The organism is Pseudoclavibacter sp. Z016 (assembly GCF_002931215.1).
GTDB lineage: Bacteria > Actinomycetota > Actinomycetes > Actinomycetales > Microbacteriaceae > Pseudoclavibacter.
On record NZ_PSTU01000012.1, the window covers coordinates 1 to 54,391 of the forward strand.

Genomic DNA, 54,391 nt, shown 5'->3' on the forward strand with positions numbered 1-54,391 from the left:
GGTTCGAAGAGGCGACCCGATCGGTCGCCATGCCCGTCCTCTTTCTGTCGCTCGTCACGGCGGCGCGTGCCTGGTCCCCCCCCCGCTCCTGCCCCCCCCCCCGCTTCCCCCCCCCCCCCCCCAGAACGAAGGAGGAAGCAACAGCTTCGAAAACGAACTCCACCGACGCCACATCACCCAGAAGAACGGGCACCCCCACCCGCAAACCCAAGGCAAAGTCGAACGCTTCCAACAGACCCTCAAGAAATGGCTCCGTGCACAGCCCGAACAGCCCACCACGCTCGCCGAGCTCCAGCACCTCATCGACCGGTTCCGGAACGACTACAGCGCGAACAGGCCACACCGAACCCTCCCACACCGAGCCACCCCAGCCGCTCGCTAAACGACGGGCATCAAGCCCGGCCCGAGCCGCACAAAGAAGTGCACCACCCACGACCGAGTCCGCACCGACCGCGTTGACGCCTCCGGCGTCGTCACCCTCCGCGTCGACAGCAAACTCCGCCACATCGGCATCGGACGACCCCACGCCCGAGCCCACGTCAAACTCCTCATCCAGGACCTCGACATGACCGTCATCAACTTCACCACCGGGGAAGTCCTCCGCGAGCTCACCATCGATCTCAGCAAGGACTACCAACCCACCGGCAACTCCAAAGGACCCACCCGAAAACGAAATAGCCCGAACCTGCACCAGCAGGTTCGAGCTATTTCGATGTCTTGCGACATCTCACCGTCGGGCTGACAGGATTTGAACCTGCGACCCCCTGACCCCCAGTCAGGTGCGCTACCAAGCTGCGCCACAGCCCGTGGCTTTCGTTCTCCGCGAGGACAACTCGACCATCCTAGCGGAACCTGGGGCGCTCTGCGCACCACCCTGTCGAACGTGTCGCGGTCGACCGGCCCACCACATCCACTCCCCCGATTGTTCGCACAATCTCCCGCCTGGGAATAGCCTGGTACCCGCGCAGTGTTGCGAACCCAGTCCCCTATCTCAGAAGCAGAGGTCCGCAACATGCAGGTCATGCCCGAACTCACCCCCTTCCGGCGCGGAATCGCCCTCTTCGCGCTTGCGCTCGGAGGCTTCGGCATCGGTGTCACCGAGTTCGCCACGATGGGCCTCCTGCCCGACATCGCCCGTGAGCTGCTCCCCGGCTTCGAACAGAACCCGGATGCGGTGATCGCGCAGGCGGGCATCCTCATCTCCGCCTACGCCCTCGGCGTCGTCGTCGGCGCGCCCGTCTTCGCGGTGCTCGCGGCCCGCATGTCACAGACCAAGCTCGCATTCTGGCTCCTCGGCATCTTCATCGTCGCCTCCGCTGCATCCGCCCTCATGCCCGACTTCGGCACGACCGCGGTCATGCGCTTCATCGCGGCGCTCCCCCACGGCGCGTATTTCGGCGTCGCCTCGCTGCTCGCCGCCCGCATCATGGGCCCAGGCAAGCAGGGCCAGGGCGTCGCCCTCGCCCTGTCCGGCCTCACGATCGCCAACATCTTCGGCGTGCCCCTCGCGACCTGGCTCGGCCAGGCCAGCGGCTGGCGCTACGCGTACGTGCTCGTCGCCGCGATCTTCTTCGTCACGTTCCTGCTCGTGTTCTTCTTCGTGCCCCGCTACCCCGGCAACCCCGAGCGCAGCGCCATGAAGGAGCTCATCGCCTTCAAGAACCCGCGCCTCTGGATCATGGTCGCCGTCGGCGCCATCGGCTTCGGCGGCTTCTTCGCCGTCTACTCGTACATCGCCGAAGTCACGACCCGCGAGACGGGCCTCGGCCCCGGCATCGTGCCATGGGTGCTCGCGACCCTCGGCGTCGGCATGACCCTCGGCAACCTCATCGGCGGATGGGCAGCAGACCGCAACCTGACCCGCACCATGTTCGTCGGCTTCGGCTCCTTTATCGCTTCGCTCGTCTTCTACAGCCTCATCGCGTCGAACCCGGTCGGCCTGTTCGTGGCCGTGTTCTTCCTCGGCCTCACCTCGTCGTCGCTGCTCCCTGCCATCCAGTCGCGCCTCGTGCGCATCGCCGACGAAGCAGCCCTGCTCGGCGCGGCCATCAACCACGCCGCGTTCAACGTCGGCAACAGCCTCGGCGCCTGGCTCGGCGGCATGGTCATCGCTGGCGGCCTCGGCTACCTCGCACCCGGCTGGGTGGGCGTCGTCCTCGCCGTCCTCGGCATGGGCCTCACCGCACTCGGCGTCTCCGTCGAGCGCCGCGACAAGCGCCACTCCCTCGACACCACCGGCCTCCGCACGATCCCCGCAGCCGAACGCGCCGACATCGGAGCCTGACCCACCAAACGCTGCCCGGCGTTTCGCCCTCTGAGATGACCTTCAGAGGGCGAAACGCCGGGCAGCGATCGCCGAGAGCCGAGGCCGGCGGAGGCGGGCCCAGCCGGAGCCGGGCAGCGGGCAGCGATCGCCGAGAGCGCCCGCGCAGAGCGCAACCCCCAGGAGCGCCTACTGCACCGTCGACGCGAACATATTCAGGCCGAGCTTGTTCGACAAGTGCCGGGTGGCGCGGATGCCGCGCACGCTGTTGCCGGCCGCATCCAGTGGCGGGGAGAACGTCGCGAGCGAGCCCTTGCCCGGCGCGATCGTCACGATGCCGCCGGAGACGCCGCTCTTGCCCGGCATGCCCACCTCGAAGAGCCAGTCGCCGCTCGCCTCGTACATGCCGTTCGTCGCCATGACCGACAGCACGTCGCGGCTCACGGACGGATCGACGACATCCACGCCGGAGATGGGGCAGTCGCCGCCATCGGCGAGCGTCGCCCCCATCGTGGCGAGGTCCTCGGCGGTCACGAGCAGCGAGCACTGCCGCGTGTACAGCTCGGTTACCTGCGTCGGGTCGAGCGAGATGTGCCCGTAGCTCTCGAGCAGCCTCGCGATGCTGCGGTTGCGAGTGTTGGTCTTCATCTCCGACTCGTAGACGCGCTCGTCGATCTCGAGCGGGTGGCCGACGAAGTTCGACAGCCCCGCGTGGATGAAGTCCCACTTCTCATCCCACGTCTTCCCGGGCACGAGCGACGTCGTCGCGATCGCCCCCGCGTTGACAAGCGGGTTCATGGTGCGTCCGCCGTTGAGCTCGATCGCCATGACCGAGTTGAACGGCAGCCCCGTGTTGTTGACGCCGATCCGCTCGCGCACCTCCTCGTGCCCCAGCTCCTGCACGACCAGCGCGTAGACGAACGCCTTCGAGATCGACTGGATCGAGAACTTGAGCTGCGCGTCCCCGAACGAGAACCGGTGCCCGTTCGCCGAGGTGAGACTCAGCCCGAACCAGGACGAGTCGGCCTCCGCGAGCGCGGGGATGTAGTCGGCGACGGCGCCGTCCTGCACGTGGCGGTACCGCTCGTACGTCTCGGAGAGCATCTCCCGCACGTGATCGGCATCCGGCAGCCTGCCGGTCGACACCACGCGGGTGTCGGGATGCACGAGGTCCGGCTCGCTGGGGAACGCGGTCGGGTGTTCCGGCAGGAGCGTCTGTTCGGGGAGAGTCGTCACGCCCCCGAATCTAGTCCTGCACTGTGCCCGACGCGAAGAGGTTCATGCCGAGCTCGTTCGACAGGTGCCTGGCCGCCTTGATGCCGCGCACGCTGTTGCCGGCGTCGTCGAGGCGCGGCGAGTAGCTCGCGAAGCCGCCCTTGCCTGGGGCGATCGTCACGAGCCCGCCCGAGACGCCGCTCTTTGCGGGCATCCCGATCTCGTACAGCCACTCCCCGCTCGCCTCGTACAGGCCGTTCGCGGCCATCACGGCGAGCGCGTCCCTGGATGCGCCCTGCCCGATGACCTGCTCGCCCGTCTTCGGGTTCCTCCCGCCGTCGGCGAGCGTCGCCCCCATGACGGCGAGGTCCTCCGTGGTGACGAGCAGCGCGCACTGCCGCGTGTACAGCTCGGTGACCTCGTGCGGGTCGAGGGTGATGTGCCCGTAGCTCTGCAGGAGCCGCGCGATGCCCTGGTTGCGGATGTTGTTCTCGCGCTCCGACGCGAACGCGTCCTCGTCGATCTCGAGGTCGCGCCCCGCGAAGGCGGAGAGGCCGCTCAGGATGAAGTCCCACTTCTCCTCCCACGTCTCCCCCGGCGCGAGCGCCGACGTGGCCAGCGCACCCGCGTTGACGAGGGGGTTCATGGTGCGGCCGCCGTTCAGCTCGATCGCCATGACCGAGTCGAACGGCAGGCCCGTGTTGTTGACGCCCACAAGCTCGCGCGCCTTCGTGTGCCCGACCTCCTCGCGCACGAGCGCGAACACGAACGCCTTCGAGATCGACTGGATCGTGAACAGCAGCTCAGCGTCGCCGCGACTGTACGACTGCCCTTCGGTCGAGACGATGCAGATCCCGAACAGGTCCGGGTCCGCATCCGCCAGCGCCGGAATGTAGTCGGGCACCTCGCCGTCATCGACCGACGAGAACTGCTCGTACGTCTCGTCGACCGCCGTCTTCACGTCGTCGGAGTCGGGCAGCTGCCCCGTCGAGATCGCCGAGCGGCTCGAGTGCACCATCTCCGGCTCGTCGCCGAACATGTGCGTTGCGTCCACCGTGGTCTGCGTCATGTGGGCAACCCTAGCCAGCCCCGCACGACGGGCAGCTGACCGAACCGGGGCGAAGCCGGGATCGGCCCAGGCAGGTGAGAGAACCCTGGACATCCGGGTTGCCTGGTTGCGGCAACTACTTGCATAAATGAAACTAGATGCACGCATCAATCGATGGAGAGGAAGGTCGATGACCGAAGCAGAGCACCCCGAGCAGCTCCGACTGCCACAGAGCCCCAAGCGCACACTCTCGGCCTTCGATTGGGTGATGCTCCTCGGCATCCCCGTTGTCGCCTACTTCGGCGTGGCAGGTGCGGCCGTCGGCAACACCGCCGGCATCGTCCTCACCGGATTCGCCGCGCTCGCCATGGTCGCCTTCCGCGCGCTTCGCGTCGGCAGGAAGAACGAGCCGCACATCGCGCCGTGGACCCACTGGCTGTCGATCGGCGTCGCTGTCGCCTCGTTCGTCACCGCGTGGAACGCGTTCCGAGCCGCTCCCCTCGACACCGGCATCGTCTTCACGCTGCCTCTCGTCCCGGTGGCACTGTTCTTCGCCCTCGTCATCGCCGTCTTCCGGAAGCCGCGGCCGTGAGCGAGACCCCAGAGCTTCGAGCGCTGTTCTCACCGCCGCGGTTCAAGGTGCTCGGGTTCCTCGTGCAGGTCGAGGAGTCTGACTACGCCTCCATCGGGGAGTTCACCGGCCTCGGCGTTCCGGAGATCTCGAGAACCGTGAAGTTCTTGGACGAGGCAGGCCTCGTCCAGGTCAGAAAGGGCCAGAAGGGCCGCTACCCGCAGACCCTGGTGCGCGCTACGCCGAGCGGACGGGAGCGGTTCCGCGAACTCCTGGCCGACTTGCAGCGCTACGGGCTGGGTGGTTGAACCACCCAGCCCGTAGCCGACTTGCCCAAGAACGGGCGACTCGTCAGGAAGCCCCCATCAGTCGCTGAAGAGGCTGCACTGCACGGCACCGGCCGCGAGGCTCGCGGCCACACCCGCGATGCCGCCGGCAACCCCGGCGCGCACGAGCTTCGGGCCGACCTTCTCCGCGACCTCGTCCCACTTCTTGTCGCGGATGAGCTCGGCGATCTCGCCGCTGACGATGCCGGAGATCAGTCCGATAACACTGTTCTCGACCATGCAGTCCACGAACGCGTTCCCCGTGGATGCGGCGCGGGCCTGGGATGACTGCAAGGCCTGCGGTCCAGCGCCCTGCGCACGCGCCGCCTCAAGCGAGGCACCGATGTCGGCGGCTTCCTGCTCGCCGATGATCGATGCGGCCTTCTCCTGGTCGTAGGAGACGACGCCGTCGGGCCCGAGGATGAGCGCCTCTTCGAAGAGGCTCTCGAGGGTCTGCGCCAATTCGGCTTCCTGCCCCTGCGTCATCGCACCGGACGATGCCGCCGTGAACGTCGTCGTGCTCGGCGAAGCTGTTGCGGTCGTGGGAACGAAGAATGCAGCAGCGAGCGTCGCGGCCGTCGCGCTCATGACCAACCTGTTGCGGACCTTCATGATCACTCCAATTCATCTTGTGTGTCAGGCGGAGGCGAACCCCCGCTTTCTGTGTGAGATTTCCTTGGTGGAGGTCGTGGTGACCTCCGGCAACAAGTCTTCCAGGCGGCACGCGCCGTGCCCGAGCTCGGCGGACCGGTCGACGCGCTGGGCGAATCAAAACGCGCGAAGAGCCGGGAGGCAGCGCGATCCAGGCAGCTCTGCAGGGATACTGCAGCGATTCTGCGCGTGCTCGCCGCTCCTGCCCACGTGCTTGCCAGGACCCTCTCAAGTGGGGCCCGGGCGTGTCACTCAGTCGAGGCGCACCGGAGCAAGCTCCGACCACACATCCCCCGGCCCAGGGTTCCCGGCAGCGGATGCGCCCCCGAGGTGCTTCGCGACGCCCCACACGGCGTTGAGGGCCGTCGTCACCGCACCCTCGGCCCAGCCCGCCGTGAAGGAGATGTCGTCGCCCGCGAGGAAGATGCCCCGCTGGTGGTCGTCGAGCTCGTCCTGCACGAAGTGCCCGAAGAGGCGTTCCTGGTAGCGGTAGTGGCCGGGCAGGTTGTTCTTGAACGCGCCCATGTAGTTGGGGTCGGCCTCCCACGACACGGTGATCGGCTCCCCCACGATGTGCGCGCCGATGTCGAGGCCGGGGTAGATCTTGTCGAGCGAATGCAGCATGAGCCGCGTGCGCTCCGACGCGTCGAGGGCCAGCCACTTCAAGGCGTCGTCGTTCCACGTGTAGGAGAGCAGGATCACGGCGGGCTTGTCGGGGCCCTCGTCGATGAGGTACGTCGCGCGGGGCAGGCGGTCGGTGAGCGTCATGCTCATGACGGGCTTCCCCGTCGCCGGGTCCAGGTCGCGCCAGAAGGGCCGGTCGACCATCACGAACGTCTTCGACGAGAGCATGTAGTGGCTCTTCTCGATGGCCGTCCACATCTCGGGCGTGAACAGCTCCTCGTCCGTGTCGATGCGCGCCGACAGGAGCCACGACTGGCAGGTCACGATGGCGGACGCGAACTCCTGCGTGCGCCCCCACTTCTCCGTGATGCTGACGCCACCGTTCTGCCCGCGCTTGATCGCGGCGACCGCACCCCGCGGCACCCCGCCGTGCAGGCTCGCGAGGCTCGTGCCCTCAGGCCAGTGCTCCAGCTCGGCCGGCTCGTGGTGCCACAGGTCGACGGGCAGCTTCTGCGCCCCGCCAACGATGCGGCGGTGCGCGTCGTCGGCGTTCGTGAACACGACCCGCAGGATCTCGAGGATCGAGTTGCCGAAGTCGGTGTCCCAACCGCCCGTGCCGAAGCCCACCTGGCCGAACGCCTCGATGTGCTCGAAGCTGAGATCCCTGAAGGCCGCGCTCTCTGCCACGAATCCGTAAAACGAGCGGTTGTCGAACTTCTCGACCAGCTCGTTCCATGCGGCCTTCAGGGTCTCCGTATCGCGTGCGCGGATGGCGTCCTGGATGCGAACCAGGTCGGCCTCCTCCGTCAGCGCACGCTTCCACGCCTCCGCCACCTCCGTGAAGAACGGGGGCAGGTCGGCGGGAGTCTCGGCGTAGAACGACGTGCCGGCGAGCTCGATGACCGTCGACGGCGTCACCTCCGCCAGCGGGTTCGGGAACGCCTGCGTCTCCAACCCGACGAGATCGACGTAGTGGTAGAACGCGCGCCCCGACTCGGGGAAGCGCATGCCGCCCAGGTCGGCGATGACGCTCGGTGCCGCATCGAACGACCGCGTCTTGAGGCGCCCGCCGATGCTGTCCGCCTCGAAGATGACGGGCTTCAGCCCCATCTTCATCAGCTCGTACGCGGCGACGACACCCGCGAGACCGGCGCCGACGACGGCGACCTCGGTGCCGTGCATCCGCTCCGGCACCGAGCCGAGGCCGGCCGGGTGCGTGAGGAACTCGTCGTAGCTGAACGGGAAGTCCGGGTTGAGCATGGTCACCGGCTGGGAGTCCTGCGGCGTGGATGCGCCTTCCGCGCGCTGCGGGCCGCTCGGCATCGGGGTCGCGATGGTCACTTGTGCTCCTTCATGAAGACGGGGGTCGCGGCGGTCGCCGCGTTGACGTAGTCGTTCTCGCTCATGGCGCCGACGATGGAGTGCTTCCGACCGTACGCGAAGTACAGGCCGACACCCACGAGCATCCACAGGCCGAACACCATCCAGGTGGTGCCGCCGAGCGTGACCATGAGGCCGAGGCACATGACGATGCCGAGGATCGGCACGACAGGGAAGAACGGCACCTTGTAGCTGCGCGGCAGCTCGGGGCGGGCGCGGCGCAGGTAGATGACCGAGAGGTTGACGAGGGCAAACGCGAACAGCGTGCCGATGCTCGTCGCATCCGCCAGCTCGCCGAGCGGGATGAACGCGGCGACGACCGCGATGATCGACCCCACGATGACCGTGCCGGCGACCGGGGTGCCCGTCGAGGGGCGCACGCGACCGAAGACCTTCGGCACCATGCCGTCGCGCGACATGCGGAACAGGATGCGCGTCTGCCCGTAGTAGACCGTCAGCACGACGCTCGCGATCGCGATGACCGCGCCGACCGAGAACATGAGCGCGAGCAGCGGCTGGCCCGTGATGTCGGTGAGGATGCGCACGAACGCCGCCTCGCCGTCGTTGAACTCGGTCCACGGGAGCGCGCCGATGGCGGCGACCGCGACGAGGATGTAGACGACCGTGACGATGACCATCGACAGGATGATCGCGCGCGGCAGATCCTTCTGCGGGTTCTTCGCCTCGTCGCCGGCCGTGGAGGCGGCGTCGAAGCCGATGTAGGAGAAGAAGAGGCGGCTCGAGGCGGCCGCGACGCCGGCTGCGCCCATGGGGGCGAGCGGCTCGAAGTTCGCCGTCGTGAACGCCGTGAAGGCGATGAACACGAAGACGAGCAGCACGATGACCTTGATGGCGACCATGACCGTATTCACCCAGGCGCTCTCCTTCGCGCCGCGCACGAGCAGCAGCATCGCGACGATCACGAGCGCCGCGGCTGGCAGGTTGAAGAAGCCGCCGTCGAGGCCGATCGGGTTCGCGAGCGCCGGCGGGAGCGCGAGGCCGAAGACGCCGAGCGTCTCGTTGACGTACTGCCCGGCGCCGACCGCGACGGCGGCCACCGAGACGCCGTACTCGAGCACCAGGCACCAGCCGCACACCCAGGCGACGCCCTCGCCCATCGTCGCGTAGGAGTAGGAGTAGCTCGACCCGGAGACGGGCACCGAGCTCGCCATCTCGGCGTAGGAGAGGGCCGAGAGCAGCGCGGCGAGGCCGGCGACGGCGAACGCGATCCAGACGGCGGGGCCGGCGAGCGGGACCGCGGTGCCCAGGATCACGAAGATGCCCGTGCCGAGCGTCGCGCCGACGCTGAGCATCGTCAGCTGCCACATGCCGAGGGTGCGCTTCAGGCCGCCCTCGCCCGACTCGGTCAGGGACTCGTCGGTGAGCTGCTCCAGCGGCTTGCGGCGCAGCAGCTGCGTGCCGAGCGGCGTGCGTGACCGGCCGGCTGTGGTGGGTGGTGTCGCCATTGACGGTTGCCCTTCTTGGGTTCGGGACCAGCATGATCAGGGATCGATCGGCGCTGTCCAACTGCGCCCAGCAGTGCTGGGCCTGGCAATCGTATGGTCGCACCACGCAGCGCATCCACGGGCGATATGCTCGGTTCGTCGCGAAGATGCGACAGAATGCACGGGAGCTCGCATGCCATCACCCTCGTCACCGCACGGCCAGATCTCACTCGCCCAGTTGCTCGCACGCCCCGAGCTGCACCTCGAGGTGCTCGTGCCCGGCGACCTCGATGTGAGCATCCGCTGGGTCGCGACGAGCGACCTCACCGACCCGACGCCGTACCTCCTCGGCGGCGAGTTTCTGCTGACTGCCGGCGTCGGGCTGCGCGACCTCGACCACGCCGAGCTGGAGGGCTACGTCGAACGGGCCGTCAGCGCCGGCGTCGTCGCGCTCGGCCTCGGCATCGACCCGGTGTTCCACGAGGTGCCACCCGCCCTCCTCGAGGCCTGTACCGCGAGCGACCTCACCCTCGTGCGCATCCCCAACGACACCCCGTTCGTGGCCGTGTCGCGCACCTTCGCCGAGATGACCGAGCTGCGGCGAGTGGATGCGCTGCGCACACTCGCCGACGCGACCCGCCGGCTGCTGCGCGCCGCATCCGCGGACCAGCCCGAGACGGCCGTGGCGGCGGCGCTCGCCGAGCGGCTCGGCTCCTGGGCCGCGATCGTCGGGCCGGGCGGCGCGGTGCGCGCGCGGGCCGGCCAGGTGCCACCCGCACCCGTGCTGGGGGCCCTCGCCGAGTCGGCAGACCAGACGAGGGGCGGCCCAGCCGCCTACCCGCTGCGCAGCCTCGGCGGAGCCGCCCTCGGCACGCTGCTCGTGGAGGCCGCTCCCCCGGCGGGCTCGACGGCGCACGCGTTCCTCACGACGGCCCACGGCATGCTCGAGCTCATCGCGAGGCAACGCACCACCGGCAGCGTCGCGCCCGGCCAGCTGCTCGTGCCGCTCCTCCTCGAAGCCGACGACGTATTCGCGCGCCCGGACGGCGGCCCGGACACCGAGCTGTGGCGCGACCTCCTCCTGCAGGCGGCCGGCGGAGACGCGCGCGCCCGAACCCTCAGGGTCGTCGTCGCCTGCGCGCCCTCCTCCCTGAAGGACGCGAGCGAGCTGCACCGCTGGCGCAGCCTCTTCGACACGAAGCTCGTCACCATCTCGGCCGAGCACGCCACCGTCACCCTCATCACCCGCCTCGACGTCACGGAGCGGCGCCTCGCCGCGTTCCTCGACGAGGGGTGGAGCTTCGTCGTCGGCCGGCCCGTCACGGCCGAGCAGCTGCGTGCATCCGCCGCGGAGGTTCGCGCACTCGAGCGGCGAGCGAGGGAGGACGGCGGGGTGGTGCGCGTTGGCGCCGACCTCGCGCCCGTGCACTCGTTCATCGGCGCTGCCTCGGGGCGAGCCCTCGCCGAGCGACGTCTCGAACCGCTCCTCGAGCTCGACGTAGAGGCCCGGAACGCACGCCTCGCGCTGCTGCGCGCCTGGCTGCACGCGAACGGGCACTGGGATGCGACGGGCCGCGAGCTCGGGATCCACCGCAACAGCGTGCGCCGCGGCATCGACCAGCTGCGGGGGCTGCTCGGGCTCGACCTCGACGACGCCCGCGTGCGCGCCGAGCTCGTCATCGCCCTCGAGTACGTGGAGTAGCTACCCGGCGAACCACTCGGTCAGGACCCAGAGCAGCACCAGCGCTGCGACGACGATCGCGAACACCGACGCCCCCGCCACGAGAACCTCACCGAGACTCGCCCCGCCTCGGTATCGGCGCCGCACGAGCACCGGGGAGAGCGGCTCGCTGACCAGCGTGACGCGGCACCCGGCCGAGCGGAGCGCATCCACAACCCCGAGACCGTGCGGAGTGAACGCCGCGATCGTGTCGCCGCCGCCCCGCAGGATGACTCGCGCGGCAGTTCCCGGCCCCATCCTCGTCGGAAGCAGCAGGCGCTCGACGACGACGACCTCGTCGATGACGGCGAGCGGAATGACCCGCTCCCTCCGCCGAACGGAGCTGATCACGAGACCGGTCTTCTCGACCCTCGCTTCGACGAACCGGCCGAAGAGCACCCCGCCCACCGCGAATGCCACGGCCCCGAGGAGCGCCAGCACCGCGCCGCCTACCGAGCCCTGCGCCCACGGCCCTGCGGCAGCCTCGACGAGCGCGAACCACGCGACGCCGACGAGTGACACAGCGGCCGCGATGACCAGAAACCAGCGCCCAGCCCGTACCGACATGCGCTCCCTCAATTCACCCCGCCGCGATCGCCCCGAGTCGGGTTTCTCCGCCCCCTGCAGACGGTGATCAGCCTGCCGCACCAGCAAGCCACCAGGGTAGCCCGCGCACCACCGCAGGCACCCCCACCGCGGTAGGATTCGGGCACGCTCTCCCAGCGCGCAGCACCGCACCTCAGCGAGACCAGTGCTCGCCGAACGCACCGCTGCATCACTTGGCCTGAGCCGAGGTGACCTCGACGTGACCCGTTCCATCGACGCCCGAGCAGCACGCACCCCGCTTCGCGCGACGCGAGGCGATGCCCTGCGCCCGGCCCTCCTGCTCATCGCCGTGCTGGCGCTCGCCCTCGGCGGCGTGCAGCTCGCCGTCGGCGTGGATGCGCCCGTCCCGTTCTGGGTGCCGCTCGCCTTCACCGCCGTGTTCTTCGTCTGGACGGCCGCCGGCGTCATCGCGTGGTGGCAGCGCCCCCTGAGCATGGTCGGCGGCCTGCTGCTCGTCGGCGCGATCGCCATGTTCCTCGGCGGGGTCGGCAACCTGGGGCTCCCCGTGCTGGTGGAGCTGAGCACCATCTTCGCGACCCTCATCCTCGCCGTCACGGTGCACCTGCTGCACGCCTTCCCGTCCGGACGTCTGCAGGGGCGCGTCTCCATCGCCACGGTCGCCGTCGGCTACGGCGTGACGCTCCTGCTGCAGATCCCGCTGTACGTGCTCCCGCCCGACACGCTCCCGCACCTCGTCGGAGTCTGGGTGCAGGCGTTTGTCGGCCTCGGCGTCATGGGGGTCACTGCGGCCCTCCTCATCCGCCGCCTCCGCTCCGCCGACCCGAAGAACCTGCGCGTCCTTCTCCCCCTCTACCTGTACGGCATCCTCGCGGTGCTGAGCATCCCCCTCTCCGCGAACGTGCTGCGCCTCCTCGGCGCGCCCGGCGAGGTGATCGGCTCCATCCAGCTGGTCGTCATCGCGGGCATCCCCATCGCCTTCCTCCTCGGCGTGCTCATCGGCGGCTACGCGCAGACCGTGGAGGCGGAGGTGCTCAGCGCCTGGCTCAGCCTGGCCGGCTCCGCGCGAACCGTCGTCGGGGCTGCGCTCGCCCGCTCGCTCGGCGACGACTCGCTGCGGGTCGCGTACTGGGCAGAGAACCGGCAGGTGTTCGTCGACGAAGCGGGCCTCGACGTGGAGGTCCGCGCCCAGTCGACGCCGCGCCACTGGCAGGAGGTGCACGTCGAGTCCCGACTGGTGGGCGCCATCAGCTACGACGAGCGGATGATCGCAGACCCCGAGACCGTGCGCCGGGCCGGCCGTGTGCTCGCCATCGCGCTCGACCGCGAGCGCCTCACCGCCGCGCTCCTCGCGAGCAACGAGGCGCTGCAGCAGTCAAGGCTCCGCATCGTGGAGACCGCCGACCGCGAGCGCAACCGCATCGCCCGCGACCTCCACGACGGCCTGCAGGTGCAGCTCGTGCTGCTGGCGCTCGAGGCCCAGCAGATCGCGAACTCCGGCGACGCGCACCCGTCGACGGTGACAGAGGCGACCGCGCTCAGGCACCGCATCGACACGGCAGCCGCCGACCTCCGCCGCCTCGTGCACGCGGTGCTGCCGTCGGCGCTCGTCGAGCGCGGCCTGACGGCGGCCGCCGAAGACCTCGTCGATCGCCTCGAGATCCCCGCGAGCCTCGTCAGCGACGCCGACGACAGCACCCTGGCCCCCGCGACGTCGCAGTCGGCGTACCTCATCATGGCCGAGGCCCTCACGAACGCCGTCAAGCACTCCGACGCGCGCACCGTGAACGTGCGCATCACGCAGCGGGGCGCGCTGCTCAGCGTGACGGTGAAAGACGACGGCCGCGGCGGGGCACGGGTCGAAGATGGCACCGGGCTGAAGGGGCTCGTCGACCGGATCGACACCCTCGGCGGCTCCTTCGAGCTCGTCTCGCCCCTCGGATCGGGAACGGAAGTACGGGTGGAGCTGCCATGCGGGTCGTGATCGGCGAAGACGAAGCGCTGCTGCGCGAGGGGCTCAGGCATGTCCTCAGCAACGACGGCTTCGAGGTGGTCGCCGCGGTCGGCACCGCCGTCGAACTCGAGATCGAGGTGGCGCGGCTCACGCCCGACCTCGTGATCACCGACATCCGGATGCCCCCGACCTTCACCGACGAGGGACTCGTCGCTGCCCTCCGCATCCGGCAGGCACATCCCGAGGCCGCCGTGGTCGTACTGTCGCAGCACGTGCAGCGGCGCTATGCGAGCGAGCTCATCGGGCAACGCGACGGTGGCGTGGGCTACCTGCTCAAGCAGCGCATCGCCGATGTTCGGGCCTTCACCGCCGACCTGCGCCACGTGCAGGCGGGCGGCACCGTGCTCGACCCCGACGTCGTGGCCGTGCTCCTCGCGCGGGCGACGAAGATCAGCGGGCCCGTCGGGGAGCTCACGCCCCGGCAGCTCGACGTGCTCGGGCTCATGGCCGAAGGCCGCAGCAACAGCTACATCGCCGCGAGGCTCGGCTCCTCCGAGAAGGCCGTCGTGCACCACACCTCCAACATCTACGACGCCTTCGACCTGCCTGTCGCGGCAGACGACCACCGCCGAGTGCTCGCGGTCGTCCGCTACCTCGCGGCCGCCGGAGACGTGGATGCCGGCGGCGGGCGTTGAGACGCGCGCCCGCGCCGGCTTCCATCTCAGCGGCCCGGGTCGGGCCGAGCGCTCCAGCCGGGGACTCTCTGACTCCTGTAACTCCTAGCTCGCGACGGGCGAGCTGTAGAGGGTGCCGATGAGCTGCTTCGCGATCTCGGTGGCGGGCCCCGCGCCGTTCGCGGCCGGGGCGAGGTTCGCCCAGACGACGAGCGTCACGTCGGCGACGGGGTCGTAGCCCATGAAGGAGTTGAAGCCGGGGAGCTCGCCCGTGTGGCCGTAGAACTGCCCGAAGTGAGCCATGTTGTAGCCGTAGGACGGGTCAGCCGGATTCTTGCTCGTGGGCTGGAAGCTGTCCATGCGCGCCTGCTGCATGTCCGGTTCCAGGATGTCGCCGCTCTTCCCGCCGAGCGCCTCCACCCAGTCGGCGAGGTCGCCCGCGGTGGAGATGCCGGAGCCAGCCGACCATGCCCACGACGGGTTGTCGAGGGTGCCGTCGTTGGGCGTGAATGTGCCCTCCTCGACCTGCTTCATGAGGTCCGGCGGCAGCTTCGACGAGCCGATCGTGTTGACGTTGGTCCACCAGAAGTAGCCGTCGGAGTGCGGCGATGGGATGCTGCTGTCCCCGATCTCGGGGAACGACGTCTCGCCGAGGCCGAGCGGCGTGAAGATCCGCTCGTCGTAGATCTCGGCGAGCGGCTTCCCGTCGAGGTCCTCGGCGATGAGCCCGAGGAGGATCGTGTTGGTGTTCGAGTAGTGGTACTCGGTGCCGGGCTCGAAGTCGACCGGCAGAGGAAGCGCCATCTTGATGAGCTCCTCCGGCTCCCACACGCGGTCCGGGTCCTCATCCAGTGCCGTGTTGAGCTCGAGCGTCTCCGTGTAGTTGGCGAGCCCGCTGCGCATGAGCAGCATCTGCTCGATCGTGATGTTGTCGCCGTTCGGCACGTCGGGCCGGTACTTCGACACGGGGTCCGCGAGCGCGATCTTGCCCTCCTGCACGAGCTGCAGGATGACCGTGCCCGTCCACGTCTTCGTGTTGGAGCCGATGCGGATGTGGTCGTCGACCGAGACGGGCGTGCTGCCGCCGGGACTCGTCACCCCGTAGGTCGCCGTGAACTCCCCCTCTGGCGTGCGCAGCAGCATCACGGCGCCCGGCTGGCCGAGCTCCTCCGCGGTCTCCTCGAAGATCGCGGTCACAGCCGCCTCGTCGAACGGCTTCAGCGTGGATGTCGGTGCCTCGGTCTCCGCGGCCTGCGCCGTGCAGGAGACGAGGGCGAGGGCGGCGACCATGGCGGTCGCCGTGTACGTCGTTCTCTTCGCGATCTTGGACATGTGCTGTTGCCTCCTGGATTGCGTGCGAACTCGGGGATGCTCGGTCAGTACGCCTGCTGGATGATCGCCGCGACCTTGCCGACGTCATCGTTCGCTTCGAAGACCCCGGGCATGCCCTCGTAGAAGCCCTGGTTCACGATGATCGTGAACGCCAGGTTGCGGCCGGACTCGGTGACCATGACGCCGCCGAGGGTCTTGGTGCCGAGCCGGAGCCTGCCGTTGAACGCGTCGGCGCTCGCGAGCGTTCCCGTCTTGGCGAAGACCTTCCCGGCGGCGGGGCTGTCCTTCTGCACGTCGGCGAGCGACCCGTCGACGCCGAGGATCGGCATCGTGTCGCGCCACCGCTCGGCGTCGGGACGCTCCGCCATGAGGCTCTGGATCTGCACGGCATTCTTCGGGGTGATGTAGTTGCCTTCGAGCCCGGAGCCGTCGACGAGGGAGGCGCCCGTCGTGTCGAGGCCGGCCTCGGCCCAGATGGCTTGCGCGACCCCCATGCCGTCCTTGTTGCAGTCGGTCTTGCCCGCGTCGACCGCGAGGCGGCAGACGAGAGTCTGTGCGCCGCGGTTGTAGCTGACCTTCATGACGTAGGTGATCTCCTCGGCGAGCGGCAGCGACTCGAGCTCCGCGACCGCGGGGAGCGCCTCGACGGCGTCCCAGTTCGGGAGGGCCGACTTCGGGTTCTCCGCGGAGGGATCGGCGCTGACGGTGACCCCCGCGCGCTCCAGGGCTTCGATGAACGCCGTGCGGGCGAAGGTCGACGGGTCGTCGAACTCGAACACCCTCAGCACGGGGTCGGCGTCCGCGGCGATCGTGCCGGTCACGACGATCGTGTTCGGATCGCTTGCCGAGAGCTTCGGCGCGGAGACCTTGTACTCCTCACCAGCTGGCACCGTCTCCACCTGGAGGTCGAGCGCCCACTTTCCGACGGCAGGTGTGAGCGCCGCGGTCGCGGGGGCACCCGCCTCCCCCGGCGTGACGAGCACGTCGAGGAGGTTCTGGTTGATGACGATGGGGGTGATCGGCTGCTCGGCAAGCGAGCCCTGGAACAGGCGGTCGTCGATGATCACGTCGCCGCTGACGGTTGTGATCCCGGACGCCTTCACCTGCGCGGCCAGCTCGTCGAGGCCCGTCAGGGGATCCTCGGGCGTGAGCGTCGCCCCCGGCAGGGGGTTCGCGTCGTTGTGGTCGAGGTTCGCGAAGCTGACGCTGCCGTCGTCCTTGGTGCGTCCGCCCATCGTCAGGTCGCCCTGCCCGACCAGCACGAGATCACCGTCGAGCGTGCCAGCCGTGACCTCGCCCGACTGCTTCACCGGCGTCACAACCGTGTGGTCAGGACCCCACTTCACCCATGCGGCACCGGCGCTGTACGTCTTCACGAAGGAGCCCGGCTCGGCGAGCTTCTCGCCGTCCAAGTCGACGAGCACCTCACCCGTGTCCAGATCCTCGACCGCGATCGACCAGCGGCCGCTCGCGAACTGCGGCTGATTCATGACCTCGAGTGCCGCATCCGGAAGCCCAGGGACGGACACGAGCGTCGTCCCGTCCCACACCGGGACGTCCGCATCGTTCGCGTCGGCCGCGACGCACCCCGTGAGCAGCAGCATCGCGACGGCCCCCGCCGTCAGGACGCGGGCGCCGCGGCCGAACCCTGATCCACGTGCTCGCCCGGCAACGCCGCCGGCGATCACGCGCCCGCTCCGTTCGCGAGGACCTCAGCGAGGGCGCGGAAGGCGATATCGGCCGGATGCCCGGCAGGGCTGTCCGACTCGTTCATGTAGACGACGATGCTCGCGCCCGTCGCCGGGTCGTGGAAGGTGGCGGCCGTGAAGCCGAGCCCCTCGCCGTTGTGGCCGAGCCACCCGTTCGTCTCCCCCATCCCCACCGCATACAGGTCGTAGGGCGGCTTCGGAATCTCATGGCCCACCTGGCGCAGCTCCTGCGTCTCCGGCTTCAACAGTGATCCCGAACCGAGCGTCTCCGCCCAGGCGCGCCCATCCTCGAGCGTGGAGAAGAGCGAGCCGGCGGCGCCGAGAATCGACGGGTTCTCGCTCTGCGCGACGGGCTTGCCGTCGTCGATGACGTAGCCCGTGGGATGCGGTTGCGCCCAGTCGTCCACGTCGGTCAGGTACGTCGTGCCCGTCTGCCCGAGCGGGGTGAGGATGCGCGCGTCGAGCGCATCCGCGTACGGCTCGCCCGTGACCTTCTCGACGACCGCGCCGAGCAGGTTCGTGTTGGCGTTCGTGTACAGGTACTCGGCACCGGGCTCGAACCGCGCCGGCTGATCGACGACGGAGGCGTTCAGCTCCTCCAGGGTGTAGATCTTCGTCGGGTCGGAGAGGAACTCATCCTGGAAGGCCTCCGTGACGTAGTCGGCGTTCCCGCTCGACATGTTCGCGAGCTGCAGCAGCGTGATCCTGTCGCCGTTCGTGATGCCCTCGACGTACTGATCGATGGTGTCGTCGAGGCTCAGCTTGCCCTCGTCGGCGAGCTGCAGGATGAGCGTGACCGTGTACGACTTCGTGATGCTGCGGATCGGCCACGACATGTCCGTCGTGACGGGCGTGCTGTCCTCGACGTTCGCGAGTCCCGTGGCCGTCGTCCACGAGCCCTGGCCCGGGATCCACACCCCGGCGGCCGCACCTGGTACCTCGAGCTCGGCCATCACCGCGTCGAGGGCAGCCTGCAGCCCGTCCTGGAGTTCCGCGGGCAATTCGCCGTCCGGCGCGGCGGGGCGAGTGACCTCGGGAGCCGTCGGGTCAGTAGTGCTCCCCGCGCCGTCACCGCCGGCAGACGTGCATCCGCTCGCCAACAGGCCGATGGCAGCGGCCATCGCCGCCATGCCGAGAAGACGAGCAGATCGGGGTGCTCTGGATGCTTGGGATGCTCTGGAGGAGGCTTGGGGGCTGCGCATGATTCCTCATTCGTCGAGGTTCCCTGAGAGACGTCGGGAAGATCACATCTCAGGAATCACACTCGCCGACGCGGGCACTCGCGACAATGGACCTAGGTCCCTGTTGAGCTGGTGTGCCGCACGCGTCGCGCGCGTGCTGGCAGGATGCCCGCACGACAGTGCTCCTCGACCAGGTCGTCATGACCGACTACGGACTCTTCCACCTGACGTGGGAGACGTTCGATTACGACGGCGAGCTCGCGCCCCACTTCGCCGGTCAGCAGAACGGTTGGGTTGGGGCCGCACTGCCCGGCATGCTGTTTCTCTGCCTCGCACGTCGCTCGGGAGGGTCCGCGGTGAAGATCGAGCTGCTCGAGGCGCGCCCGCAGCTCGACGCCCCCGGCGAAGACTGCATCGAAGTCTCCGTCACGCTCACCGACGAACGAGAAGTGTGGTGGAGCGGCTTCACCGGCATGGACGCAGGTGCGTTCGATCTGCCCGGCGGCACGTACAGGCTCCGCGTGACTGCCCGGGGACGCGACGCGGGCAATGACGGCGAATTCGAAGATGAAGTGGTCGACCCGTACTTGCTGCAGCTCTGGTCAGCGCCCGTCGAGTACGACGAGATCGTTCGAACGGGCAGCACCGATGCGCGCTACTGGAATGACGCCTGGGGAACTCCCCAGGGCGAGACGGCGCCCACTCGAAGCTGAGGCGAGCCCCTTCGCCGACCCCTCACTTCCCCCCAGTCAGCCAGACGGGTTCTCGACCGGGAAGCCGTCGGCATCCGTGCCAGCTTCGGGGTCGACCTCACTCGGCGGGGTGGGCGCGCTCTCGTGTCGAGCTGCGTCCGGGTCGCCGCGGTCCTCGCCCACGGCACGGACGCTTCGCAGCGCATCCCACTCGGCGGCCTCGGCCGCCTGCGCGGCGCTCTGGCCCTCGTCGGGAGTGTTGGCACCTGCTGGCTCATGGGTCATGGACCGGACGCTACGCGAGGAAGATCCACCGGCCCCAGGGGTTGCGCCGAAGCGCTTCCGGTGCTGCGTGCGCCGGTCAGCGGCGGCCGGTGCCCGGGCTTTCGCCCTCGGCTGCCGAGACCCGCGCGTCTCGTCGGCGTCGCTCAGCCTCACGGTAGACGACCCACAGGAGCGCGGTCGGCAGGATGAGCAGGATGCGCAGAAGCACATCCCCCGTCTGGAAGGACGCGCCGACGACAAGCACCGACAGCAGCACGAGCCCCGCGAGGATCCAGCGGCGAGTGGTGGCGTCTTCCATGTTGGCCTCCGGTGTTCGATGTCGTGGCTCGCGCTCCGGTCGCGCTCCCCCAGGAATCACGTTGGCAGCAGTCAACCAGGCATAGCTCCGAGTTGGCGCCGTCGGCGCCGTCGCACCTGGGCAGGCCCGGGTCTGGCCGCACTCAGGCCGTCTCGGTCCGCACGGCCTCGATGTGCATCGCCGTCTGCTGGAGCGCCGAACGCAGCGTGAAGCCCTCGAGACTCGCCCAGCCGGCCGACCACGTGAGGCGAGAGGCGATCTCGAAGATCGAGGCGTCGGGCGATGCTTCGAGGGCGCCGGCGACCTCATCGGTGCGGCGCTGGTGGTGGCGCGCATGCTCACCGCAGCGTTCGGCAAGCCCCACGAACCGGTAGCCGTGCCCCGGCACGGCCTCGTCGACGCCGAGCTCGACGATGCGCCGAAGCGAGCGCTGGTACTGGAGCACCGGGTTGCTGCCATCGTCGCCGCCGAGGCCGAGCCCCGGGTGCAGCACGGGCGAGACGTGGTCGCCGGTGAACACCAGCCGGGTCTCCTCGTCGACGATCGACAGGTGCCCGGGTGTGTGGCCCGGGGTGTGGACGGCACGCAGCCGCCTGCCGGGCACGTCGAGCAGCTGCGCGTCATCGACAAGCACGTCGGCGCGCAGCGAGACCGGCGTCGCCGACCGCCCGACGAGCCGAAGGATCTCCGGGCGGCGATCGACCGGCACACCCCAGTCGACGAGCCTGGCCGTCTCGACCTCGACGCTCGGCACGTCCGCAGCCAGCGCATCGAGCGCCGCCTGCTCGGCACGGTGCAGCACGATCGGCGCACCCGTCGCGTCCCGGAGCCGCTCGGCCAGACCGAGGTGATCGTGATGCAGGTGCGTCGCGATGATCGACCGCACCTGGTCGAGCCGGTGGCCGGTCGCCGCGATGGCACTGGCGAGCACGGCAAGGTTTCCGTCGGAGTCTGAGCCGGGGTCGATGACGTGCACGCCACCCGCGTCGTCGGCGATCACCGAAGCGAGCGTGCACGGGATGCGGCCGCCGGGCGTCGGCCCCGCGGGCATCGGGCTGCCCACCGTCCAGATCCCGTCCCGCACCGCCTCGAGGGGCGCCACGGCTCCGTCGTGCCAGGCCGCTTCCTGCGCGGCGCTGCTCGCCGCGACGCTCGAGCCGCTCATGCCGCGGTCACCTGTTCTGGCGGAGCTCCGTGCCAAGTGCATCCCATGCCAGAAGCCTAGGACGCTGGCAGTGACACTGGCACTGACTCCGACTCCGACAGCGCGCGTGAGGCGGGCGTGCGGGCGCAGACGCTGCCCGAAGCTCCAAGCCGGCGACCTTCGTGACCAACTTCAGTGCCAGAACGGCCCAAACCGCCCTTGGAACAGCGAGGGAGCGCGATTCTGCACTGAAGTTGGTCAGCGTCCGGCGAGAGCGAGCCAGCGGACGCGGACGCGGACGCGCGAGCAGTCCAGCTAGCGGCGCACCGCGAACATCGCGACGAGCTCGTAAACGACGTGCGCCGCGGCGACGCCCGTGAGCTCGGCGTGGTCGTAGGCCGGCGACACCTCGACGACGTCTGCGCCGACGACGTTGAGGTCCGCGAGACCACGCAGGATCTCGAGCAGCTCGCGGCTCGTCATGCCGCCAGCCTCCGGCGTCCCGGTGCCGGGCGCGTGTGCGGGGTCGAGCACATCGATGTCGATGGAGATGTAGAGCGGGCGATCCCCGATGCGCTGCCGAAGCTGCTGCACGACCGCATCCGCTCCGCGCCGGTAGATGTCGGCCGAGCTGACGATGCCGAATCCGAAGCGCTCGTCGTCCTCGAGGTCCTGCTTGCCGTACAGCGGGCCGCGCGTGCCGACGTGGCTGAGCGCGTCCGTGTCGAGGAGCCCCTCCTCGAAGGCCCGGCGGAACGGGGTGCCGTGTGTGTACGCCGCACCGAAGTACGTGTCCCACGTGTCGAGGTGCGCGTCGAAGTGCAGCATCGCGACGGGGCCGTGCATGCGCGCCATGTTACGCAGGAGCGGCAGCGCGATCGTGTGGTCGCCGCCGATCGTGACGATCTTCGCGCCCGTGTCGCTGAGGGCCTTCGCTGCCCGTTCCACCGTCCCAAGCGCTTCCTCGATGTCGAACGGGTTGACGGCGACGTCGCCGGCGTCGGCGACCTGCTGCGCTGCGAACGGCGACACGTCGAGCGTCGGGTGGTAGGGGCGCAGGAGGCGGCTCGACTGGCGCACGTGCGCCGGACCGAAGCGAGCACCGGGGCGGTACGAGACGCCGCTGTCGAACGGGACCCCGAGGATCGCCACGTCGAGCTTCTCGACCTCATCGACCCTCGGCAACAGCGCGAAGGTCGCAGGCCCTGCGAAGCGAGGAACCTGCGCCGAATCGGTCGGTCCGACGTTGCCGTCCTGCGTCACCCGAGCGGGGTTCATCCAGAAGAAATCGTTGCTCACTGTGGGGCCTCCTTGCCGCGTGCTTCTCCCCAGAAGCTAGCGAAAAAGACCTCAGACCAAGCGCACACTTTGCACCAGGTGCTTCAAGCTTCGGTGCGAATCGCACGCACAGTTCTCCCGCCGGATGCCCCACGCCACGCCACCAGACCACCCTCGCTACCCCGCCGACGCTACCTCGCCGCCCCGCCGCGGTCGCCCCCTCTCCCTCACCCTCGCCGCGCCACACCGGAGCGATCGCTGCCCGGCGAGTCGCCCTCTGGCGCTGACGCTAGGGGGCGACTCGCCGGGCAGCGATGAACGGGCGGGAGCGGTGGAGCAGGGGACAGGCAAGGACAGGGCGGGGCAGGGTCAGGAGAGGTGGCCGGTGACGAGGCGCCGCACGACTCCGGTGAGGACTTCGAGGCCGGCGACGAGGTCGGCGGGCTCCGTGTACTCCCCCTCGTTGTGCGAGATGCCTTCGACGGAGGGCACGAACAGCATGACCGTCGGCACGAGCTCCTTCATGTTCGTCGAGTCGTGGCCGGCGACGGTCATGATCTCGTCGTTCGAGAGGCCGAGTTCCTCGGCGACGGAGCGGGCCAGGTCTACGCCGGCTGGCTGGTACGGGTTGACGTCCCACGAGTGCGACAGGGTGCGCTCGATCTCGACGTGGGCCTTCGCCTCGATCTCTGCGAAGCGCGCGTCCAGGAGGGCGTTCGCCTCGGCGAGCAGGGCTTCGTCGTCGCTGCGCAGGTCGAGCAGCAGCGTCACCTCGCTCGCGACGACGACGGGCGAGTTCGGGTAGACGTCGAGCTGCCCGACGGCCGTGTGCAGCTTGCCGGGGAAGCGGTCGGTGAGCTCGCGCGCGAAGACGACGAGCAGGGAGGCGCCGTAGAGCGCATCCTTGCGGTCTTCCATGACGGTCGCCCCCGAGTGGGCCTGCTCGCCCTTGACGACGACCCGGTACTTGCTGGCGGCCCAGGTCGCGGTGACGAGTCCGATGGTCGTGCCGGCGTTCTCGAGCAGGCGGCCCTGCTCGATGTGGATCTCAGCGCACAGCGCCGCGACGGGGCCGGTGCCCTCGCCGAGGAAGCCGGTGGGCCGCAGCGCCTCCTCGACGCTGATGCCGGCCTTGTCGCGGACGGCGAGGGCCTTCTCGAGCGGCAGCACGCCGGTGTAGACGGAGGATCCCATCATGGAGGGCACGAAACGCGAGCCCTCCTCGTTGAACCAGTTGACGACGGCGACGTTGTACTTCACGCCGTCGATGCCGCCGGCGGCTGCCTCGTCGGCGATGCGGAACGCCGCGTGCGCCGCGGCGAGCACGCCGTAGGCGCCGTCGTACTTGCCGGCGGTCGGCTGCGAGTCCATGTGCGAGCCGATGAGCACGAACGGCGCGCCGGGGACGAGCTCGAGGAGGCCGAACTGGTTGCCGATCCGGTCGTACTCGACGGTGAAGCCGCGCCCTTCGAGCAGCGCCTGGAACCAGCGGCGCTGCGCGTTGTCGGCGTCGCTCGCGGCCTGGCGGTCGACGCCGCCGTGCCCCGTCGCCCCGAACTCGCCCATCGTGTCGAAGTCGCGCAGGAAGCTCTCGTGCGCGGCGGCGGGGGTGGATGCTGTTGCGTCTGCCTGCGCGTGCGGCAGGCCGGGCTTGTCTGTCATGAAGTGCTCCCGGTGGGGTCGGCTGGTGCGCCGAGCTCGGCGATGATGTTGAGCGCTGGCTGCGATTCGTAGCCGGCGAGTGCCGCGTCCGACCACCAGGCCGTGTGCGGAGTGATGAGCGTGCCGGGGTCGGTGCGCATGGCGTCGCTCGGGTGCGGGGGCTCCCCGTCGAGGACGTCGGCGGCGTAGGTACGCAGGGAGCCGTCAGCCAGGGCGGCCTGAACGGCGGCCTCGTCGACGAGGCCGGCCCGCGAGACGTTGACGACGACGGCGCCGTCCGGCAGGAGGGCGAGTGCCTCGGCGCCGATGATGCCCCTCGACTCCGGGGTGAGCGGCAGGTGGAGGCTCAACGAGTCGGAGGAGCGCAGGAGCTCCTCGAGGGAGCCGACGAGCTCGACGCCGTCCGGTGCCGCCTGCGCGTAGGGGTCGAAGGCGAGGATGCGACCGAAGCTGGGGCGCGCGATCTCGGCGAGCCTGCCGCCGATGCGGCCGAGCCCGACAAGACCGAGCGTGAGCGTGCTGAGGCGTCGCGGCACGCGGAGGCGCTCGGTGGCCTCGTCCGTCCACTCTCCGCTCCGCACGAGCTGCAGGCTCCGCAGCAGGGAGCGCTCGGCGGCGAGCAGCAGCGTGAGCGCGTGCGCCGCGACCTCCTCCGTCGCGACCCCAGCAAGGGTCACGATCTTCACGCCTCTGGCGGCGGCCGCATCCGCGTCGATCATGTCGGTGCCGACGGAGCTCGTCGCGAGGAGCCGGAGCGATGGGAGCTGCGCGAGCACGTCCGCCGTGATGCGGGCGTAGCCGACGACCGCGGCGACGGCGGCGAGGTGCTCGCGGGGCACGACCGCGTCGGGTCCCGGTGCGGTCGGCAGCTCGAGGTGGGCGGTTGCGTAGCCCGCTTCCCGCAGGAGCCTCGAGGCGGGCTCCTGCGAGAGGTCGGTCGTGTCGGTGAAGATCACCAGTGGACGTGTCATTTCAGCTCGCCTACTTGAGCACGCGCGCCAGGAAGCGCTTCGTGCGTTCGTGCCTGGGGTTCTGGATGACGTCCTCCGGGGCGCCCTCCTCGACGATGACGCCGCCGTCCATGAACACGACACGGTCGCAGACGTCGCGCGCGAAGCCGATCTCGTGCGTGACGACGACCATGGTCATGCCCTCCTTGGCGAGCTTCGTCATGACCTGCAGCACCTCGCCGACGAGCTCCGGGTCGAGTGCCGAGGTGGGCTCGTCGAAGAGCAGCACGCTGGGCTTCATGGCGAGCGCACGGGCGATCGCGACCCGCTGCTGCTGCCCGCCGGAGAGCTGCGACGGGTAGTTGTCGCCCTTGTCGGCGAGGCCGACCTGCTCGAGCAGGTCCTTGGCGGCCTCGATGGCCGCCGACTTCTTGTGTCCGAGGATCTGCACGGGCGATTCGATGATGTTCTCGATCGCCGTCATGTGCGGGAACAGGTTGAAGCGCTGGAAGACCATGCCGATGTCCCGACGGCGCTTCGCGATCTCGTTCGGCCGCAGCTCGTAGAGCTTGCCGTTCTTCTCCTTGTAGCCGACGGGCTCCCCCGCCACCCTGATGACGCCGCGGTCGGCGGTCTCGAGGTGGTTGAGGCAGCGCAGGAGCGTCGACTTCCCGGAGCCTGACGGACCGAGGATGCTGACGACCTCGCCGGCGTGCACGTCGAGCGAGATGTCCTTGAGCACTTCGACGCTGCCGAACGACTTCGCGACGTTGCGCAGCTCGATCATGGGTGCGGTGGATGCGGATGCGGGCATCAGCGGATTGCCTCTCTGCTTGTTCCTGCAGACCTGCGGTTGGGCAGAATCGAGGTGAGCACTCGCTTCCACACGGGTTCCGGGGTCGTGAAGCCGCGGGACTTGCCGAGCTTGCGCTCGAGGAAGCCCTGGCCGATGCTCGCGATCGAGGTGAGGATCAGGTACCAGATGCTCGCGACGAGCAGCATCTCCATGCGGCTGAAGTCGGCGGCGCCGATCTGCTGGGCTCGCGTAAGGAGGTCTCCAGCGCCGATCACCGACACGAGCGACGTCTCCTTGAGGAGCGTGACGAGCTCGTTGCCCATGGGCGGCACGATGGAGCGCAGCGCCTGCGGGAGGATGATGCGGAACATGATCTTGCCCTGCGTCATGCCGAGCGCCTCCGCCGCCTCCTTCTGGCCCGGGTCGATGGAGATGATGCCACCGCGGATGATCTCCGACATGTAGGCGGACTCGTTGGCCGCGAGGCCGAGGACTGCCGCGGTGAGCGGCAGGATGAGGGCGTTCGTGTCGAGCTGGATGAAGATCAGGTCGATCTGCGGGAAGAACAGCGCGAGGTTGAACCAGATGAGGATCTGCACCAGGATCGGCGTCCCGCGGAAGATCCAGACGAATCCGCTCGAGATGGCGCGAAGCACTCCGTTGCTGGAGATGCGCATCACGGCGAGGGTGATGCCGCCGATGATGCCGAGGATCATGCTCACCACGGTCAGCATGATGGTGATGAGGAGGCCCTGCATGATGGCCTCTGCGAAGACTCTCGAGCCGACCTTCTCCCAGCGGATGCTCGATCCCGTCGCGACGTCGTAGACGAGCTTCGCGAGGAAGAGGAGCACGATCGCGGCGAAGATCCATTGGCCGTAGTGCCGCAGCGGGACTATTTTGGGGGCGTCGGCCGCGGGCGCGGCGGGGGCGGTGGTGACCGCTCCCGTCGCGCCCGTGGAGGGGCCGGTCGAGGTGTTCACTGTTCTTCAGCTCCGTTGTTGTTCGTCAGTCTCCGCGGGGCCTATTCGGCGCCGTTGATCGTGACTTCCTCGACAGCTCCGCCTTCCTGACCGTGGGAGGTCAGGATCTCGGTGTAGGTGCCGTCGTCGATGAGGGACTGGACCGCCGCCTGGATGGCTGCGCTCAGCTGGTTGTCCTTCGCGACCGCCATGCCGAGGGGCTCTGGCTGGAAGGGCTCCTCGTTGGCGAGCTCGAAGCCGCTTGCCTGCTCGACGTTGTAGCTCGCGACCGGGTACTGGCTGACCGACGCTGCTGCGCGGCCGGACTGCACCTGGATGAGGGCGTCGTTGTCGGTGGCCTGCGCGGAGATCTCGATGGGGCTCGATGCGCAGATGTCGGTGTTGAAGGCTTCGAGGATGCCCTGCTGCGCGGAGTCGCGGAGCACGGAGACGGCCTTGCCGCAGAGGTCTGCCTCGGCGGTGATGCCCTCCGGGTTGCCTTCTGCGACGACGATGCCCTGGCCGGCGTTGAAGTAGTCGACGAAGTCGTAGTTCTCCTGGCGCTCGGGGGTGTCGGTCATGGCGGCGACGACGACGTCGTAGCGTGCCGTGTCGAGCGACGGGAGGAGCGTGTCGAATGCGACGTTCTCGATCTGGACCTCGAGGCCGAGCTTCTGCCCGACGGCCTTGATGAGGTCCATGTCGAGGCCGATGACGGTGGCGCCGTCGGCGTCGAGGTACTCGTAGGGCGGGTAGTACGCCTCGGTGCCGACCGTGAGGGTGCCGGCGTCGGCGATCTCCTGCGGGAGGAGCGCGACGGCCGCCTCGTCGACGGCGACCTCGGAGACGTCGGCCTCCGGCGCGTCACCGGACGAGCATCCGGCGAGCAGTGCGGTGAGGGCGACGAACGAGGCGCCAGCCAGGCCCGCCTTCATGAGCTTCTTGGATGCCATGTGAATTTCTCCTTCTCTTGATCACCAGCAGTGATCATCTGTAGGCAACATGCGTAATCTAGGAGGCAACTTGCCGCCGGAGGCGCCAAGTCACGCAGGGTTTACAAGGGCGTTACGTGCCGAGCGATCGCTCGGTCTGTGCCGGTGAACGACAGTAGTGGGTCGGGCAAGGTCAGGTCGTGCCTCCCCACGCGGCAGGGGCGAGCACCCAGAGGAGTTCGACCCCTTCTGTCGAGTCGCGCGTGTGCCACGTGTGCGGCTCGCGACCGTCGAGCGTTATCGAGTCCCCGGATTCGAGTTCCCACGTCTCGGAGGCGAGCACCACCGTGATCGACCCGCGCAGCACGTGCAGGAAATCGACCTCGCAGTTCACGGAGTACAGCTCCTCCCCGCCGGTTCCCGACATGCCGGCGTCGACGCGGGAGCGCACGACCTGGAAGCGCGGGTCGTTGCGGGGGCTGAGCAGGCGCTCGTACACGTTGGTGCCGCCGAGGTTGATCTGCGGTGCGTCGTCGAAGCGGACGAGCTGCGCATCCGGTGCGCTGAAGAGCTCGCCGACCTCGATGTTGAGCACGTCGCAGAGCAGCACGAGCGTGGAGACGCTCGGCGACGTCTGGTCGCGCTCGACACGGCTGAGGAAGCTCTTGCTGAGCCCCGTCGCGCTGGCGAGCTGCTCGATCGTCATCTGGCGAAGCTGGCGCACCGACCGGAGCCTGCCGCCGATGGCGGCGGGCTCGTTGCGCGGCACGACGGGCAGGGCTCTCATCGGTGGACCGCCGGCCGGTGCGTGTGGGTCGCCTCGAACAGCTCGAGGGTGGCGGGCAGCACGAGCACGCGGGGCCCCGGGGTGCGGATGCTCGCGGCGAGCTCGTCGGCGAGCGTGTCCAGCTCCACGGCCCTCGACTCGATGCCGAACGCACGCGCCACCGCCAGGTAGTCGGGGCCCGTGAGCTCGGTCGCCGTGGCCCGCCCGTAGGCCTCGTTCATGTAGCCGCGCAGCACGCCGTAGCCGCCGTCGTCGACGACGAGCCAGGTCACGCTGAGCTGCGACTGCGCGAGTGTGGACAGCTCGGCGACACCGTAGAGCCCTCCGCCGTCGCCGGAGATCGCGACGACGGGGGCACCGTTCGGCGTCTCGCGCGAGCGGGAGGCGAAGGAGGCGCCGATGGCCGCCGGCAGCCCGAACCCGAGCCCGCCGCACTGCCCGTTCTCGTACACGCCGCCGCGCGCATCCCACGCCGACCAGGCCCAATAGGCGCTGATCGTCATGTCCCAGAAGGTCGCGACTTCGTCGGGGATGGACGAGCGCAGGGTGGCCATGAGCTCCCGCTCCGTGGCGAGGGGCTGCGCGTCGAGCCTGCCGCGCACGGTCGCGAGGAGCTCGTCGATGGCGGGGCGCGCATCCGCTCGCTCTCCGAGCTCGCTCGCGCGGAGGCGGTCGAGGACTCCCTGCAGCGCCAGGCCGGCGTCGGAGCGGAGCGTGATCGTGCCCTCGTGGTTCGCGCCGAGCACACGCGCGTCGGCGTCGATGTGGATGACGGTGCCCGTCGGGGCGAGTCGGAAGTAGTTCGACGAGAGTTCGCTCAGGCCCGTGCCCACGACGAGCAGCACGTCGGCGGCTTCGAGGAACTCGGTGGTCGCGATGTCCTCGATCCACCCTTCGGCCGAGAGCGGATGCGCCCACGGGAAGGCGCTGCGGCCGCCGTAGGTCGTGACGACGGGGGCCTGCAGCTGCTCGGCGAGCTGCTCGAGCAGTTCCCCGGCGCCGGAGCGGACAACGCCGCCGCCCGCGTAGATGCGCGGCGTCGAGGACTCGGCGAGGAGCCTCGCGACGGCGTCGAGCTGCGCACCCGTGGCCTCCGGAGCGAGCGCGTACGCCTCCGCCGCGAGACCGCCGAGCTGCCCGTCCGCGAGCTCGACGCTCGCCTGCTGCACGTCGTGCGGCACCTCGACGTAGACGGGGCCAGCCGGGGCGCTCTGCGCCGTGCGCCATGCCTCGACGAGGGTCGGCACGATCTGGTCGACCGATCGGATGCTCCACGTGCCCTTGGCGATGCCGCGGAAGTGCGACTCCTGGTCGCGCAGCTCGTGCAGGTAGCCGTGGGCCTGGCCGCCGATGCCGGGGGTCGGCACCTGCGCCGAGATGAGCAGCACGGGCGAGCTCGCCGTCGCCGCCTCCTGCAGACCGGGAAGCGCCGTCAGCGCTCCGGGGCCGGCCGAGAGCAGGAGCGGGGTGACGGTTCCGGTGACGCGTGCGTGCCCATCCGCCATGAACGCCGCGTTGTTCTCGACCCGCGCACCGAGGTAGTCGAGCGACGAGTCGCCGAGCGCGTCGAACATGGGCAGCGCGTGCTGGCCGGGCAGTCCGACCACTCGCTCAGCGCCGAGCGCCTCGAGCGTTCGGATGACGAGCTCCCCGCCGGTGACGTTCTCTGACATCGCTTACCAGTCCCTCTGGAGTTCCATGGTCGAGCAGTGCAGCCCGCCGCCGTTCTTGTTGATCTCGCGGTAGGTGACGGGGATGATCTCCACGCCGTACTTCGAGTTGAGGAGCTCCGCCGTGCGGGGCAGGTGCGAGGGGAAGAGCAGCTTGCGGCGGTCGAGTGTGAGGAGGTTGCAAGCCCAGTCCTCCTGCGGTGCGACGTCGACGGTCTCGATGCCGAGCTTCCAGAGCGCGTCGAGGAAGTCGTATGGCGCGATGCGCGAGTTCACGAGCGCGAGGTCGTCGTCGAGCATGGCGCAGCACAGGTCGAGGTGGATCTGGTAGCCGGGCATCTGCGAGTGGACGAGCTCGATGCCCTGCTCCTCGAGGATGTTCCTGAGCTGACGGTAGCCTTCGACGTTGCAGCGCACGGAGGTGCCGAAGAACGCGAGGTCGGGGCGCACCTTGATGAAGCTGCCGCCCTCCACGAGTCCCGTGCCCGTGATCGTGCCGAGGATCGGCATGCCCTGGGCCGCAACGGTCTGCGTGATCGACTGCTCCTCGCCGCGCCGCATGCGCGGTGCGAGGCGACCGATGATCGCGCCGCCGGGGATCGTGACGAGCGGGTCGCGGGTGAAGACCGACTTCGTGAAGCTGGGGGCGAGGTCGGGGGCCATGACGACCTCGACCTCGTTGTCCTCGAGCACCTGCACGAAGCTGTCGAACTCGCTGTGCAGCTTCTCGAGGTCGGGGAACTCGCGGCCGGACCAGTACCAGCGGCGGTCCGGGTCGACGTAGGCGCCGATCTCGGGCATCCAGGTCGACTCCCCCGCCTTCTCGACGGCTTCGAGGCCGGCGCTGGGGCGTCGCATCATGATGGTGCGGAGGCGTCCGACCTCGTCCTGCGCACCCCACTTGCGGCCCCAGTAGGCGGGCAGCTCGGAGTCGGCGAGGAAGCCGGGTTCGGCCTCAGGGCCGAGGAGGCGGTGGAAGGCGCCGTCTGACATCTCGAGGGTGGGGTCGACGTCGGTCATGTGAAAACCTTTCGTGGTCGCGTCGTTGCGACTCCGAGAAGTTTCGCTCACGACATCATGCGTTGTCTAGTGCGAAACTACGGTTGCTCGTTTCCGAGCACGTGACGCCCATGTTTCGAGCCCGTAACTTCTGCCGAATCCAGGCACGATGCGGCGCCCGTCACCCACCAGCGGGATCAGAGCAAGCAGCTGGATCAGAGCAGTGGGATCTCCTCCGCAGGGGCCTCGCCGAGCGCCTCTCGCAGCAACGGCAGCGCCGCCGTCCAGGCCATCGTCTCGATCTCGGCCGACGTCGAGTCCGCAGCGAGGCCTTCGAGCTCCTCGAAACCCGAATGGCGCACGGTCAGCGCCGACCCGCCGTCTGCCGGCTCGATCGTGAACTCGACGACGGTGCTGTTCTGCGGCTGCGGGTCCTCCTCCGGCACCGCGGCGAGGCGGTAGCCGAAGCGACGAGGCGACTCCACGAGCGTGACCTCACCGCGGAACGTGCCGTGCTCCGGCCAGTGGACGGCGAGCACTCCCCCGGGCTCGGCCTCGATCGTCGCGCCACCGAACGCGTACCAGCTCGCAAACGACTCCTGCTCCGTGAGCATGCTCCAGAGCCGCTCCGGTGCGGCCTCGAAGGTGATGGACTTCTCGACGATCTCGGGCGCGTCAGCCATGGTCGCTCCTCAGCTCGGTGGACGTTCGACTCCCCATCTTCGCAAATCTCGGCAGGAAGAGCGTCCGAGGCCAGACGAACGGAGGGCCCGGCACCAGAAGTCTCTGGTGCCGGGCCCTCCGTCTGCTGAGCAGGCTCAGTGACCCATCGGGATCTCCGCGTCGGCGCGCTTCGGCGTCGACTTCACGAAGAACGTGCCGACGATGGTGACGAGCGAGATGCACGCGCCCACGAGAAAAGCAGAGTGGATGCCCTGCGCCTCCGCCGAGATGGGCGCGAGGCCCTCACCGGCCGCCGCGAGCGTCGAGTTGGCCATGACGACGACGAACATCGCCGTGCCTGCGGCGCCGGCCAGCTGCTGCGCCGTCGTCACGACGGCGGAGCCGTGCGAGTACCTCGACTTGGGCAGGTCGCCGAGCGCGCTGGTCATGAGCGGCGTGAACATGAGCGCGAGGCCGATCGAGAGGGTGACGTGGGCGGCGATGACCATCCACTGCTCGGAGTTCTCGCCGAGCATCGTCATGCCCCAGATCGCCGTGCTCACGACGAGCGAGCCGGGGATGATGAGCGGCTTGGTGCCGAACCGGTCGAAGAGACGACCGACGAACGGCGCGAGCAGACCCATCGTGAGGCCACCCGGCAGCAGGGTGAGGCCAGCGCGGAGGGTGTCGTAGCCGAGCACCTCCTGCATGTAGATGGGCAGCAGGATGATCGTGCCGAACAGCGACATGAAGCTCACCGCGAGGAGGATGAGCGACACCGTGAACTGGCGGCTCGTGAAGACGCGCAGGTCGAGGAGCGCGGAGTCCGTCTTCTGGCGCGCGATCTGGCGCCAGATGAACGCGCCGAGCGCGAGCACGCCGACGAGGATCGGGACGAACGCGGGGACGACGGCCGTCGCCGAGCTCTCGCCGAGCCCGGAGAAGCCGTAGACGAGGCCGCCGAACGCGAAGGCGGAGAGGATGACGGAGAGCACGTCGATCTTCGCCTGGCGCGGCTCGGTGACGTTCTTGATGAACAGGGCTCCGAGCACGAGCGCGACGATGGCGATCGGGAGGACGAAGCCGAACATCCAGCGCCACTCGAAGACCTGAAGGATGAGGCCGGAGACCGTCGGTCCGATTGCGGGTGCCACGGAGATGACGATGGAGATGTTGCCCATCGTGCGGCCACGACGCTCCGGCGGGACCATATTGAGCACGGTCGTCATGAGCAGCGGCATCATGATGGCGGTACCGGAGGCCTGCACGATGCGGCCGAGGAGCAGGACCTCGAAGCCGGGCGCGAGGAAGCAGAGCAGCGTTCCGAGCGAGAAGAGGATCATCGCCGCCATGAACACCTGGCGCACGTGGAACCGCTGCAGCAGGAAGCCCGTGATGGGGATGACGACGGCCATGACCAGCATGAAGGCGGTCGTGAGCCACTGGCCGGTCGCCAGCGGGATACCGAGGTCGGCGTTGAGGGCGGGCAGAGCCACGCCCATGATCGTCTCGTTGAGGATGACGACAAACGCGGAGACGAGCAGGAGTGGGATCACGAAGCGAGTGCGCGGGTCCGCGCCGAGCTCGCTCGTGGAGGCGGCTGCGCCCGCGGATGCGGACTCAGCTGGGGTCGGTTCGGCGTCGCGGGTCGCGGTGCGCGAGTCGGTCACAGTACTCCTTGAGAGGTTCAGATCTTGGCGTGCGGGCATGCCCGCACGGTCGGGGTTAACGCGGTGACCGCCCTCCGCATTCCCCGGCGCGTCGCTCACGTCAGGCTGAGGAAGCCGGCTTCATCGAACACCTCGACGCCTCGCGCCGTGAGGATGAACTCGGTGAAGGCGGCGGCCGCCTCCGGATTGGGCGCGGCCTTGAGCGGGACGATGCCGTAGTTGTTGACCGCGTCGAGCGCCTCGGGGAACTCGATGGCCGTGACCTCGCTCGCCGCGGCCTTCGCGTCGCTCGCGTAGACGAGTCCGGCATCGGCCTCGCCGAGGCGCACCTTCGTGAGCACCGCCTTGACGTCGCTCTCCTTGGTGTCGGGCTTCGGAACGATGTCGTTCTGCTCGAAGAGCTTGGCGCTCGCGGCGCCGCAGGGAACCTTCGCGGCGCAGACGGCGATCTTCAGCGTGGGGTCGGCGAAGTCCTTGAGGCCCGTGACACCGGCCGGGTTGCCCTTTGGCGTCACGATGACCAGCGCGTTGCGCGTGAACGTCGCGGGGGTCCATTCGACGAGTCCCGCATCCACGACCGTCTTCATCGTCGCGTCGTCGGCGGAGGCGAACACGTCGACGGGAGTGCTGCCCGCCACGATCTCGTCCGCGAGCGTCGAGCTGCCCCCGAAGTTCAGGGTCACGGTGACGCCGGGGTGCTCCGCTTCGAACTCCCCCGCAAGCTGCGTGAACGTCTCGGTGAGCGAGGACGCGGCATACACGGTGACGTTGCCGGTCGGGCCGGTCTCGCTGGGTGACGGAGACACGGACGCCTCGCCGGTAGGCCCAGTCGGGGCTGTCATCGGAGCACACCCCGCGAGCGCGCCCAGGACGAGGATCCCGAGGGCGGCCGCGACGGACCGGAGCGTTCCTGGTCTCCGCTTCCTAGGCACTGTGCACTCCTTCGATTCCCACGTTCGTCGCCTTCACGCTGGCCACGACGAGGCTCCCCACCTCGAGGCCGAGCTCGTCGACGGCCTCGCGTGACACGAGCGACACGATCCTGAAAGGGCCAGCCTGCACCTCGACCTGGGCCATGACGGTGTCGAGCGTCAGCTTGGTGACGATGCCTCGCATCCGGTTGCGGGCGGATGCGGGCGGCAGCTCGCCCGAGTCGGCTCTGGCGTCGCCGTCGGCGAGCTCCTTGGCGAGAGCCGCGAGCTGAACGCCCGCGACGGTCTTCGCGCCGGCGTCTCCCTGCAGGTCGAGGCGGCCGCTCGCACCCCAGCGACGAACGGTGTCGTCGCTGACCCCGAGGAGCGATGCGGCCTCGCTGACCCGGTATCGCTGTTCTGCCATGCGGGCATCTTCTCACGCGCTCCCGCATGTGCGTGGCCCGTGCTCTGGTGGGAACCGCAGCTGCGCTTGTCGCGCCGCTGATGCGCGCTAGCTCCGTGCCCCCGCCTCGGTCTCGGTGTTGGTCTCGGTCTCCGTTCCCAGCTCGATCTCCTCGGCGTCCAGGATGCGGTCAGGGCGCGAGTAGATGACCATCGACTCACCGCGGAGGAACCCGATGAGGGTCATGCCGCTGGCCTCGGCGAGGTCTGCGGCGAGCGATGAGGGGGCTGAGACGGCCGCGAGGATAGGGATGCCCGCCATCTTCGCTTTCTGGACGAGCTCGAAGCTCGATCGGCCCGACACCTGCAGCACCGTCCCGGTCAGCGGGAGCCGGTCGTTCTGCACCGCCCAGCCGACGACCTTGTCGACGGCGTTGTGCCGTCCGACGTCCTCGCGCAGCACGAGGAGATCGCCGGTCGCGGCGTCGAAGAGCGCCGCCGCATGCAGGCCGCCGGTCTTCTCGAACACCTCCTGCTGTTCCCTGAGCCTGTCGGGGAACGTCACGAGCCGAGCCGCCTGGAGTGTGACGGGGTCGAGGGCCACGTCGTAGCTCGAGGTCAGCTCGACGGCGTCGATGCTCGCCTTGCCGCAGAGTCCGCAGGAGCTCGTGGTGTAAAAGTTGCGCGCGAGGTCGGGGTCAGGCGGCGGGGTCTCAGCGGAGAGGCGGACGTCGAGCACGTTGTAGGTGTTGAGACCATCCGCGCTCCCGTCGGCACCGGCGCAGTACATCGCGGAGCGGAACTGCTCGCCGCGCGAGATGACGCCCTCGGAGACGAGGAAGCCCGCCGCGAGCTCGAAGTCGTTGCCCGGGGTGCGCATCGTGATCGCCAGCTGCTGTCCGCCGACGCGGATTTCGAGGGGCTCTTCGGCCGCGAGGAAGTCGGCCTTCCTGCTCGGGGGCTTCCCGAGGCTCAGGCGTGTAACGCTCCGTCGCACCGTGATCCGACCCACGCGATCATGCTAGCTCGCCGCGCGCATCCGCGCCCGCCCACCATTCCTGCCGAAAGCGCACTTCTGGTCGTCGTTCCTCGCGGGTAGCGACCACAAGTCAGCCCTGGGCGGCGAGCGTCGCGGCCGCGCGGGCGCGAGGCGAACCTCGGGCAGGCTCGCCTGCCGGTTGGCTGCGCGGGATGCGGCGGTAGGGTGACGCCATGCGCCTCGCACCGCTTGTCGAACCGTCCCCAGAGCTCCGGGGCGATGAGCTCGCCCGAACCGCTCGACAGCGCCGCCTGCCCGAGCTCGGCGAGATCGGGCAGCGCCGCCTCGCCGCCAGCCGGGTCGCGGTCCTGGGAGCCGGGGGCCTCGGCGCTCCGGCCCTGCAGTACCTCGCGGCGGCGGGGGTCGGCACGATCGGGATCATCGACGCGGATGCGGTCGAGCCGAGCAACCTGCACCGGCAGGTCATCCACGGCATCGACGACGTCGGCGCTCGCAAGACCGCGAGCGCCGCCCGCAGCCTCCGACGGCTCGCGCCGGGCGTGACGGTTGTCGAGCACGACGAGCGCCTCGATGGCGCGAACGCCGAGCGCATCCTCGGCGGCTACGACCTCGTGCTCGACGGCGCCGACAACTTCCCGACGCGCTACGCCGTGGCCGACGCGTGCACGAGCCTCGGCCTGCCGCTCGTGTGGGGCTCCGTGCTGCGCTTCGACGCGCAGCTCACGGTGTTCTGGTCGGCGCCGCCGGCGCCCGCGGAGGGCATCACCCTGCGCGATGTGTTCCCTGAGCCGCCACCGGAGGGCTCGGTGCCGTCGTGCGCAGAGGCGGGTGTGCTCGGCGCGCTCTGCGGCGTCGTGGGCTCGATGATGGCGACCGAGGCGATCAAGCTCATCACCGGGATCGGCGACGTGCTCCTCGGCAGGCTCCTCGTCGTCGAGGCGCTCACGATGCGCATCTCCGAAGTGCCGCTCCGGGCAGCCGATCACGCCGCCCTCGACCGCGTGGCGGGCACCTCGGCCCCGTCGGCGGCATGCTCGACGTCGCAGACAGCATCCCCCGCACCGGAGGAGAACGGAACAGCCCCGCAGGCGAGGCCGGCCCCGCTCGACTTCGATCCGGTTCGTGACTCGCACGGCCGGCTGATCGACGTGCGCGAGCCGGACGAGTACGCCGTCGATGCGCTGCCAGGTGCCCATTCCCTGCCGCTCAGCGAGCTGCTTCAGCTCGAGCGCGAGCCGGACGTGCTGAGGACGCGACTCCTCGGGCTCAAGGCTGGGCACGCGGGCACGCCGGATGCCCCGCTCAACCTCTACTGCGTCTCCGCCGCGAGGGCCAGGCGGGCGGCGCTGCTCCTCACGCCGCACGGCTTCGACGTGCGAGTGGTGCAGACACCTCAGCTGCAGGTGCTGCGAGCAGCCAGCGGCACGCTCGGCGCGGATGCGACTCAGACAGGGGTGCGGGCATGATCGAGGTCGAGACGCAGCTTGCGCGCGTGCTGGGCGAGTCCCGCCAGCTGCCGAGCGACACCGTTGCCCTGGCGGCAGCCCACGGCAGGTACTTGGCGGAGAGCCTCGTGTCGCGATACGCGCTGCCACCCTGGACGAACTCGGCCATGGACGGCTACGCGGTCCGCTCCGACGACGTGGCCGCAGCGAGCCCCGAGACACCGGTGATCCTCGACGTCGTCGCGGATCTTCCGGCGGGCACCGCCTCCGACCCCTCGCTCGCGAGCGGGCAGGCCGCCCGCATCATGACGGGCGCCCCCGTCCCGGCGGACGCCGATGCGATCGTGCCCGTCGAGGCGACCGACGGCGGCGAGCGGCGGGTGCGCATCACCGCCCCGGCGAAGCGCGGCGTGCACATCCGCTCGGCCGGCGAGGACCGCCAGCCAGGAGACCCGCTCGTCACCGCGGGGTCGCGCGGCAGCGCCGAGGCCCTCTCCGCACTGGCCTCGGCCGGGTACGGCACGGTCTCCGTCGCGCGGCGCCCACGCGTCGCCGTGATCGCCACAGGAAGCGAGCTCGTCGCACCAGGCGAGGCGCTCGAGCGCGGGCAGATCCCCGACTCGAACTCACTCCTCATCTCCTCCCTGGCCATCGAGCACGGGAGCGAGCTGGTCGACGTCGTCCGAGTCTCCGACGAGGTCGCCGAACTGGAGGCCGCACTGCAGGCACTCGCGGGCCGCTGCGACGTGATCGTGCTGACGGGCGGCGTGAGCATGGGCGCCTACGACCCCGTCAAGGAGCTCCTCTCCCCCGGCGGCCAGGTGCGCTTCGAGAAGGTCGCGATGCAGCCGGGCAAGCCACAGGGCTTCGGTCGCCTCGCCGAGCCGTGGGTCGGCGAGGGCGAGCTCGGCCCGCTCGTCTTCGGCCTCCCCGGCAACCCCGTCAGCGCCTGGGTGTCGTTCCTCGTCTTCGTGCGGCCGTGCCTGCGCGCCCTGCAAGGAGCCTCCGTCGTCGAGGACCCGCGTCTGAGCGCGCGCGCCGAGACCGGCTGGCGCACGCCGCCCGGGCGCCGCCAGTACCTGCCCGCGCGCATCCGCACCACCGAGTCGGGGGTCGTGGTCTCGCCCGCCGCCGCGCGGGGCTCGGGTTCGCACCTCGTGGGCAGCCTCGCCGATGCGAACGGCTACGCCATCGTGGATGCGCGTGTCGAGCGGGTCGAAGAGGGCGATGTCGTGCAGGTGGTCCGCCTGATGTCGGACGTGGGTGCCAGACTCTGACCATGACGAACTTCACGCACCTCGACGCAGCCGGCCACGCACGGATGGTCGACGTCACCGAGAAGCAGCCGACGGTACGGGCCGCGACGGCATCCGGCATGGTCTACTGCGGCACCGACGTGCTCGAGGCCCTCACCAACGATGCAGTGCCGAAGGGAGACGCGTTCGCCGTGGCGCGCATCGCCGGCATCCAGGGCGCGAAAAAATGCGCGGAGCTCCTGCCGCTCGCCCACATCATCGGCGTGCACGGCGCCACCGTCGATCTCGAGCTGCGTGGCGACGGCGTGCTCATCACGGCGACGGTGCGCACCGCCGACCGCACCGGCGTCGAGATGGAGGCCTTCACTGCCGTCTCGGTCGCAGCGCTCGCGCTGGTCGACATGGTCAAGGGCATCGACAAGTCGGTCACGATCGGAGACATCAAGCTCATCGCGAAGACGGGCGGGAAGTCGGGGCCGTGGAAGCGCGAGCAGTAGCGCCGCTGCCGCGAGGCCGCCGCCCGATCCCGGGTCTCGATGCGGTCATCCTCGCGGGTGGCCGTGGCTCCCGTCTCGGTGGCGTCAGCAAGGGCGACCTCGAGGTCGGGGGCAGGCGCCTCATCGACGTGGCGCTCGGCGCGGCTCATGACGCCGGCGCGAGTCGCACCATCGTGGTCGGTGCCGTCGATGTGCAGGCGCCCGCCGAGCTGATCCGCGAGGAACCCCCGTTCGGCGGACCGGCAGCTGGCCTCGCGGCCGCCCTCCCCAGCGTCTCGGCGCCGTGGCTGCTCCTGCTCGCCTGCGACCTGCCCCGAGCTCCGGCGCTCGTCGAGCTCCTCATTGAAGCGAGCGGCCGCGGCCCGGAGGCGTCCGACGGTGCAACTGACGGGGAAGCTGACACTGACGGGGAAGGCTCCCCACCTGCCCCGGCAGAGGAGGCTGCCTCGGCACATGGAGCACCCGTGGGCGGCCCCGACGGATTCGTGGTCGTCGATCGCGATGGACGCCCGCAGTGGCTTGCCGGCATCTACCGCACGACGGCGCTCAAGCGCGCCCTCGAGCATGCGGCCGCAGCGTCCGGTGCCCACGCCCTGGCCCTCCGCCACGTCCTCGAGCCCCTCGCACTGACCCGAGTGCCGGACCGACGCGGCGCCAGCGCCGACATCGACACCCCAGAGCAGCTCGCGGCCGCACGCGCCGACGCGGTCGACGCTGACAGCACGGCCGACTCGGTCGACGGCGCCGCCGAGCGCGCTGGCGCCACACAGCAGACCATCACCGCTCACGGAAGGACCCAGAGACCATGACCGAGACTCCCAAGCACCTGCCACCGGAAGCACTCGACGCCTGGCTCGCCGAGGCCAAGCGCGTGCTCGAGATCGACGACGAGATCGACATCGCAGCGCTCCTCGACGTCGCGAAGGACGTCGCGCACAACGTCGCCAGGCCAGCGGCACCGCTCACGACCTTCGCGCTGGGGCTCGCCCTCGGCCGGCAGAGCTCCGCCGCCGACTCCCCCGAAGCCTTCAGCCGACTCGCTGAGCTCGTGACGGCTCGCGCACTCTCCTGGGAGCAGGAGTCGTGAGCGCCCCGAGCCGCGTCCGCGTCTTCGCCGGAGCGGCGGAGGCCGTCGGCGGCAGCGACTTCACGCTCGAAGCGGCGACGGTGGCCGCGCTCGTCGGCACGCTCAACCCCTCGGGCGACGTCCACGTCGCGGAGGTGCTCTCCCGGTGCTCGTTCCTGATCGACGGCGTGCGCACCTCCGACGCCGACGCACCGATCGCACCCGGTGCATCCGTCGACGTGCTGCCGCCCTTCGCTGGAGGCTGAAGCGACCGCCGGGTCGTCAGCCGCCGATGGCGTTCATCCCGCGAGCTGGCTGCAGGAAGCTCGGGTCGTTGATGGCGTGCCCCGGCAGCTTGTTGTGGATGCACGAGCGCAGCAGGCCATCAATCGCGAGATCCGTCGCGGCGGCGCTCGCCGCACTGTCGGCCGCAGCGCCGGAGTCTCCTGAGCCGGCGGCCTCGGCTCGGAGGATGGGCATGAGGTCGTACTCGCTCGTCGAGAACAGGCAGTTGCGCAGCTGACCGTCGGCGGTGAGGCGCAGGCGATCGCAGTTGCCGCAGAAGGGCGCCGTGACGGAGGCGATGACGCCGACCGTGTGCGGGCCGCCGTCGAGCGTCCACCGTTCGGCGGGGGCGCCGCCGCGGCCGGGCACGGGCTCAAGCGTGAACCTCGCGCTGAGCGACTCGAGGATCTCCTCGCGCGTCACCATCTGCGCGCGGTCCCAGGTGTGTCCGGCGTCGAGCGGCATCTGCTCGATGAAGCGCAGCTGCGCGTCGTGCTCCATGGCGAACTCCACGAGCTCGACGATCTCGTCGTCGTTCACGCCGCGCATCGCGACGGCGTTGAGCTTGAGGGGCCGCAGGGAGGAGTTCTGGGCGGCGCGGATGCCGATGAGCACCTCATCGAGCTTGTCTCGCCTCGTGAGCGCAGCGAAGCGCTCGCGCCTGATCGTGTCGATGGAGATGTTGAGCCTGTCGAGGCCGGCGTCGATGAGGTCGGGAAGCATCTGCGGGAGGCGGATGCCGTTGGTGGTCATCGCGACCTGGACTGGGCCATCCGGGCCACGGAGCTCGGAGATGCGCCGCACGACCTCCACGACGTCGGGACGCAGGAGCGGCTCACCGCCCGTCAGCCGGAACGTGGTGATGCCGGAGGCCGCCGCGATCCGAGCGATGCGCACGATCTGCTCGGTGGAGAGGATGCTCGCCTTCGCCAGCCATTCGACGCCCTCGGCCGGCATGCAGTACGTGCACCGCAGCGAGCATTTGTCGGTGAGGGAGATGCGGAGGTCACGGTGAACTCTGCCGTGCTTGTCGACGATCGGATCTCCGGGAGACGGCTCGAGCTGCGGCTCCACGAGCCTCGGGCGGCGAGCGATCGTGACGGGGACGCCGGTCATGGCAGACCCACCCAGGAGGTTGCGCCGTCGACCTCGTGCTGCTGCTTCCAGATCGGCACCTCGGCCTTGACCGCCTCGACGAGAGCCCGGCTCACCTCGTAGGCGTCGCCGCGGTGCGCGCTGGCTACGCAGGCGATGAGGGCGATGTCGCCCACTCGGAGGTGTCCGATGCGGTGGCTCACGGCCACCCGGACGCCGTCGCGGGCGTGGTGCGCGACGAGGCTCTGGAGCACGCGCTCGGCGTCGGGATGCGCGGTGTAGTCGAGCGAGACGACTCGTCCGCTCGCTTCGGGGTCGTGGTCCCGGATCTGGCCGATGAAGGTCACAACGGCGCCCGCGTGGGGATCCTCGACGGCGGCGAGGTGCTCGGCGAGGAGCAGCTCGTCGCTCGTGACTCGGGCGAGGGGGCTGGCACTCACGAAGCGTGGTCTCCGCCGCGGAGCTGGTCCAGGATGTGCGGGATGAGCGGGGCCAGCAGCGCGACGCCGTCCCGTGCCGCGCCAGGTGAGCCGGCGAGGTTGACGACGAGGCTCGGCGCTCCGCGCCCCGGTCGGTCGATGATGCCTGCGAGCCCGCGCGACAGCACGGCCGTCGGGACCCGGTCGCGCGCTGTCGCCCGCATCGCTTCGGCGATGCCGGGAAGCTCGCGGGTGATGAGGGGCCAGGTGGCCTCCGGCGTCTCATCGCGCGGCGAGAGGCCAGTGCCGCCGAGGGTGAGGATGATGTGCGCGTCCGAGTCCGCCGCGTGGGCGATGGCGTCACGAACGACCGTGGCTCCGTCGGGGACGACGCTGAGCGTCACCGCCGTGTAGCCGTGCCGGGCGAGCGCCTCGAGCGCCGCCGGACCCGAGAGGTCCTCGCGCTCGCCCCGCGAAGACCGATCCGAGACCGTGATGACGGCAATCGTGGCCTGCTGTGCTGGGGACGCTTCCTGCATGGATCGAGCGTACCCGCTTGTCTTGCCCGTGAGCCCAGCTCGGCTCAGGCGGCGAGTGCTCCCGTGGCGGCTGCGATGCCGAGCAGCACCACGGCGAGCAGCGGGAAGCTGCCCTGGACGGTGCCGGCGCGCAGCTTCGTGCGGTCGCTTGTGACGAGGACGAGCGCGGCGAGCAGCATGGAGCCCGCTCCGGCGAAGATCAGCGTCGCGCCGACCACGCTGTTGCCCGCGATCGCGAGGATGACGCCGAGGCCGGCGATGATCGCGAGGAAGAGGTTGTAGAAGCCCTGGTTGTAGGCCATCGACTTGGTCGTCTCGGCGACCTCGAGGGAGGGGATGCCGAACGTCTTCCTCGTCGATTCCGCCGTCCAGCGGACGGACTCGAGGATGAAGATGTAGACGTGGACAAGCGCCGCGAGGGCGGCGAAGACGAGGGCGGCGATAAGCATGTCAGCTCCAGGATCGGTGTATTCTGCAACGAACGTTACAGTATCGGAGGCCACATGGCACGCACGATGAGCTTCGACCGCCGGGACGTCATCGCCGGCGCACGCACCCTCTTCTGGCGCCAGGGCTACGACTCCGCGTCGACGAGCGACATCGAGGCCGCCACCGGACTGAGCCGATCGAGCATCTACAACACCTTCGGCAGCAAGCGCGGCCTCTTCGACGCCTCCGTACAGAGCTACCTGGACGACGTCGTGCACCCGCTGCTCGCGCCGCTACTCGCGGACCCGACACCAGCATCCGCGCTCGATGACTACCTCGCTCGCCTCTCAGCTGCCGTCGCGGCCCAAGGGCGCCGCGACGACGCCCGAGGCTGCCTCCTGCTCGCGACGGCCTCCAGCTCACTCTCCGAAGACCGGGAGATTCGCGCCTCGATCACCGACTACCGAGCGACACTCGAGCGCGCGATCTCGCGGGGCACCCGCGCGCTCGGCCTCACTGAGGGCACGGCCACACTCGTGACCGCGGCCGTCGTCGGTGCCCTGACGATCGCGCGCGTCGATGGCGTTGCCGCACGCGACGCACTCGAGGCTGCTCGCCAGTTCCTTCGAGCCTGAGGTTCATCAACCGAAAGGTTGACAAGGCTTCCCGTGCGTCGCAGACTGATTTCATCAACCACACGGTTGACGAACCCAGCCGAGGAGCTATGACCACCGACGCGCTCTCCCCCGTCTTCGCGGCGCTCGCCGACCCGACGAGACGCGACATCGTCGCGAGGCTCGCCAGCGGCGACGCGACCGTCGGAGAGCTCGCAGCTCCCTACGACGTCTCGGTGCAGGCGATCTCGAAGCACCTGCGCGTCCTGGAGGACTCGGGCCTCGTCACCCGTACGAGCAGCGCGGTCCGCGCACCCCGGCACCTCGAAGCGGAGGTCCTCAGCCTCATGACCGCGTGGATCGAGCGCTACCAGGCCGCCGCGGAGGCGCGGTTCCGCCGACTCGACGCGCTGCTCGAGACCCTGCCGGACGACACCACGCAGCACCCAGCAACAGCACCAGAACCAGCGAAAGGAACCGCATCATGAGCACCACATCAGCCAACGACACCGTCGTCACGGTTGGCGAAGACGTGCCGAACGTCTCCGTCGTCCGCGAGTTCGAGGCCACCCCGGACCGCGTGTTCCGCGCATTCGTCGACCCCGACCTCTTCACGAAGTGGGTCGGCCCGCACGAGGTGTCGACGAACATCGACCACTGGAACGCGGCCACGGGAGGCGCCTACCGGTGGGTGAATCTCAAGGACGGCGAGGAGATCGCGACCTTCTACGGCTCGTTCCACGAAGTCCGGGAGAACGAGCGCATCGTGCAGACGCAGACCTTCGAGATGATCCCGGACGGCGTGCTCCTCGAGACCATCGTGTTCGAGGCACTCGAGGGAGGCCGCACGCGAGTGACGAGCACGAGCCTGCTCGAGTCGTTCGAGATGCGCGACGGGCTCGTCGCGAGCGGCATGGAGCACGGCGTGCGCGAGGGGTACGAGAAGCTCGACGCCCTCCTCGCGCTCTGAGCCGCCCCGTTTCGAAGACGCCGCGTCCCTCGGAGGCGGGCGCCCACCCGCCAGCCTGTCCAACTTCAGTGCAATATTCGACCCAATCGACCTCGCGATGGCGCGAGACCCCGGAATTGCACTGAAGTTGGACAGGCACTCGAGCAGACACTCGAGCAGGCGCTCGCGTGCCGCGCGGGTCAGGCCGCCATCGCGACTCGAGGCAGCCGGTCGAAGAGCTTGTCGAAGACCGCCAACCGGTCGAACTGGAGCGCGTAGTCGCGCGCCTGGACGGCGAGCAGCCGCCGCTCGGCGGCGCTGGTCTCGAGCACCGCCGTGTTGAGCGCGTCCGCGATCGACGATGGACTGTTGACGGGCACGATGAGCGCGTGGTCCCCCACGGCCTCCCCGACGCCGCCGGTGACGGTCGTGATGACCGGCCCGCCGCCTGCGAGCATCTTCTCGGCGAGCGCGATGCCGAAGGTCTCGATGAACTCGGGGCGCGGCTTCGTGGGCAGCACGAACGCCGCGCATCCGGCCATCAGGAAGGGCTTCTCGGCGTCTCCCACGTCCTCGAGGAAGTGGATGCGGTCGGCCAGCGGTGACGCGGCACCGATCGCCTTCAGCTCCTCGGCCTGCGGCCCTCGTCCCGCGATGACGAGCTGGATCTCGGGGTCGTCGGCGACGCGGGACTGCTCGAAGCCCGCGATGAGGTCCTCGACGCCCTTCGCCTCGGTCAGCCTCGACAGGAACATGACGTAGCCGTCGCGCTTGAGCCCGCGAGCTTCCACGGCGGCGGTGATGTCGGCGTCGGCGAGGTCGACGTACGCGCTCGAGTCGATTGCCGGGTAGGAGATGTCGATGCGCTCCTGGCACTGGGGCGCGTAGCGGGTGCCGTGCTGCGCGTCCACCTTGGCGGCCTCCCCCACGATGAGGTCGCGCGTGTACTCGGAGACGGCGACGCACACGTCCTGGGACAGGTACGCCGAGAGGATGTGGGCTGCCGCGCCGAGGCGGCCGTCCTCGACGGCGTGCTTGACGACGTTGGTGACGTCGGAGCCGACGGCCTCGGCGATGGTGGTGACGTTGACGGGCAGGCCCGTCGAACGGGCGACGGTGAGCGCCTCCGCGACGGCGAGCGTGTGCGGGCTGAGGTAGAGCGACATGCAGACGGTCGGCACCCCGTCCGTGAAGAGCTCGACGAGGCGCCCGACGAGCCCCGCGAGGTAGCGGCCGTCTGGGACCTTGTAGTCGCCGACGGGCGCGGGGCGGTCGACGAAGATGCCGTCGCTGTAGGGCATGACCGTCTCGAGGGGCTTGAGCGGCAGCCCTGCCGCTTGCAGGCGCTCGATGGGCCACGTGACGATGCGCACCTCGTCGAAGCCGCGCAGGCGTGCGGCCTCCGCCAGGTTGCGGGCCTCGACGGAGTGCCCGCAGATGACTGGATCGGCGCGGACGACGATCACGAGGCGGTTCTGGATCTTGTTCATGAGGGTCCTCCCGGGTTTGGTGTCGCCGGCTGGCCGTCGACGAGGGGTGGGGTGGCGGGGATGGATGCTGCGGGTGAGGTGGGTGCGGCTGGTGGGGCGGATGCTGGGGCCGGGAACGACGACGGCAGGTCCTGTTCGCGGGTGCCCCAGTCGCTCGGCTCGGGCCCGAGCTCCAGGTGCAGCTCCTGCGCCGCCATGAGCTCGCTGGGCGAGAGCCAGCTCCTGCTGAGCGGCCTGCCGTCGAGGTGGGCGCTCTGCACGTACTGGACTGGGCCGCCGTGGGCGGGTTCTCGGAACCCTGTCGTCGTGATGCGGAAGCGCTCCCCGTAGACCGCGAGCGACGACTCGGCGAACGCGGGCGCGTTGATGAGGAAGCTCGCCTGTCCTGCCACGGGGAACAGCCCGAGCGAGGCCCAGACGTACCAGGAGCTGAGGCCGCCCGAGTCGTCGTTGCCTGGCAGGCCGCCTCGGCCCGTCGCGTACTGCTGGGTGATGATGGCGTGCACGATCTCCGCGGTCCGGTCCGGGCGTCCGGCGTAGTGGTATGCCCATGGCGCCTCCATGTCCGGTTCGTTGTTGAGGCCTTCGAAGCGTCCGAGGGCGTAGCCGGCCGCGAGCTCCTCGATGCCGGGCGATCGGCCGGGCTGCACGACCGGCTGGGCGCCGTAGCCGAAGAACTCGTCGAGTTGCGCAACGAAGCCCTCCGGCCCGCCGCTCAGCTGCATCCGCCCTGCCATGTCGTGGAGGATCCGGAACGAGTAGTTGTGCTTGGAGCCCTCGTAGAAGTTGGAGTCGACGAGCAGGCCCGTGGCCGGGTCGAACGCGCCCCGCCACTGCCCTGCGCGCTTCTCGAGCTGCTGGACGAGCTGGAGGTCGCCGACTCGAGCCGCGACGCGGGCGGTGCACCAGTACCCGAACGCGAGGTCGAGGGTGTGCGTGATGGGATGCGCGACGCCGCGCAGCAGGAACTCCTCGCCGTACGTGCGCCGCAGGTCATCGGCCATGTGCACAAGCGCCCAGTCCCAGTCGATGCCGGGCAGTCCGAGCTGGCAGAGGTCGGCGAGGAAGGTGTGCGCCAGCGCGCTGCCCTGTCGGGAGAAGCGGTCGCTTCCCTTGGCCATGCGGTAGCCGATCGGGAAGTTGCCTTCCTCCTCACAGATGGTGAGGAGCGCGTTGGCGAGCTCGACGGCCTTGTCCGGACGCAGCGCGGTGAGCAGGGGAAGCTGGGTGCGGTAGATGTCCCACATCGTCGACAGGTCGAAGACGAATGGTCCGTCGCTTGGCCAGAAGGGGCTCTCGTTGAGCGCGAAGGAGGGCTTGACGAACGAGTGGTACATGGCTGTCGAGAAGACCGTCTCGCGCTCGGTCGAGCCCGTCTCGACCTGGACCTCGTCGAGCAGCTCCTGCCAGGCGCGCCCGGTTTCGGCGAGTCGGTCCGAGAACCTGCCCTCCCCGTCGCCGCAGTCGTCCCTGAGGTTCTGCTCGGCCTGCTCGACCCCGCGCAGGGAGAAGCCGATGCGCACCTCGACGACCTGGCCCTCCTCGCTCGGGCCCGCCCACATGAGGCCGAACGGCCGCAGCGTCGTGGGGCGGATGTGGTCGAAGTCGAGGCGCGTGCCGCCGGGCATGAGGCGCCGATCGTGCCACAGCATCTGGCGCCACTGGGGAGTGTCGCACTCGATGTGCACGGCGAGCGGGGCGCCCTCCGCCACGATCTCTCCCGTCGCGACGCCGGGCCTGACGGTCTCGAGGTGGGCCCGCAGCGGGACGGTGGCCCCGTAGGGGATGGCGAGGCCGCCGAGCGAGAAGTCGACGACGACCCTGGCGCTCGAGTGCTTCGGGAACGTGTATCGGTGCACGGCGCTCTTGGGACCCACGGTGATCTCGGCGCGGATGCCATTGCCGAGCGTCGCCGCGTAGTAGCCGGGTGAGGCGTCCTCGTCGTCGAGCGACCAGGTGCGCCCGAGCACGTCGAGCGGCTCGATCATGGGCGTGACGCGGAAGTAGTTGTAGTACTTGCGGATCGCCCCGGTGCCCGATTGCTGGAAGTGCGTGAATCCCGAGGCGAGCGTGCCGTCGTAGATCGTCTCGGGGATGCCCTCGAGGCTGAGGTCGTAACGGCCGTACCCGGTCGGGTACGCGCCAGAGTAGGCGCAGGCCGAGACCATCCCGAGTGGGTAGGTGGCGCCCGGATGCGTGTTGCCGATCTGCGGCTTCGGCCACCACCAGGTCGCGGCGAGGCCCGTCTGCGTCGGCAGCGCGGTGGGCTCTGTGCCGATGAACGGGTCTACGCGGGTGGTCATGCTGTGAGCCTGGACGGGCCCTGCTACGGGAGTGTGGACGTCACGTTACGTTCACGCGTCGGGAGACTGTGCACGCCCTGGGTCGCGCACGCGAGCTCGCGGGGCGAGCGTGGGCCCGGCGACGGCGCGCGCGTCCCTCACACCAGCGGGCGGTCGCGGCGGATGCGCCAGCGCACGTCGGCCAGCAGCAGCCGGTACACGAGGCCGGAGGCGGCGAGCGGGAGCACGCGCTCGATTCGCACGAAGGCGGCGCGCTGCCGCCGGAACCACGTCTCGTCGCCCGGCGTCCACCTGACGCGGAGCGCGCGCCGGAACTCGGGCGGCAGGAAGCCGACCGTGAGCCGCTGATGCCACGCCCGCATCCGCTCGGGAAGCACCGCCGCGGCGAATTCGAGCCTGGCGATGTCGAGCAGGTAGCTGCGCACCTCGTCATCGATGCGCAGCTTCGTGAGCTCGCCGCGCCAGTACTCCTCGAAAGCGGCGGTGCTGCCCGGCCAGGCGCTCGGCGGCATCTGCAGGGTGGTCCCGAAGACGCGCCCTTCGAGCAGGAAGCGCTCCGCGGACGCGCCGGCCTGCGAGCCTTCGACGAGCTCGAGCACATCGCGGGAGCCCACGAACAGGCAGGCCGCGACCCAGCGCTGCAGGTCGACGCGGAGGGCCGAGTACTCCTCGGTGGCTCGCGGGTCACGGTCGGAGCGCACCTTCGCGTGCTGCCGCGTGACCGCCCTGCGGTACGCGCGGCGCTCCTCCACGGTGCCGAGGACGGCCACGGCGAGGTAGCTGAGGGTAGTCCTGGTGCGCTTGATGGGGTGCACGTCGAGGCGCCCACTCGTGACGCGGCTGTGCGCGACCCCCTGACCGACGGCGGGGTTGGAGAGCTGCATGATGACGTTCGCGGCCCCCATGGCCAGGGCGAGCAGGCGTGAGCTGCGTGGGAGCTCGACGCACACGAGGTCATCGATGGAGGCGGCGGTCCACGTCTCCATCAGTCACTCCCCCGCTCGGGGGCTGCTGAAAAGGTCACGCGTCGTGAGAGGTCAGGCTCTTCGCGATGGCCTTCAGCTCGGTGCTGCTGCAGCCGGCGAGCGGCGATGCGCGCTTGAGCGCTGCGATCGCGAGCTTGCGCACCCGCTTGCCCTCGGTGGTCAGCGTCAGCACCCGCGAGCGTCGGTCATGCTCGCTCTCCCGGCGCTCGACGAGGCCGCGATCGACGAGGCGGTCGGAGACGAAGGTGAGGTTCGAGGCGTTGCAGTGCAGCTTGGTCGCGAGCTCTTTCATCGCGGGAGGCTGCGCGTCCGGATCGATCGCCCAGAGCGCCTGCGCGGTCGGGAAGGTGAGCCCGAGCGCTTCGAGTTCCCGCTCAGCAGCCACATTGGTGCTCTGCGCGGTTTCGTAGACGGCACGCATCGCCCGTTCCAGCGAATCCATATTCAGTACCTTACGCCACGGAAATATTTCAGCAATCGAAGCGTTGTACTCTGAGTCTCGAAACGTTCGAGGCTTGAAGGAGTGTGACGATGAAGACCTTCGCCATCACCGGTGCCACGCAGGGTGTCGGCTACTTCGCCGCGGAAGAGCTCGCACGCCGCGGCCACCACGTCGTGCTGCTCGGGCGCAGCATCGAGAAACTCAACACGGCCCTGATCTCCATCACCGAGCAGGTGCCGGATGCGAGCACGAGCCGCATCGTCCTCGACCTCACGTCGAGCGAGTCGATCGCGAGCGCGGCCGCTTCGCTGAGCTCCCGCGAGCGCCTCGACGGGGTGCTGCTGAACGCCGCGCACATGGCCCCGGGAACGCAGCGCGAGCACGATGCGGCCGGTCGCGAGCTCACGATGTCGACCAACCACCTCGGCCACTTCGAGTTCACGGCTCAGCTCATGGATGCGCTGGTCACCCCGAAGCCCGCAGCCCACGGCGATGCGGCGGAGATCAGCCGGGTTGTGGCCGTCGGCAGCCTCGCCACCCGCATCTACCCGTTCGACCTCGAGGACTGGCAGAGCACGCACCTGTACGAGCCGCGCCGCGCCTACGCCGCGTCGAAGCACGCGCTCGAGATGTTCACGTTCGAGCTCGACCGTCGCCTGCGAGCAGCCGGCGCCCCCGCGGAGGCGCTGGTCGTCGACCCGGGCATCCCCGTCAACGGGGCAACCCCGGTGCGCACGGGCGTGAACGAGCCGACCGCCTGGCAGCGCTTCGCGTCGCGCCTCGCCGGACCATTCGCGCACGGGAAGCATCGCGCTGCGGCCATCGCCGTGCACGCGCTGACGAGCGACACGGTCGCCGGTGGCGACTACCTCGGCCCGGCGCGCACCGTGCGCGGCGCCCCCGTGAAACTGGACAAGCCGACCACGCAGCGCGACCGCGAGCGGGCCGAGCGCCTGTGGCAGCTGAGCGAGGAATCGACCTCAGCGACGTTTCGCCTGAGCGAGACGGTCGCCTGAGCCTGAGCGAGGCGGTCACCTCGGCCTGAGCGGGACGTTCGCCAAGAAGAGCACGACAGTTCACACGATCATGGCGTCGCCAGTCCGGGCGAGGTGCTCGCGCAGCGTGAGCTCCGGCTCGCTCCGGCGCGCCCGCTGGTAGGCGGAGAACTGCACCTGTTGGCGGAGGGTCGTGCCGAGGCGGATGCTCGTGGCCCGCGAGCGCTCGGCGTCCCTGAGCTGCAGGGCATGCATGAGCACCTCGTTGGCTCGGTCCCCAGGCACGAACACGACCCCGTCCTCGTCGCCGAAGACGACGTCGCGCGTGCGCACGGTGTACTCCCCGAACTCCGCGGACGAGAACGTGCTGCGCCGACGCTCGTCGAGGCGCGCGGGACCTGCGGGCAGCGAACCCAGGCTGAACACCGGGAACCCTGCGCGGCGAACCTCGCGCGTGTCCCGATGCAGTCCCCAGATGGCGATGCCCGCGAGCCCTGCCGCCTTCGCCTCGAGCACGATGAGGCCGCCGACGCAGCTCTCGTCGGTGCGGCCCTGGTTGTCGACGACCAGCACGTCGCCGGGGTGCGCCCGATCCATGGCCTCGAGGAGGACGTCGACGCTGCCGAAGTGGCGAACGGGAAGGCAGCGTCCCGCGAGCCGCGGCGCGCCCTCCGACACGGGCCTCACCGCTGCGGGCCCGCAGCGCGCGGCTACCCCGGCCCGCACGCTCCCGTCGGCGACGTGCGCGGTCGAAAGCCCCGTCGCACCGGTCCACAATTGCGCGATCTCCTGCACAGACGACTCCCCTGAACCTCACTCGAGCACTCGTCGCCGAGTGCCTGAACGCCCCCACGTTCGGCGAGATCACGATACGACATCCGGAGTTGTGAAACACTCTCCACATGGACGCGCATGAGATTCGCAATGCCTACCTCGACTACCAGGAGCGACTCGGGCACGTCAGGATCGACAGAGCCCCGCTGATCCCCCGCGGCGACGGGTCGACGCTCTTCACCGGGAGTGGCATGCAGGCCCTTCTCCCCTACCTTCTCGGCGAAGACCACCCCGCCGGAACGCGCCTCACCGACAGCCAGCCCTGCGTGCGCGCGCAGGACATCGAGGACGTCGGCGACAACCGCCACACGACGTTCTTCGAGATGCTCGGCAACTGGAGCCTCGGCGACTACTTCAAGTCCGAGCAGATCCCCGCGTTCCTGTCGTTCCTCGTCGACGAGGTCGGCATCGACCCGAACCGTCTCTACGTGACCGCGTTCATCGGCGACGAGGCCGCGGGCATCCCCCGAGACGACGAGGCCGCCCGCATCTGGCAGGCGGCCTTCGCGGAGCGCGGCATCGAAGCCGGCATCGTCGAGATGGGGAGCCAGGCGGACGGCGACGCTCGCGGCGTGAACCCCGGCGAGCGCATCTTCTTCTACGACGGCGGCGAGAACTGGTGGTCGCGTGGCGGATCGCTCGAGGCGACCCCCATCGGAGACCCCTGCGGCCCCGACAGCGAGGTCTTCTACGACTTCGGACCGGAGAACCACGACCCCTCCTACGGTCGCGCGCACCCGGCGAGCGACAGCGGCCAGTTCATGGAGATCGGCAATCAGGTCTTCATGCAGTACCGGCGCGTCGAAGACGGCTCCTTCGTCGAGCTCGAACGACGCAACGTCGACTTCGGCGGTGGGCTCGAGCGCATCGCCGCGGCCGCGATCCACTCCCCCGACGTGTTCCGGATCTCGCTCCTGCGCCCGATCGTCGAGCAGATCGAGCAGCTGAGCGGCAAGAGCTACGAAGAGCACACGCTCTCGATGCGCATCATCGCCGACCACCTGCGCGGGGCGACGTTCCTGGCGGTCGACGGGGTCGTGCCGTCGAACAAGGAGCAGGGGTACGTCATGCGCCGCCTCGTGCGTCGCGCGATCCGCGAGGCCCTCATCCTCGGGATCTCCGAGAACTTCTTCGCGGAGCTCGTGCCGACGATCGCCGACCTCTACGTGGATGACTACCCGGAGGTGCGCGAGCGTCGCGAGGACGTCGTCGCGGTGCTCGTCAAGGAGGAGCGCTCGTTCCGCCGCACCCTCAAGGGCGGCCTCAAGGCGCTCGCCGCGTACAAGGGGTCGACGCTCACCGGCGCCGACGTGTTCCTGCTCTCCGACACGCACGGGTTCCCGCGTGAGCTGAGCGTCGAGGAAGCCAGACGACAGGGCATCGACGTCGATGTGGCCTGGGAGGCGGAGTTCCTGGAAGCCCTCGAGGAGCAGCGGGCCCGCTCACGCGGAGCCACGAAGCTCGGCGCGGCTGGACTCCCGCACCAGGAGCCTCAGGCCCCCAAGGGCCAGGGATGATGTTCCGCTGGCGTCGCAGAGCTCGGACAGCTTCCACGAGTCAGCAGACGAAGCCCAAGAAGAAGACGGGGCTGCCTCCGGTCATCTTCCCTGAGCTCTCCGAGGCCATCGACGACGGCCTGCTGCTGGCGATGCGCATCGTGCGACTCGACGTGAAGAACTCGATCATCAAGCGGACCGTCGGTGAGAAGGTGCCGTTCGCCGCCGCCGACTATCGCGAGGCGGCGAACGCCTCGCTCGACCGGGTGCTCAAGGAGCTGCGGTACTCGGCGGAGCGTGTGGCCGGGGTTCGGGACCGCGCGCGACCAGGCAGGTCGCTGAGCGCCCACGACTACCGGCACGCGGACATCGAGACGCTGAGCTTCCGCGAGCGGGCCTCGCAGGCGGTGAGCGAGCGCATCGAAGCGGACCGCGAGGACGAGGCGTTCATCGACGGGCTCATCGAGCAGGCGCGAGCTGACGCGTGGACCGAGATCTCAGCGCACATCGAGCACGAGCTGCTCGACCCGTGGTCGAAGGGCAGCCCGCGGATGCAGCTGCCGACCTCGCCAGAGGACGACCCGGAACGCGCCGATCGCTTCGACGACCTCGAGAAGGAGCTGCGGAAGCTCGCGCGCGAGGCGAAGATTCAGGAGCGACGCGAGTCCAAGCAGCGCGACCGCTCCTGACCTTGCTCCCCCCGGCGCTGCGGGCAGACGCTCTCGGCCGTCGGCGTCCGCACGCCGCTACTTGGCGAGGATCGTGTAGAGCGCCTTGCGGGCGTCGTCCAGGACCTTGGTGGCCTCCTGCTGCTGCTCCTCGGTCGCACCGAGGCGGAACTGCTGCATGACGCCCATGAACTGCATGGCGGATTCGCGCAGGCCGCTCGCGGACTCTGACATCCCGGCGACGCCGCGCCAGCCCTGCTCGAGCTCCTCGGCGTGCTCGGCCACGTAGGTGCGGCCCGATTCGCTCAGCTCGAAGACCGGCTTCTTCTCAGTGCCGCCCTGCTCGATGAGGTCTTCGTCGACGAGCTGCTGCAGTGTCGGGTAGACGGAGCCGGGGCTTGGGCGCCAGACGCCGTCGGTCTTCTCCGCGATGCCCTTGATGAGGCCGTAGCCGTTGGAGGGGCCTTCCGCGAGGAGGGAGAGGATGGCGGCGCGGACGTCGCCCTTGCCTGCCCGGCGGTGGCCGCGTGGGCCGAACTTCGGGCCGAAGCCTGGACCGTGACCGGCCCCCGGACCGAATCCTGGGCCGAATCCTCGTCCAGGGCCGAATCCGTGCGAGAAGCGACGGACGCGCTCGTCCTGTGCGGCCTCGTGGCCGAACCCGTGGCCCTGCTCGTGGGAGCGGCCTCGCTCTGCGTCGAACGGGTGGTGGTTGTGGGTGAAGTGCTTTCGCATGGTGAACCTTTCTGCCGGAGCTGCACCGTGCAACTCCGATAGCTCGACGATATATCGGAGAAGAGTCGCTGTCAAGCGATATATCGG

At 69.6% G+C, this 54,391-nt stretch carries 57 protein-coding genes and 1 tRNA gene; 21 read left to right on the forward strand and 37 right to left on the reverse strand.

The features are described from left to right. Positions 1-172 precede the first annotated feature (172 nt). Together C5B99_RS19650 and C5B99_RS19310 are read left to right on the forward strand one after the other, a co-directional pair. Positions 173-382 (forward strand): integrase core domain-containing protein, encoded by a 210-nt coding sequence (locus tag C5B99_RS19650; RefSeq protein WP_258063205.1) that lies wholly within the window; start codon positions 173-175, stop codon positions 380-382. Positions 383-565: 183 nt separating this feature from the next. After that, positions 566-742: a hypothetical protein gene (locus C5B99_RS19310; protein ID WP_181064994.1), complete on the forward strand. Its 177-nt coding sequence runs from the start codon at positions 566-568 to the stop codon at positions 740-742. Here C5B99_RS19310 and C5B99_RS11425 read toward each other — a convergent pair. Then, positions 734-807, reverse strand: a tRNA-Pro gene (locus tag C5B99_RS11425). The genes C5B99_RS19310 and C5B99_RS11425 overlap by 9 nt on opposite strands. A 214-nt stretch (positions 808-1,021) precedes the next feature. Here C5B99_RS11425 and C5B99_RS11430 point away from each other — a divergent pair. Then, positions 1,022-2,284, forward strand: a complete 1,263-nt coding sequence (locus C5B99_RS11430; RefSeq protein WP_104242287.1) for an MFS transporter — start codon at positions 1,022-1,024, stop codon at positions 2,282-2,284. Positions 2,285-2,452: 168 nt separating this feature from the next. On the opposite strand, the gene glsA (C5B99_RS11435) is transcribed toward C5B99_RS11430, so the two are convergent. Together glsA (C5B99_RS11435) and glsA (C5B99_RS11440) are read right to left on the reverse strand one after the other, a co-directional pair. Next, complete coding sequence (gene glsA, locus C5B99_RS11435; protein WP_308471587.1) at positions 2,453-3,499, reverse strand: glutaminase A; 1,047 nt, start codon at positions 3,497-3,499, stop codon at positions 2,453-2,455. A gap of 10 nt (positions 3,500-3,509) precedes the next feature. Beyond that, the gene (gene glsA, locus C5B99_RS11440; RefSeq protein ID WP_258063177.1) at positions 3,510-4,547 is read right to left on the reverse strand and encodes a glutaminase A; all 1,038 of its coding nucleotides are present in this window, start codon (positions 4,545-4,547) and stop codon (positions 3,510-3,512) included. A gap of 169 nt (positions 4,548-4,716) precedes the next feature. Between glsA (C5B99_RS11440) and C5B99_RS19655 the strand changes: the two genes are divergently transcribed. Both C5B99_RS19655 and C5B99_RS19660 read left to right on the forward strand, forming a co-directional pair. Next, positions 4,717-5,118, forward strand: coding sequence for a hypothetical protein (locus C5B99_RS19655; RefSeq protein WP_258063178.1), 402 nt, complete (start codon positions 4,717-4,719; stop codon positions 5,116-5,118). Beyond that, positions 5,115-5,405, forward strand: a complete 291-nt coding sequence (locus tag C5B99_RS19660) for a transcriptional regulator (protein WP_194685157.1) — start codon at positions 5,115-5,117, stop codon at positions 5,403-5,405. Before C5B99_RS19655 ends, C5B99_RS19660 begins: the two co-directional genes overlap by 4 nt. Before the next feature lie 57 nt (positions 5,406-5,462). Here the strand turns inward: C5B99_RS19660 and C5B99_RS11450 are convergent, their stop codons facing one another. From C5B99_RS11450 to C5B99_RS11460, 3 genes are all read right to left on the reverse strand, one after another. Further along, the gene (locus C5B99_RS11450; RefSeq protein WP_146080238.1) at positions 5,463-6,035 is read right to left on the reverse strand and encodes a hypothetical protein; all 573 of its coding nucleotides are present in this window, start codon (positions 6,033-6,035) and stop codon (positions 5,463-5,465) included. 291 nt (positions 6,036-6,326) lie between these two features. Next, the gene (locus tag C5B99_RS11455) at positions 6,327-8,039 is read right to left on the reverse strand and encodes a flavin monoamine oxidase family protein (RefSeq protein ID WP_374953468.1); all 1,713 of its coding nucleotides are present in this window, start codon (positions 8,037-8,039) and stop codon (positions 6,327-6,329) included. Beyond that, positions 8,036-9,544, reverse strand: coding sequence for an amino acid permease (locus C5B99_RS11460; protein WP_104242170.1), 1,509 nt, complete (start codon positions 9,542-9,544; stop codon positions 8,036-8,038). The genes C5B99_RS11455 and C5B99_RS11460 overlap by 4 nt, the downstream gene beginning before the upstream one ends. 172 nt (positions 9,545-9,716) lie before the next feature. Between C5B99_RS11460 and C5B99_RS11465 the strand changes: the two genes are divergently transcribed. Next, entirely contained in the window at positions 9,717-11,225 is a 1,509-nt protein-coding gene (locus tag C5B99_RS11465; protein ID WP_104242172.1) for a PucR family transcriptional regulator, read from the forward strand. Here the strand turns inward: C5B99_RS11465 and C5B99_RS11470 are convergent, their stop codons facing one another. Next, on the reverse strand, positions 11,226-11,810 hold the full coding sequence (locus C5B99_RS11470; RefSeq protein ID WP_104242174.1) for a hypothetical protein: 585 nt from the start codon (positions 11,808-11,810) through the stop codon (positions 11,226-11,228). It abuts the gene before it with no gap. Between the two features lie 238 nt (positions 11,811-12,048). Between C5B99_RS11470 and C5B99_RS11475 the strand changes: the two genes are divergently transcribed. After that, positions 12,049-13,791 (forward strand): histidine kinase, encoded by a 1,743-nt coding sequence (locus C5B99_RS11475; RefSeq protein WP_146081991.1) that lies wholly within the window; start codon positions 12,049-12,051, stop codon positions 13,789-13,791. Further along, positions 13,779-14,456, forward strand: a complete 678-nt coding sequence (locus tag C5B99_RS11480) for a response regulator transcription factor (protein ID WP_104242178.1) — start codon at positions 13,779-13,781, stop codon at positions 14,454-14,456. The genes C5B99_RS11475 and C5B99_RS11480 overlap by 13 nt, the downstream gene beginning before the upstream one ends. A gap of 84 nt (positions 14,457-14,540) precedes the next feature. On the opposite strand, the gene C5B99_RS11485 is transcribed toward C5B99_RS11480, so the two are convergent. From C5B99_RS11485 to C5B99_RS11495, 3 genes are read right to left on the reverse strand one after another with little or no spacing between them, the layout of a single operon-like run. Then, a complete protein-coding gene (locus C5B99_RS11485) occupies positions 14,541-15,767 on the reverse strand; it encodes a serine hydrolase (RefSeq protein WP_104242180.1) in 1,227 nt (408 codons plus the stop codon). A gap of 44 nt (positions 15,768-15,811) precedes the next feature. Next, complete coding sequence (gene dacB, locus C5B99_RS11490; protein WP_219819644.1) at positions 15,812-17,455, reverse strand: D-alanyl-D-alanine carboxypeptidase/D-alanyl-D-alanine-endopeptidase; 1,644 nt, start codon at positions 17,453-17,455, stop codon at positions 15,812-15,814. Next, complete coding sequence (locus C5B99_RS11495) at positions 17,452-18,678, reverse strand: serine hydrolase (RefSeq protein WP_104242182.1); 1,227 nt, start codon at positions 18,676-18,678, stop codon at positions 17,452-17,454. The genes dacB and C5B99_RS11495 overlap by 4 nt, the downstream gene beginning before the upstream one ends. A 113-nt stretch (positions 18,679-18,791) precedes the next feature. On the opposite strand from C5B99_RS11495, the gene C5B99_RS11500 reads away from it, so the two are divergent. Then, positions 18,792-19,370, forward strand: a complete 579-nt coding sequence (locus C5B99_RS11500) for a hypothetical protein (RefSeq protein WP_104242184.1) — start codon at positions 18,792-18,794, stop codon at positions 19,368-19,370. A gap of 36 nt (positions 19,371-19,406) precedes the next feature. On the opposite strand, the gene C5B99_RS11505 is transcribed toward C5B99_RS11500, so the two are convergent. The 17 genes from C5B99_RS11505 to fdhD form a co-directional block, all read right to left on the reverse strand. Continuing rightward, positions 19,407-19,634, reverse strand: coding sequence for a hypothetical protein (locus tag C5B99_RS11505; RefSeq protein ID WP_104242185.1), 228 nt, complete (start codon positions 19,632-19,634; stop codon positions 19,407-19,409). A gap of 76 nt (positions 19,635-19,710) precedes the next feature. Then, positions 19,711-19,932 (reverse strand): hypothetical protein, encoded by a 222-nt coding sequence (locus C5B99_RS11510; RefSeq protein WP_104242187.1) that lies wholly within the window; start codon positions 19,930-19,932, stop codon positions 19,711-19,713. 142 nt (positions 19,933-20,074) lie between these two features. Continuing rightward, positions 20,075-21,097 carry an MBL fold metallo-hydrolase gene (locus C5B99_RS11515; RefSeq protein ID WP_181064995.1) on the reverse strand — a complete coding sequence of 341 codons (1,023 nt, stop codon included), beginning with the start codon at positions 21,095-21,097 and terminating at the stop codon, positions 20,075-20,077. Between the two features lie 294 nt (positions 21,098-21,391). Then, complete coding sequence (speB, locus tag C5B99_RS11520) at positions 21,392-22,354, reverse strand: agmatinase (protein WP_104242298.1); 963 nt, start codon at positions 22,352-22,354, stop codon at positions 21,392-21,394. A 369-nt stretch (positions 22,355-22,723) separates the two neighbouring features. After that, on the reverse strand, positions 22,724-24,016 hold the full coding sequence (locus C5B99_RS11525; RefSeq protein WP_104242191.1) for a M20 family metallo-hydrolase: 1,293 nt from the start codon (positions 24,014-24,016) through the stop codon (positions 22,724-22,726). Continuing rightward, positions 24,013-24,987, reverse strand: coding sequence for an NAD(P)-dependent oxidoreductase (locus C5B99_RS11530; RefSeq protein WP_104242193.1), 975 nt, complete (start codon positions 24,985-24,987; stop codon positions 24,013-24,015). The genes C5B99_RS11525 and C5B99_RS11530 overlap by 4 nt, the downstream gene beginning before the upstream one ends. A gap of 10 nt (positions 24,988-24,997) precedes the next feature. Beyond that, positions 24,998-25,780, reverse strand: a complete 783-nt coding sequence (locus C5B99_RS11535; RefSeq protein ID WP_308471588.1) for an amino acid ABC transporter ATP-binding protein — start codon at positions 25,778-25,780, stop codon at positions 24,998-25,000. After that, positions 25,780-26,745, reverse strand: a complete 966-nt coding sequence (locus tag C5B99_RS11540; RefSeq protein ID WP_104242195.1) for an amino acid ABC transporter permease — start codon at positions 26,743-26,745, stop codon at positions 25,780-25,782. The genes C5B99_RS11535 and C5B99_RS11540 overlap by 1 nt, the downstream gene beginning before the upstream one ends. A gap of 41 nt (positions 26,746-26,786) precedes the next feature. Beyond that, complete coding sequence (locus tag C5B99_RS11545; RefSeq protein ID WP_104242197.1) at positions 26,787-27,677, reverse strand: ABC transporter substrate-binding protein; 891 nt, start codon at positions 27,675-27,677, stop codon at positions 26,787-26,789. A 172-nt stretch (positions 27,678-27,849) separates the two neighbouring features. Continuing rightward, complete coding sequence (locus tag C5B99_RS11550) at positions 27,850-28,443, reverse strand: helix-turn-helix domain-containing protein (protein ID WP_104242199.1); 594 nt, start codon at positions 28,441-28,443, stop codon at positions 27,850-27,852. Then, complete coding sequence (locus tag C5B99_RS11555; RefSeq protein ID WP_104242200.1) at positions 28,440-30,116, reverse strand: thiamine pyrophosphate-binding protein; 1,677 nt, start codon at positions 30,114-30,116, stop codon at positions 28,440-28,442. Before C5B99_RS11555 ends, C5B99_RS11550 begins: the two co-directional genes overlap by 4 nt. 3 nt (positions 30,117-30,119) lie before the next feature. Beyond that, a complete protein-coding gene (locus C5B99_RS11560) occupies positions 30,120-31,133 on the reverse strand; it encodes a dimethylarginine dimethylaminohydrolase family protein (RefSeq protein WP_104242202.1) in 1,014 nt (337 codons plus the stop codon). A gap of 194 nt (positions 31,134-31,327) precedes the next feature. Continuing rightward, the gene (locus C5B99_RS11565; protein ID WP_104242204.1) at positions 31,328-31,795 is read right to left on the reverse strand and encodes an SRPBCC domain-containing protein; all 468 of its coding nucleotides are present in this window, start codon (positions 31,793-31,795) and stop codon (positions 31,328-31,330) included. 135 nt (positions 31,796-31,930) lie between these two features. Next, positions 31,931-33,484 (reverse strand): MDR family MFS transporter, encoded by a 1,554-nt coding sequence (locus tag C5B99_RS11570; RefSeq protein ID WP_104242206.1) that lies wholly within the window; start codon positions 33,482-33,484, stop codon positions 31,931-31,933. Between the two features lie 56 nt (positions 33,485-33,540). Next, positions 33,541-34,251 (reverse strand): molybdate ABC transporter substrate-binding protein, encoded by a 711-nt coding sequence (modA, locus tag C5B99_RS11575; protein ID WP_219819645.1) that lies wholly within the window; start codon positions 34,249-34,251, stop codon positions 33,541-33,543. Positions 34,252-34,369: 118 nt separating this feature from the next. Beyond that, positions 34,370-34,783 (reverse strand): molybdopterin-binding protein, encoded by a 414-nt coding sequence (locus tag C5B99_RS11580; protein WP_104242210.1) that lies wholly within the window; start codon positions 34,781-34,783, stop codon positions 34,370-34,372. 87 nt (positions 34,784-34,870) lie between these two features. Next, positions 34,871-35,773 carry a formate dehydrogenase accessory sulfurtransferase FdhD gene (gene fdhD / locus C5B99_RS11585; protein WP_104242212.1) on the reverse strand — a complete coding sequence of 301 codons (903 nt, stop codon included), beginning with the start codon at positions 35,771-35,773 and terminating at the stop codon, positions 34,871-34,873. Between the two features lie 200 nt (positions 35,774-35,973). Here fdhD and C5B99_RS11590 point away from each other — a divergent pair, with 200 nt between their 5' ends. The 6 genes from C5B99_RS11590 to C5B99_RS11615 are packed head-to-tail and all read left to right on the forward strand — an operon-like array spanning position 35,974 to position 40,291. Beyond that, positions 35,974-37,227 (forward strand): ThiF family adenylyltransferase, encoded by a 1,254-nt coding sequence (locus C5B99_RS11590; protein ID WP_104242214.1) that lies wholly within the window; start codon positions 35,974-35,976, stop codon positions 37,225-37,227. Then, a complete protein-coding gene (gene glp, locus C5B99_RS11595; RefSeq protein WP_104242216.1) occupies positions 37,224-38,483 on the forward strand; it encodes a gephyrin-like molybdotransferase Glp in 1,260 nt (419 codons plus the stop codon). Before C5B99_RS11590 ends, glp begins: the two co-directional genes overlap by 4 nt. A 2-nt stretch (positions 38,484-38,485) precedes the next feature. Further along, complete coding sequence (moaC, locus tag C5B99_RS11600; protein ID WP_104242218.1) at positions 38,486-38,959, forward strand: cyclic pyranopterin monophosphate synthase MoaC; 474 nt, start codon at positions 38,486-38,488, stop codon at positions 38,957-38,959. Further along, positions 38,941-39,768, forward strand: a complete 828-nt coding sequence (locus C5B99_RS11605) for a molybdenum cofactor guanylyltransferase (protein WP_146081992.1) — start codon at positions 38,941-38,943, stop codon at positions 39,766-39,768. Before moaC ends, C5B99_RS11605 begins: the two co-directional genes overlap by 19 nt. After that, positions 39,765-40,046 carry a DUF6457 domain-containing protein gene (locus C5B99_RS11610; RefSeq protein ID WP_104242221.1) on the forward strand — a complete coding sequence of 94 codons (282 nt, stop codon included), beginning with the start codon at positions 39,765-39,767 and terminating at the stop codon, positions 40,044-40,046. Before C5B99_RS11605 ends, C5B99_RS11610 begins: the two co-directional genes overlap by 4 nt. After that, entirely contained in the window at positions 40,043-40,291 is a 249-nt protein-coding gene (locus C5B99_RS11615) for a MoaD/ThiS family protein (protein WP_104242223.1), read from the forward strand. The genes C5B99_RS11610 and C5B99_RS11615 overlap by 4 nt, the downstream gene beginning before the upstream one ends. Positions 40,292-40,307: 16 nt before the next feature. Here C5B99_RS11615 and moaA read toward each other — a convergent pair whose 3' ends face one another. From moaA to C5B99_RS11635, 4 genes are read right to left on the reverse strand one after another with little or no spacing between them, the layout of a single operon-like run. Next, positions 40,308-41,426 carry a GTP 3',8-cyclase MoaA gene (gene moaA / locus C5B99_RS11620; RefSeq protein ID WP_104242225.1) on the reverse strand — a complete coding sequence of 373 codons (1,119 nt, stop codon included), beginning with the start codon at positions 41,424-41,426 and terminating at the stop codon, positions 40,308-40,310. After that, on the reverse strand, positions 41,423-41,845 hold the full coding sequence (locus C5B99_RS11625; RefSeq protein ID WP_104242227.1) for a molybdenum cofactor biosynthesis protein MoaE: 423 nt from the start codon (positions 41,843-41,845) through the stop codon (positions 41,423-41,425). Before C5B99_RS11625 ends, moaA begins: the two co-directional genes overlap by 4 nt. Then, the gene (locus C5B99_RS11630) at positions 41,842-42,363 is read right to left on the reverse strand and encodes a molybdenum cofactor biosynthesis protein B (RefSeq protein WP_104242229.1); all 522 of its coding nucleotides are present in this window, start codon (positions 42,361-42,363) and stop codon (positions 41,842-41,844) included. The genes C5B99_RS11625 and C5B99_RS11630 overlap by 4 nt, the downstream gene beginning before the upstream one ends. A 44-nt stretch (positions 42,364-42,407) precedes the next feature. Next, the gene (locus tag C5B99_RS11635) at positions 42,408-42,812 is read right to left on the reverse strand and encodes a DUF1304 domain-containing protein (RefSeq protein ID WP_104242231.1); all 405 of its coding nucleotides are present in this window, start codon (positions 42,810-42,812) and stop codon (positions 42,408-42,410) included. 54 nt (positions 42,813-42,866) lie between these two features. Here C5B99_RS11635 and C5B99_RS11640 point away from each other — a divergent pair, with 54 nt between their 5' ends. From C5B99_RS11640 to C5B99_RS11650, 3 genes are all read left to right on the forward strand, one after another. Next, positions 42,867-43,427 (forward strand): TetR/AcrR family transcriptional regulator, encoded by a 561-nt coding sequence (locus C5B99_RS11640; RefSeq protein ID WP_104242233.1) that lies wholly within the window; start codon positions 42,867-42,869, stop codon positions 43,425-43,427. Positions 43,428-43,516: 89 nt separating this feature from the next. After that, the gene (locus tag C5B99_RS11645; RefSeq protein WP_104242235.1) at positions 43,517-43,894 is read left to right on the forward strand and encodes a helix-turn-helix transcriptional regulator; all 378 of its coding nucleotides are present in this window, start codon (positions 43,517-43,519) and stop codon (positions 43,892-43,894) included. Further along, a complete protein-coding gene (locus C5B99_RS11650) occupies positions 43,891-44,376 on the forward strand; it encodes an SRPBCC family protein (protein ID WP_104242237.1) in 486 nt (161 codons plus the stop codon). The genes C5B99_RS11645 and C5B99_RS11650 overlap by 4 nt, the downstream gene beginning before the upstream one ends. A gap of 179 nt (positions 44,377-44,555) precedes the next feature. Here C5B99_RS11650 and C5B99_RS11655 read toward each other — a convergent pair whose 3' ends face one another. The 4 genes from C5B99_RS11655 to C5B99_RS11670 form a co-directional block, all read right to left on the reverse strand. Continuing rightward, on the reverse strand, positions 44,556-45,845 hold the full coding sequence (locus C5B99_RS11655) for a glycosyltransferase (protein WP_104242239.1): 1,290 nt from the start codon (positions 45,843-45,845) through the stop codon (positions 44,556-44,558). Beyond that, the gene (locus C5B99_RS11660; protein WP_104242241.1) at positions 45,842-48,148 is read right to left on the reverse strand and encodes a glycoside hydrolase domain-containing protein; all 2,307 of its coding nucleotides are present in this window, start codon (positions 48,146-48,148) and stop codon (positions 45,842-45,844) included. Before C5B99_RS11660 ends, C5B99_RS11655 begins: the two co-directional genes overlap by 4 nt. A 137-nt stretch (positions 48,149-48,285) precedes the next feature. Further along, on the reverse strand, positions 48,286-49,134 hold the full coding sequence (locus C5B99_RS11665; RefSeq protein WP_104242243.1) for an oxygenase MpaB family protein: 849 nt from the start codon (positions 49,132-49,134) through the stop codon (positions 48,286-48,288). Between the two features lie 34 nt (positions 49,135-49,168). Continuing rightward, the gene (locus tag C5B99_RS11670; protein ID WP_104242245.1) at positions 49,169-49,576 is read right to left on the reverse strand and encodes a MarR family winged helix-turn-helix transcriptional regulator; all 408 of its coding nucleotides are present in this window, start codon (positions 49,574-49,576) and stop codon (positions 49,169-49,171) included. An 89-nt stretch (positions 49,577-49,665) separates the two neighbouring features. Here C5B99_RS11670 and C5B99_RS11675 point away from each other — a divergent pair, with 89 nt between their 5' ends. Further along, positions 49,666-50,592, forward strand: a complete 927-nt coding sequence (locus C5B99_RS11675; protein WP_104242247.1) for an SDR family NAD(P)-dependent oxidoreductase — start codon at positions 49,666-49,668, stop codon at positions 50,590-50,592. 60 nt (positions 50,593-50,652) lie between these two features. Here the strand turns inward: C5B99_RS11675 and C5B99_RS11680 are convergent, their stop codons facing one another. Beyond that, positions 50,653-51,366, reverse strand: coding sequence for an RraA family protein (locus C5B99_RS11680; protein WP_219819646.1), 714 nt, complete (start codon positions 51,364-51,366; stop codon positions 50,653-50,655). A 107-nt stretch (positions 51,367-51,473) separates the two neighbouring features. On the opposite strand from C5B99_RS11680, the gene C5B99_RS11685 reads away from it, so the two are divergent. Together C5B99_RS11685 and C5B99_RS11690 are read left to right on the forward strand one after the other, a co-directional pair. Further along, positions 51,474-52,922 carry an alanine--tRNA ligase-related protein gene (locus tag C5B99_RS11685; protein ID WP_104242249.1) on the forward strand — a complete coding sequence of 483 codons (1,449 nt, stop codon included), beginning with the start codon at positions 51,474-51,476 and terminating at the stop codon, positions 52,920-52,922. Beyond that, the gene (locus C5B99_RS11690) at positions 52,919-53,590 is read left to right on the forward strand and encodes a hypothetical protein (RefSeq protein ID WP_104308685.1); all 672 of its coding nucleotides are present in this window, start codon (positions 52,919-52,921) and stop codon (positions 53,588-53,590) included. The genes C5B99_RS11685 and C5B99_RS11690 overlap by 4 nt, the downstream gene beginning before the upstream one ends. A 57-nt stretch (positions 53,591-53,647) precedes the next feature. Here C5B99_RS11690 and C5B99_RS11695 read toward each other — a convergent pair whose 3' ends face one another. Next, complete coding sequence (locus tag C5B99_RS11695) at positions 53,648-54,304, reverse strand: PadR family transcriptional regulator (protein WP_104242253.1); 657 nt, start codon at positions 54,302-54,304, stop codon at positions 53,648-53,650. Between the last annotated feature and the right edge of the window lie 87 nt (positions 54,305-54,391).

Bases quoted from the DNA above. Each gene is read 5' to 3' on its own strand.
- C5B99_RS19310 (WP_181064994.1), top strand. From the start codon at position 566: ATGACCGTCATCAACTTCACCACCGGGGAAGTCCTCCGCGAGCTCACC.
- C5B99_RS11430 (WP_104242287.1), top strand. From the start codon at position 1,022: ATGCCCGAACTCACCCCCTTCCGGCGCGGAATCGCCCTCTTCGCGCTT.
- glsA (WP_258063177.1), bottom strand. From the start codon at position 4,547: ATGACGCAGACCACGGTGGACGCAACGCACATGTTCGGCGACGAGCCG.
- C5B99_RS19655 (WP_258063178.1), top strand. From the start codon at position 4,717: ATGACCGAAGCAGAGCACCCCGAGCAGCTCCGACTGCCACAGAGCCCC.
- C5B99_RS11450 (WP_146080238.1), bottom strand. From the start codon at position 6,035: ATGAAGGTCCGCAACAGGTTGGTCATGAGCGCGACGGCCGCGACGCTC.
- C5B99_RS11460 (WP_104242170.1), bottom strand. From the start codon at position 9,544: ATGGCGACACCACCCACCACAGCCGGCCGGTCACGCACGCCGCTCGGC.
- C5B99_RS11465 (WP_104242172.1), top strand. From the start codon at position 9,717: ATGCCATCACCCTCGTCACCGCACGGCCAGATCTCACTCGCCCAGTTG.
- C5B99_RS11470 (WP_104242174.1), bottom strand. From the start codon at position 11,810: ATGTCGGTACGGGCTGGGCGCTGGTTTCTGGTCATCGCGGCCGCTGTG.
- C5B99_RS11480 (WP_104242178.1), top strand. From the start codon at position 13,779: ATGCGGGTCGTGATCGGCGAAGACGAAGCGCTGCTGCGCGAGGGGCTC.
- C5B99_RS11485 (WP_104242180.1), bottom strand. From the start codon at position 15,767: ATGTCCAAGATCGCGAAGAGAACGACGTACACGGCGACCGCCATGGTC.
- C5B99_RS11495 (WP_104242182.1), bottom strand. From the start codon at position 18,678: ATGCGCAGCCCCCAAGCCTCCTCCAGAGCATCCCAAGCATCCAGAGCA.
- C5B99_RS11505 (WP_104242185.1), bottom strand. From the start codon at position 19,634: ATGACCCATGAGCCAGCAGGTGCCAACACTCCCGACGAGGGCCAGAGC.
- C5B99_RS11510 (WP_104242187.1), bottom strand. From the start codon at position 19,932: ATGGAAGACGCCACCACTCGCCGCTGGATCCTCGCGGGGCTCGTGCTG.
- C5B99_RS11515 (WP_181064995.1), bottom strand. From the start codon at position 21,097: ATGAGCGGCTCGAGCGTCGCGGCGAGCAGCGCCGCGCAGGAAGCGGCC.
- speB (WP_104242298.1), bottom strand. From the start codon at position 22,354: ATGAACCCCGCTCGGGTGACGCAGGACGGCAACGTCGGACCGACCGAT.
- C5B99_RS11525 (WP_104242191.1), bottom strand. From the start codon at position 24,016: ATGACAGACAAGCCCGGCCTGCCGCACGCGCAGGCAGACGCAACAGCA.
- C5B99_RS11530 (WP_104242193.1), bottom strand. From the start codon at position 24,987: ATGACACGTCCACTGGTGATCTTCACCGACACGACCGACCTCTCGCAG.
- C5B99_RS11535 (WP_308471588.1), bottom strand. From the start codon at position 25,780: ATGCCCGCATCCGCATCCACCGCACCCATGATCGAGCTGCGCAACGTC.
- C5B99_RS11545 (WP_104242197.1), bottom strand. From the start codon at position 27,677: ATGGCATCCAAGAAGCTCATGAAGGCGGGCCTGGCTGGCGCCTCGTTC.
- C5B99_RS11550 (WP_104242199.1), bottom strand. From the start codon at position 28,443: ATGAGAGCCCTGCCCGTCGTGCCGCGCAACGAGCCCGCCGCCATCGGC.
- C5B99_RS11555 (WP_104242200.1), bottom strand. From the start codon at position 30,116: ATGTCAGAGAACGTCACCGGCGGGGAGCTCGTCATCCGAACGCTCGAG.
- C5B99_RS11560 (WP_104242202.1), bottom strand. From the start codon at position 31,133: ATGACCGACGTCGACCCCACCCTCGAGATGTCAGACGGCGCCTTCCAC.
- C5B99_RS11565 (WP_104242204.1), bottom strand. From the start codon at position 31,795: ATGGCTGACGCGCCCGAGATCGTCGAGAAGTCCATCACCTTCGAGGCC.
- C5B99_RS11570 (WP_104242206.1), bottom strand. From the start codon at position 33,484: ATGCCCGCACGCCAAGATCTGAACCTCTCAAGGAGTACTGTGACCGAC.
- C5B99_RS11580 (WP_104242210.1), bottom strand. From the start codon at position 34,783: ATGGCAGAACAGCGATACCGGGTCAGCGAGGCCGCATCGCTCCTCGGG.
- C5B99_RS11590 (WP_104242214.1), top strand. From the start codon at position 35,974: ATGCGCCTCGCACCGCTTGTCGAACCGTCCCCAGAGCTCCGGGGCGAT.
- glp (WP_104242216.1), top strand. From the start codon at position 37,224: ATGATCGAGGTCGAGACGCAGCTTGCGCGCGTGCTGGGCGAGTCCCGC.
- moaC (WP_104242218.1), top strand. From the start codon at position 38,486: ATGACGAACTTCACGCACCTCGACGCAGCCGGCCACGCACGGATGGTC.
- C5B99_RS11610 (WP_104242221.1), top strand. From the start codon at position 39,765: ATGACCGAGACTCCCAAGCACCTGCCACCGGAAGCACTCGACGCCTGG.
- moaA (WP_104242225.1), bottom strand. From the start codon at position 41,426: ATGACCGGCGTCCCCGTCACGATCGCTCGCCGCCCGAGGCTCGTGGAG.
- C5B99_RS11630 (WP_104242229.1), bottom strand. From the start codon at position 42,363: ATGCAGGAAGCGTCCCCAGCACAGCAGGCCACGATTGCCGTCATCACG.
- C5B99_RS11635 (WP_104242231.1), bottom strand. From the start codon at position 42,812: ATGCTTATCGCCGCCCTCGTCTTCGCCGCCCTCGCGGCGCTTGTCCAC.
- C5B99_RS11640 (WP_104242233.1), top strand. From the start codon at position 42,867: ATGGCACGCACGATGAGCTTCGACCGCCGGGACGTCATCGCCGGCGCA.
- C5B99_RS11645 (WP_104242235.1), top strand. From the start codon at position 43,517: ATGACCACCGACGCGCTCTCCCCCGTCTTCGCGGCGCTCGCCGACCCG.
- C5B99_RS11650 (WP_104242237.1), top strand. From the start codon at position 43,891: ATGAGCACCACATCAGCCAACGACACCGTCGTCACGGTTGGCGAAGAC.
- C5B99_RS11655 (WP_104242239.1), bottom strand. From the start codon at position 45,845: ATGAACAAGATCCAGAACCGCCTCGTGATCGTCGTCCGCGCCGATCCA.
- C5B99_RS11660 (WP_104242241.1), bottom strand. From the start codon at position 48,148: ATGACCACCCGCGTAGACCCGTTCATCGGCACAGAGCCCACCGCGCTG.
- C5B99_RS11665 (WP_104242243.1), bottom strand. From the start codon at position 49,134: ATGGAGACGTGGACCGCCGCCTCCATCGATGACCTCGTGTGCGTCGAG.
- C5B99_RS11670 (WP_104242245.1), bottom strand. From the start codon at position 49,576: ATGGATTCGCTGGAACGGGCGATGCGTGCCGTCTACGAAACCGCGCAG.
- C5B99_RS11675 (WP_104242247.1), top strand. From the start codon at position 49,666: ATGAAGACCTTCGCCATCACCGGTGCCACGCAGGGTGTCGGCTACTTC.
- C5B99_RS11685 (WP_104242249.1), top strand. From the start codon at position 51,474: ATGGACGCGCATGAGATTCGCAATGCCTACCTCGACTACCAGGAGCGA.
- C5B99_RS11690 (WP_104308685.1), top strand. From the start codon at position 52,919: ATGATGTTCCGCTGGCGTCGCAGAGCTCGGACAGCTTCCACGAGTCAG.
- C5B99_RS11695 (WP_104242253.1), bottom strand. From the start codon at position 54,304: ATGCGAAAGCACTTCACCCACAACCACCACCCGTTCGACGCAGAGCGA.